This window comes from Rhizobium sp. Root1334 (genome assembly GCF_001426665.1).
Taxonomy (GTDB): Bacteria; Pseudomonadota; Alphaproteobacteria; order Rhizobiales; family Rhizobiaceae; genus Pararhizobium.
The window spans coordinates 227,896-285,566 of sequence record NZ_LMEY01000028.1 but is presented as its reverse complement, the minus strand read 5'-3'; the positions used below and the strand labels follow the sequence as shown (position 1 = coordinate 285,566).

Sequence of the window (57,671 nt, the reverse complement as noted above, 5' to 3'; positions counted from 1 at the left end):
ATCTGTCCGTTCAGAAGCAGGTTGCCCTCATCAAGCCGGCAAACCCCCGCAAGGACTTTCCCAAGGGTCGATTTTCCCGCTCCGTTTTCGCCCACCAGAGCGTGAACCTCCCCTCTTTTGACTTGAACGTCCACGCCTTTGAGAGCGGTAACTCCGCCAAACCGCTTCACGGCACCTTTGACGGCGACAATAATATCCTCGCTCATGGGCAGTTCGCCCGGGTACAGTCGCTCGCTGCGGCGTGTACAACGGTCAACGAACACTGGCCATGCAGCCTGGAAAACCGGAAAAGTCTGGCTTTATAGACAGAAGATTTTCGCGCTGTTTGATTCAATGTAGTCCTCCCCCCGTTGCCGCCGCATCACTTGCTGCGTTGCAGCGGCGACACTTATTTGTTCTTTTGATATTTCAAGCTATCTTTTTGTGCATCCCTGTCAACGTGTGTTTCTGTAAATATAGATATATATTTGTAAGTTTTATCTGAGTTAAAGTATGGAAAATCGATCGACATTGCCACAATCTCCAAAGGATGTATCATCCATTGAAAATCGGTTACGCCGCCTACTGATGATGATATACTAAATTTCGGCGCAGATATGTGTGGTGATATCTATGGTATGTCGAAATTATACCTTGATCGCGGTTTTGATGACGCGACGTCAAGCTGGAAAACAAATAGCATCAAGTTTTTCAGGTCTGCTTAGTCACGAAAATTTCGATCGTGACAATCCCAGGCGGCACGCAAGGCAGCATTCTGGAAATCATTGGTTCACCCTCGTTTTTTATCCGTCATGCTCTCTTTAGTTGGAGCTGATCGTCATCATGCAATGAAGATGGCAGAATGCTTGTCCCAAATTTCACTAATGGCGTATTTTCCTGGAGCAACAGTTCTGCGCATTTTAAGAGAAGCAGGAAGGGCTACAGCAAGGGACTGCAGAGAAGATGTAGCCGCCGTCTGACCCGCCTCGTGTTTCAGGCCACTCGGGCCTCCCCGATGAGAGAGTTCAGAAACATCGCAAACAGTTCCCGCTCTGCGGAGATATAGAGTTTGTCGTAGATCCGCTTGCGATGATTGCGAATGGTGCCGACGCCGATATCCAGAACTTCGGAGATTTTTTCGTTAGAATTGCCCCACAGAATAAGGCGTACCATCTCCCGTTCCCGTGGCGTCCAGACGACAGGCTCAAACTCGCTGATCGCCTTTTCGATGTCCAGTGGGGTCGCGACACTCTGGCTATGCTCGAATGTGATGACCTTGAGATTCCGGCCCCAAAGATCGGGAAAATCCATGCAATCGACGTGAAATGTTCCAAAATCCATTTTGGTCGATCGCCGCTCGCCTGTTGCACGCACGGTTTCGGCGGCTCGGGCAAAGCTGGGAAACTGCCGCTTGGCAGCACGCCATTGCTCGGATTCGTAGAGGGTTCGGTGGTGCATATCCAGGATCTGCACCGCAGCAGGCAATTGCAGCAACGAATCCTTCGCTGCCGGGGCTCCCAGCCAGGCCTGTGTCATCAGTGACTTGATGTGGACCTCATGAAGCGACCGGATGATCGGATAGATCTCCTGCAACCGGACACTTTCCTCATGATTGAAGCGCTCCTCGCGCTCCAGAAACATCGTGATGCTGTTTCCACCATAGGCTGGCAGAAACATTGCGATCACGTCCATATCCCCGAGAAATGGCTTTAGGGCGGAATAGAAATCGTCCTTGGCCTGATGACTGGGAAGGTTTTCTGCCGTCACTACGCCGGGGGCCCGATAGCTGGTCCAGTACCGAAACCACGGGTCCATTTTATAGAAGCCGCCGTCATAGAGCTTGTTGACCATGTCCAGATCCACAAGGGTCCGGATCTCCACGCGCTTGGCACAGTGAAGAAGAGCGGGTGGCGCAAAAGGCGAATAGCGGACCACCCATTCGACGTCCACCGGTACCTTGCTTTTGGCAAAATCGATCAGCTGGCGGTAGAAATCGGCTGTTGCAACGGCCTCAAGTGGCCCCTGGAGTTCTTCGTACATGCCCATCTCGATCTGGAGCCGATGCTCGGCGGCGTTGCAGGGGACTGACACATCTGCTCTAGCATAGCTGTGGCGACGAGCAGCGAACATTTCTATCCTCTTTCCCCGTGCTGTTCCCAGAGGATATATTCCTCGCGCGATTCGGCGGTTGCAGGATAAAGGCCGAGAATACTACGCCCTTTGACAACCTGCTCAGTCGCGAACGTCTCGTATCGCGTCATTCCAATGGCTTTTTCTGCAACTTCGCTGGCAAGGTGGGCTGGTATAACGATGATGCCGTCAGCGTCGCCGACGATAATGTCACCCGGATAGACGGCGACCCCGCCACACCCGATCGGTTGCTGGACGTCTACCGGCGAGAGGCAGATCGGTGTTGACCGCGCCGCGGGTGCCTGGTGAAAGGCGGGATAATCCAGCTGCCTGATATCGGGCGTGTCGCGAAATCCGCCGTCGGTGACGACACCGGCAACACCGCGCGCTTTTAACCGCGTGACCATGATGTCACCGGCAGAACCGGCCTCGGCTCGACGCCCGCTGTCGATGACCAGCACGCTCCCCGCCGGACATTCCTCTATCGCCCTGCGGTGGAGAAAGTCCGGGCGGGAATAGTTGGCCATGCTGTCCAGATCCTCCCGCGAGGGGATAAATCTGAGCGTATAAGCTTCCCCGACCACACGTGTCACATTGGGGTTGAGCGGCCGTACATCCTGCATGACGCAGTTGCGGAGCCCGTATTGAAAGAGACAGGTCGCCAGTGTGGCGACGCTGACCTGCCCAAGCCTTCGGCGGCTCTCTTCGTCAAGGCGCGACATGTGCCTCAACCTCTTGCAGGTGGCCGATGGCCTCTATTTCGATCAGGATTTCAGGCTTGGCGAGCGAACTCACTTCGACGAGTGAACAGGCCGGGAAGTTGCCGCTGAAAAACTCCTTTCGCGCCCGCCAGACATGGGCGCGCTGATCGATCCGCGTGACAAATATCGTCAACTTGACGATGTCGGCCATCTGCCCGCCTGCGGCTTCGATAAGTCCCTTGATTTTTGAAAGTACGGCTTTCGTCTGTTCGTACTCGTTGTCACCGCTGACCGCTTCGGGATCGGTCAGCGAGCGGGCGGTCATTCCTGAAATATAGACAACATTGTTGGCGACCAGGCAGTTGGACCAGAGATCGGCGGCCGGTTCCGGTGCCAGCGGAGATGTCACGCGACGGAAATTCATGGGGTACCCTCATTAAACGCGTATCTTGGGTGGTTGGTCAGACGGTGCCGTTTTCGGAAACTTTTGCGAGAAAACCCTGAATGGTATCATCGCGGTGAAATACCGGCTTCTCGTAGTAATGCGGGCCGTCATAGACCTCGAGCAGAACAGACTTCTTGCGGGCTATGGTCGGGCCGTGCGGGTGATCCTTGGGGTTCATGTAGAAATCGCCCGGGCGTAGCGTCAGATCGCTGCTCGTGTAGGCGTACTCCCCCTCCAGACAATACATGAACTGGTTGGAGGCGTGAGAATGCTTGATCGGCACCCCGCCGCCTTCATTGAATTCCAAAAGGGCAATGGATGCGCCGGTGCTTTCGTTCTTGTAGAGAAAATACTGGCGAAAACCGTAGTCCGGGAAATCCAGCCATTTGGCTTCATCGATCTTGGCGGCTTGTAGCAAAACTTCGAGAGTCATGTTTGCGTCCTCAGCTGTTTGATGGAGCAGCGGCAGCGCCGCTGCTCGTGATAAGCGGTTGCGCTGTCAGGCAAAGAACTGTGGTGGAGGGGCCATGCCCCACTGGGTCGTTTCTTCCGCTCCGCCGACGAAACGTGTCGGCTGATACTCATCATTGATGATGTCGGAATCGGTATAATGCTCGATGCGGTTGCCGAAGGGGTCGGTCCAGTAGTCATAGATCAGGCTGCCGAGGTAGTGGCGTCCGACGCCGGCGTCGAGCGACCAGTCGCGTGTGCGCAGAAATTCGTGGGCAGCGAAGACGGCGTCCATATCGAGCACCTCGAAGGAGGCGTGATGGCAGCCGGCATTGATCGATTCATTGACCAGGATGCAGTGATGCTCGACGAAGTCTGCCCCATGATCCATGCGGAGAAATGCGCCGACCACTTTCGGCTCAGGGTCTCCCGGTATGCAGATATAGTCGGATGCGGCCATTTCGAGATGCTTGAGGAACCAGGCCGTTTCCGCGGCTCCATCCTCGACCCACAGGGCGCAATGGCCAAGGCGGAGGACCGGTGTCGCCTCTGCTCGCTGGCGCACGGGGCGGTTCTTGCGCGGTTGAGTATCGGAAATGTTCAACGGAAATGTCTGGCGGGTCTGCAATGCCGCTACGGGAGCAATGCCGTGGACAAGGTCAATGACCTGCTTGCCGGGGCTGACCAGCCGGACACGCTCGCCGCCGCCCGGTGCGTTCAATTTTTCAATCTTGGAAGCGCCGGCGATTGCCGAGGCAACTTCAAGATCGCCCCGGGTCTGAACTTGGAATGCAAGCGAGATATATTCAGGTTTCGCTCTTTTCTCTGCAACATAGAGGTAGGGATCAGTACCGGCGCCCCGCATGTAGAGGACATCATTCGTCTTGTGGCTGGTTTGGAGGCCAAAGTCTGTCAGGAAACTTTCAAGCTTGTTCAGATCGTCAACCGCATAAGTCACATAAGCCAGGTGTTTCAGCTTGACGCGCGTCATTCTTATCTCCTGCCATCGAGGCGTTAAATGCACAAAAAAGTTACATGATATTTCACGAATGATGGCACTGATGTTCCACCGGTAGCCCGATGAAATTAGGCCAACGAAAATCCGGGCACTTGTCGAAAATGAGACTAGCGACTTGTTTTTCTGCGTTGCTGTTTGTGCGGTGAAGACAACCGGACACGGAGCGTGCGATGAGTGATTTCGATGTAATTATTGCCGGCGGTAGCCACAACGGTCTCGCCTGCGCCAGCATGCTTGCCGTGAAAGGCCTCAAGGTACTTGTGCTTGAAAAGAACGAGTGGGTGGGAGGTGGAGCCGTAACGCAGGAGATCGTCGCGCCGGGGTTCAAACATGATCTCTTCAGTTCTTCTCATATTTTCATCCACATGAACCCCGATTTCAACCAGCACCTGCGGCCTGAACTGGAAAAGTTCGGCCTGAAGTATCTCTGGGGTGAAGACAAGATAACCGGCCATCCGTTTGCCGATGGGCCGGGCGTTGTGGTCTACAAGGATGTTGAGAGGACCTGCGACAGCATCGCGCAGTATAGCAGGGCGGATGCTGCCACCTACCGCAAGATCGTCGACGACTTCGCCGAGATCCGGGACGGGTTCATCCGGGGAGTCTTTTCACCGCCAAACCTCCCGAGCCTGCAGCCCGCCGCAATGGAACGCAGCCCGGAAGGGCTTCGCCGATTGAGAGAATTCAATCTCAGTGCCAGGGCTTTTGTCGAAGAGAAGTTCGAGAATGATGCGATCCGCGCGCTGATCCTCGGATGGTCGCTTGCGCCTCACACTCGCCCGGATCAGGAAGGAATGGGGGCTGGATTCTACGTCATGGTGCCATCGGTTCATCATTACGGGCAAGCCATTCCGGAAGGTGGAAGCCAGCAACTGCCTCTGTCGATGTGCCGGCTGATTGAATCCCGCGGCGGCATGATCGTCACCGGCGCAGACATTGCAAAGTTCATCATCTCGGACGGCAGATGCAAAGGCGTGCGCACGGCTGATGGCAACGATTATATCGCCAAGCATGGCGTCGTCACGGCCCTTGATCCAACCCAGACATTCCTGCGCCTGATCGACGAAGAGCATCTGACCGAGAACTTCAGAACCGCGGTCAGGCATTTCAGCTATTCAGACCACGGCATTGCGCGCATTCACCTGGCACTCAACGAACGGCCGCAATTCCGTGAAGAGAGCCTGGATGGCATCGCCTTTCATCGCTTCTTCGGCAGCGTCGACAAGATCAGGCATCAGTTTGCCGAAATCGAACTGGGGGAACTGCCGAGTGAGCCGAACCTGGTCTATGTCAACTGGACCATTCGCGACCCGAGCCGGGCACCGGCCGGCAAACATACCCTGTCGCTCGACACGGTCGTGCCGTCAAAGCTGCGATCGGGAAAGAAATGGGATGATGTGAAGGAGGCCTTTGGCGAGACGATGCTGAACGAGGTCCGCAAACATGTCACCAACCTCGACAGCGGCAATATCATCAACTCTGTCGTCCATACGCCCGAGGATCTCTTCCGCTACAATCGCTCGTTTGTGAATGGCAGCCCGACCGGCGGCGAGCGAACGCTCGCGCAATGGGGGGCTTTCCGCCCCTTCCCAGGCTATTCCCAGTACAAGTCCCCGATCAGGGGTCTCTATATGACAGGCCCGCATTGTCACCCCGGCAACGGGATTTCGGCGATGGGAACGATTACTGCCAATGTCCTGCTCAAGGATCTGGGAGTGTAGCTGGAAACTTTGACGTCAGCGATCTGATCCGGCCGCCATGGCATGGATCGCGTTTTGAACGGGTGGCGGCACGACCGGGATCGGCCGCCCACCCGCGTATTCTGTCCAACCGGTGCTGGTGAACAGCTTCCGGTTGGACGCTGTTCTTAGTTGATTGTTAGAACGAGGCCTTCAACTGCCCGCCGATATTCCAGTCGGGCTTGTCCTGCTCGCGGAATGTCGCAGACACGGATGTCTCGACCTTCCAGATTTCGTCGATCTTCCAGCCGACCCGGCCCCCCAGTGTTGCGAAGTCCTGGTCGTCGGCCGTGCCGGTGACATCGCCGACCCAATCCACCGAGGCTTTGGCGCCGTTCCTGCCCGCAAACGTCCGGCCAATGGCACCTGCAACGGTATAGTCCAGTTGCCCGCCGGTATCGTGGCTCCAGGCGATTTCGGCGCTCACGGTGTCGGCCTCGGAGCGGCCGCCCTTCACGGTTGCCGCAAAGACATTGGCGCCGGTTCCCGCTTCACGATAACCATCAAGATCCAGCCAGGACCGGGTGAACCGGGCAGAAAAGGCGATTTCATTGGCATCGTCGGGGGCATAGATTGCCCCGATACGTCCATAGGCACTGAACAGCGACCCGGACGCTGTCCCACCAGCAAAGACCATGTCGGTCATGTTCAAATAGCTGCGCGACAGGTTGGCCGATACCTTGGGCGAGCCCCAGGCGCCGGCCTCGCCGAATGCACGCCATTGCGCCTCCGCCGTGGTGTAACGCGCCGCACCGGCCAACAGAACAAGTGTATCGATGGAAACGCCGGTCCTGTTTGGGTTTACAACCGCTGCGCCACCGAGAAAGCTCACGCCATTTCCGGCGTTCCAGCGTCCGTTGAAACCGGCGGCGGCGTCGGAGCTCCCAAATGCGCTGAGGTAATTGCCGCTGTCAAACCGTTGCGATTGCCCAAGCAAATTTTGCGCGGTGTCCATCAGGTCAAGGACGATCGATTGCCTCTGGCGCGCCAGTTGGTCCGCCGAGTTCGTTACCGACTGTGCCGTCGTAAAACCCACCCGGGCGAAATCGATGGAATCGAGAAAAAGACCGGCCTCGGGGTCCGTCACATTCAAGGATCCCGTTGCACCGACGATAACCGCCAGTTCCAGCGTATCCGAGCCGGACACTCCGACCCGATTGCCGACGGAGACATCATCGTCGAGCGGGCCGGTGATCTGGTGGTTCAGAACGGTCTTGCCGTCCTGCTGCGTCACGATAGAGGCAGCCTGCCCGTCCTGTGTGGTGACAAAACCACGATAATCGACCTGATAGACCGTGTATCCGCCCGGATTGGTAACAGGAACGCTTAAGTTGCAGGTGCTTGTTGCGCGCGACGTTCCGGAACCGCCGCCCGCTGTTGCGGAGAAATCATCGAACAGGACGCTGGTCGCATTGCCATCCGGCGAATGGACGCTCGAAAAAGTGCCGTCAGCGCAGCCGTTCGCAGCATGCGCCGGTCCGGTGGCGGCGCTCAGCACTGCAAAGGCAAACAAGTTCACGGGTAGGTAAACTGGGGAACGCATGACAACTAACCCTCATAAAGAACAAGGGGCAGCATACTGGGGCTGCCCCGATCCGCTTCGATGTTAGCGGCAGGTGCGCCACTGAAGCTGGTAGACAATGGCAGCCTTGACGTCCTGCGTATCCACCGTTGCCATGGCTTCCTGATTTTTCGTGGTGTTGACGCGAATGCTGGAGTTCGTCCGCAAGTTCACATCCTCGCCGCAGGCCGACCAGATCAGTGAATTCGCCACGAGCTTGTTGGTAATGAGGTAGTCCTTCTCCTTTGGACCGGTGAACGTCTGGGTGAAGGCCGGGCCGCGGGCGCCGGCGAAGAAGTATTCGACGTTGAATTGCGAGCGTGCACCGCGCGGCAACTGATTGAAACCGCGATAGTCGATCGCCAGTACCGAGACGCTGCGTCCCTGCGGAACGTGGACTGGAATAGCGACATTGCAGGTCTTGCGATCAAACGATTTGCCTGTCTCGCCGCCGGCTTCCACGACATAGTTGTCAAACAGCAGGCTCAGGGCTTTGCCATCCGGGCTCAAAGTCGCCGATACGCTGTCGGAAGGGCAGCCGCTGCCGCCATAGCCTGGAATACCGAGCGAAATGTCGTCCGCATAAGCCGTAGAGGCAACGAAAAGGGATGCGAGTAAAATACCGATAGCCTTCATGTGATTTCCTCGGTGTTAAAAAAGCGAAGCGGCTGCTTCGCTTGAGAAATAGAGCCGCTGATCTGAACCTTCGATGAGCACTTCGTTCATCTGAAAGTCATCCAGCAAAGGCCCATGTGTAGGAAGGCTGGATTAATAAACTTTTAATCAAACACGACGGAAAAGGCGCGGTTGGAAGGCAAGATTGTGGCCGGGTGTTTTCGTCCGGTAGCGATCGTTCGCCTCACGGTTCAGCCGGGGTTCATTCATTCTGGCCTACTCTTGTCGAAATGCACAAAAGCAGGCGGAAGGCCCCGGGATGCGAAAAGCAACGACGATCTTCAGAGCTTTCGCCATAGCCGCAACGATTGGCTTGGTGACCACGAGCTGCTCGACAGCCAAGCCGGTCGGGATCGAAAGGTCTCATGCGCCTTCAGCGCAATTGTTGGAACACCAGCGCAAACAAAAGATCAGGTTTGAGGAAGGCCACTACAAACGGCTGTATCGCCCAAAAATCTGTCGCGATCGTGTAAACTGCGGAGCTTGAGCAGGCATCAACGCACGCGGTCGTAGGCGGCGGTATGGGTGCCCAAAGCCCAGCTTGGGGGACAGGATGTAGCCGGTGGCATCAGGCAAAGCGGCACCCTGGTGCCACCCTGCCTGTTGCAATCGCGATTCTACCTGTGCGTTTCGATCAGGAATTGCCCTTGCGGCTCGTCTCGAAGAGGAACCAGACGCGCTGTTCTGTTTCGTCTATCCAGTTTTCCAAGACGCTTGTGCCGGCGACATCGCCATGTTCGTCGCAAAGTGCGCGCGTTTCGCGCATGCTTGCCAGAAGGTCGGCATTATCGTCGCGCAACTCAGCCAGCATATCCTGCGGATCGACGTAATCGGCATCATTGTCTGCAATCCGCTGCAGCTTGCCGATATGGCCGATCGAGCGCAGCGTCGTGCCGCCGATCTTGCGGACGCGTTCTGCGAGCGGATCGGTCATGGCCAGAATCTGAGCTGCCTGATCGTCGAAGAGCAGGTGATAGTCGCGGAAATGCGGACCCGACATATGCCAGTGGAAGTTTTTCGTCTTCAGATAGAGGGCGAACACATCGGCGAGCAAGGCTCTCATCGCGGCGGAGATATCCCGGGTCGCGTCTTCCGAAAGGCCTGACGGCGTTCTCAGGGGGGCCATACGGCGCGTACGCGGTGTCTTCTCGGTCATGGCTGGTTTCTCCTTGTTTCGGATTCGAGAGGCTTGTTCAGCGGAGGCGTTGAGAAAGCGGATCGGTGGCGGTAATTAATCTCTCCAAAGGCGGTTTGAGAAAATCGTCCTGTCTGCGCCAGCCATTGTCTGGCAAAACGAGAAATTCCAGGTCGAGAGGTTCCGGCAGCGAGGCGAGCGAGTCGCGGAGGTGTTCGGGTTCGCTAGCGGCGGTTTTCATGGCCTTGTCCCGGTGCATTCATGCCTGGATTGTCTCAACCTTATATAGGCGCGGCTCCTGTTCTTGCAGGGGGGCTTGTAGGATTTTCCGCTTTCCGTCGCCGACTGCCGAGCGGGCACTGATCTGCAGCTTTTCTCAACTCTGCGTCAGAGAGCTACCCTTGCCTGCACTCGATCAGGCTGCCGTGCCACCGGATACGAACCGCGGGCTTGCGGGCATCGCTGCGGTGAAGCAGGATTGATGGCCCTCGCCGGCCTCCTCGCTCAGTCACGATTTCGACAGCGTGCCGAGCCTGCCAGCGCATCATCGCGCAAACTGCGGCTGCACAAGAACCCGAGCGCCGTCGCATAGCTGTTTTCAAAGGGAATAGGCTGACACGCACGCACTTTCGGGTTCCTGGAATGTGGTCACATACGGGATTCAGGATGGATGGGATCGATCATCAACTTGTGGAAATTGTAATCACCCCATGCGCTCGGAGGCATAGGATCCCGGGCTTGCCGGAAACACCACGGTGCGATTGCCGTTGATGAAGGTGCGGTGGTGGATATGGGCGTGCACGGCGCGCGCCAGAACCTGGCTCTCGACATCGCGGCCGATCGAGACATAGTCCTCGGCCGACTGCGCATGGGTGATGCGGGCGATGTCCTGCTCGATGATCGGGCCTTCGTCGAGATCGGCGGTAACGTAATGCGCGGTGGCACCAATCAGCTTCACGCCGCGCTCATAGGCTTGCTTGTAGGGGTTGGCGCCCTTGAAGGACGGCAGGAACGAATGGTGGATGTTGATGATCTGCCCCGACATCTTCTGGCAGATGGCATCCGACAGGATCTGCATGTAGCGGGCAAGCACGATCAACTCGGTGCCGGTCTGCTCGACCACGTCCATCATCCGGGCTTCCGCCTGCGCCTTGTTGGCCTTGGTCACCGGGATATGATGGAACGGGATGTCGTGATTGACGACTACCTTCTGGTAATCGAAATGGTTGGAGACCACACCGACGATGTCGATCGGCAAAGCGCCGATCTTCCAGCGGTAGAGCAGATCGTTGAGGCAATGGCCGAAACGCGACACCATCAAAAGCACCTTCATCCGGTGCTCGGAATCACGGATATCGGCGTCCATGCCAAACCGGGTCTTCACCGCCTCGAACCCGGCCTTCAGCTTCTCAAGTGCAGCACCTTCCTGGCTGATGAAAGTCAGCCGCATGAAGAACAGGCCGGTTTCCATGTCGTCGAACTGCGAACTGTCGGTGATGTAACAGCCTTCGTCGGCCAGATAGCCGGTAATCGCCGCGACAATGCCACGGGTGGATTTGCACGATACGGTCAGAACGTAGTGTCGCATTGTCAATCTTGCTTTCGTTGAATGTTTCACGCCGGGCGGTGTTGCGGATTTTCTGGATGCGATATGGCGGATGCTACTGGGGCGGCCAACAGCAGGTACCGGCACCCTGTCTGCCGGGATGAGCGCCCGCGGCGTTAAGCCATCGACTGCAGGAACGCTTCCAGTTCCACCGGATCGATGCCCACCAAATGGGATTTGGCGGGATAGGCACCGGATTTCACATCGGCCACATATTCGGAGAAGGCGGCGATCCGCTCTTGCTGCAGCCTCTCGTACTCAGCGGCAAAGTTGCGATAGATCTTTGCGTGACGGGGGACATGCCCCTTGTTGGCACCGAGCACATCGTCGGCAAAGAGATATTGCGCATCGCAACCGGTGCCTGCGCCCATTGACAGCATCAGCATCGATGTGCGTTCACTGATTGCCGCTGCGACTTCGCCCGGAACGACCTCGATCTCTGCCGCAAATGCCCCTGCCTCTTCGAGTGCCTTGGTCTGGCGCCATATCTCCAGCGCACCGAGCGACGTCTTGCCAACAGCGCGAAAACCACCGGTCCAGGTGGCCTTGGACGGGATAAGCCCGACATGGCCGCAGACGGGGATGCCCTCGTCTCGCATGCGGCGCACCGTCTGAAGACCTGCTGCGCAATAAACGGCATCGCCGCCCGCTTTCAATGCCTGAAACGCGGCGCGGATATATTCATCCGCTGTTACAAGGTCACCATATTCCAGGCCGGGAAAGGCAAAGACGGAAGGGGCCGCCTCCCGAAAAGCCGCGCCGAGCAATGACGGCGGCACGGAGACGAGGTCTACCCCAGCCCTTTCCGCGGCATCTGCTTCCTTCAGTGTTTCGACGCGCAGCATGCTCAGCTGACGCTTTCCCTTTATCGACAGAAGATCGGCGACAGTCGGGCGGCGGTGTCTCATGACATGTTTCTCCATTGCCACGCGCGATAAAGACGCTGCCGTGGCTCGTTTATGTTGCTATGTGCTGCGCTTAAGCCGTCAGCAGTGTCTTCAGTTTGATCGCCGGCGTAGCAAGTGCTGCTGGATCAGGATGGATCCCGGCCGCAATCATCATCTCGGCCAAGCGGATATCGCGGGCGACGGCGTTGCCGGGACCGATGCCGCTGGCGGCGATCAGGCGGCCACCGGCGTCGAGATGGAAGAGGATGAAGGCGCCATCGGCGACCTCGCGCCGGACAGTCTGCGCCGCCCCATCTGCAATGCCAGCGATCTGCAATGTCAGGTCGTATTGATCCGACCAGAACCACGGGACTGCGGTGATAGCTTCGTCTGCACCCAGGAGATTGGCGGCAGCAAGCTGGCCCTGTTCCTGCGCGTTGCGCCAGGCCTCCAGCCGCAGCCGGCGTCCTGCGTAATGCGCCAGCGGGAAAGAACAACAATCACCGGCAGCAAAGATGTCCGGTGCGGATGTTCTCAAATGGGTATCGACGGCGATACCGTTGTCGATTGCAAGCCCGGCATCGCGGGCAAGTTCAACATTCGGTATGGCCCCGATCCCGACGACAATCAGGTCGGCATCAAGCGCGCCGCCATCCTCGAAAAGAACGCTTACGCCCTCCCGGCTTTCCTGCAAGCTCCGGATTTTTGCGCCGCAGTGAATCTCTACACCCTCCGCCTTATGCCGTTCCGCAACCACGGCGGCCAGCTCTTCAGGGACGCCGCGGCTGAGGATACGGGGCAGACCTTCGACCAGCGTCACGCGGGCGCCCAGTTTGCGCGCGGCCGCAGCCAATTCCAGCCCGATGAATCCACCGCCGATGATCGCGAGATGCCTGCCGGGCTGAAGCGCGGCGCGGATCGCGACGGCATCGCCATGGGTTCGCAGCGTCCGGATGCGCTGACAGGCACCGGACAGGCCGGGAAATGGCCGCGGCCGCGCGCCGGTCGTCAGAAGCAACTGATCGTAAGGCTGGCTGCGGCCGTCAGACAGCCGCACCACCTTCGCCGCCGGATCGATGCTTTCGGCGCTGATACCAGTCAAAACAGTGATGCCGGCAGCCTCATAACGCTCGGCCTCCGACACCAGTTTCGGGGCGTGGCCTTGCAGCAAGGCATCCTTCGAGAGAGGCGGGCGCTCGTAAGGAAGATGGTCTTCTGCGCCGATAAGCATGATCTTCCCGGCAAAACCCTTTTCCCGCAGGGCAAAGGCAGCCCTTGCGCCGCATTCCCCCGCGCCGATGATGACAATCTGCGTCATGACCCTATCCCTTAGCCCAAGGAAACGAAGACGCTGCCATCCTCGACCTTGACCGGGTAGGTCTTGAGATCGACGCAGACAGGGGCACCCTTGGCTTCGCCGGTCATGTAGCTGAAGCGGCCATTGTGCTTTGGACATTCGATGATGTCGTCCATCACCAGCCCATCGGCGAGATGGACCTTTTCATGCGTGCAGAGCCCGTCGGTCGCAAAGAACCGGTCGTCCGGGCTGCGGTACACCGCAAACGTTTTGCCGTCATGATCGAAGCGGATGACGTCCTCTTCATCAATCTCGTCGGTTGCGCAGACTTCCACCCAATTGCTCATCGTTTCCTCCATCTAGTTCTGTTTTCGGGCACCGCTCTATTCGGCGGCAATTGACTCGGCGTGAAACTCTTCACGGTAGGGCTTCGCGGTCGGCGGCAGTTCGCGTTTGAGAAAGTAATCCTCATTCTTCAACTGCCGCAGAAAGGCCGGGATCATTTCGCGGTAGCCTTCGAGCATGGATCTGTTCGGGGCGGGCAGGTCGTGCTTGATCATGTCATGCAGCTGCGGGAGCGCATGATAGGGCACCATCGGGAACATGTGATGCTCAACATGATAGTTCATGTTCCAATACACAAACCGGCTGAACGGGTTCATGTAGACGCTACGGCTGTTGAGACGATGATCAATGACGTTGTCGGCAAGGCCGCCGTGCTGCAGAAGCCCCGTCAGCACGTGATGCCATGCGCCATAGAGCCGTGGCAGGCCGATCAGTATCAGCGGCAATATCGAGCCGAGGTAAATGGCCATCGCCACCGTGGCGGCATAGATCAGAACCCAGATACGGGCAACACGGATGACGCGCGGCTGCTCCTGTTCGGGAACGAAGGTTTTTTCGGCAGCACTGATAATGCCGGCCGCGTTGCGGACCATATCGATCATTGCGTAGCTGGCATCGAGCAAGCCAAAGAAGTTGAGGACCAGCCGGAACAGGTCCGGCGGGCGCATGACGGCAATTTCCGGATCGCGGCCGACGATGACTGTATCGGTGTGGTGCCGCGTATGGCTCCAGCGCCATGTCACCGGATTACGCATGATCATGAAACAGGCAATCTGATAGACTGCGTCGTTCATCCAGCGCGTCTTGAAGGCGGTACCGTGCCCGCATTCGTGCCAGCGCGAATCCGAGGCCGACCCGTACATCACGCCGTAGATCAGGAAGAACGGCACGCACCACCAGGAGCCCCAGAAATAGGCCCCAAGCGCACCGGTGATAACCATGCTGCCAAGCCAGATTGCCGTGTCGCGGATGGCCGGACCATCCTCGCGCTTCATCAGCTCTTTCATCTGCTTGCGCGGGATGTCGGTGTGATACCATTCCGCGGCTGCCAGTCCGCTGTCGACGGCGGCCTGAGCATCACGCCCGAGGAGGCTGTAATCACGTTTCGTCGCAGTCTTGTCCATTCTGTCCTCCTCCGCTTGCCGCTGGTTCTCGTCCTTGAATGGAGGATAGGTTGACTTTGAATGCAGCTCAATGCAGCCTTGATGTATTCTATCAAAACACATCATTCATCGCATGATTGAATGATGGCTTCCATCAGGAGCGATTATGAGCGGGCGTCCGACCATTACAGATCTTGCCCAGGCCGCGGGCGTCAGCGTCGCGACCGTCGACCGGGTATTGAACGGCCGCCACAAGGTAAGGGAAGAGACGGCGCGGCGGGTCTACGATGCGGCAAAATCGATCGGCTACCATGCTGTCAGCCTGCTGCGGCAGCGGGTTTTCGAGGACCTGCCGCAATACAGGCTCGGCTTTATCCTGCAAAAGCCAAACCAGTACTTCTATCAGTCGATGGCTAAGGAGATCGAGAATGCGGCGTTTTCGGCGCCCGGAGTCCGCATTATCCCGCAGATCGATTTCAACATGAGTGCTACGCCCGCAGCTTTGGTGGAAAAGCTCAAAGCTGTTGCCGCGCGCAACCAGGCCATTGCCCTCGTTAGCCCCGACTATCCCGCGGTCACGGCGGCTATAGAGGAATTGAGGGAAAAAGGCATCCCGGTTTTCTCGCTTCTTTCGGACTTCGCCGCGGGTGCACGAGAGGGTTATGTTGGCCTCAATAATCGCACCGTCGGCCGCACAGCCGCGTGGATGATTGCCAAGGCCGCGAAGAAACCGGGGAAGGTTGCAACTTTCATCGGAAGCCATCGGTTTCATGGTCACGAATTGCGTGAAATCGGTTTCCGCTCGTATTTTCGCGAGAATGCGCCTGATTTCGAGGTTCTCGACACAATGGTCAATCTCGATACGGAGGAGATCACGCACGAGGCAACGATCAACCTCTTGCAGCGCCATCCAGACCTGATCGGGTTCTATGTCTGCGGCGGCGGCATGGAGGGCGCGATCTCGGCCCTTGCCGAAGAAAAGATGGCAGGTAAGCTGCTGGTCGTTGTGAATGAACTGACCCCGGAATCAAGAATGGCGCTGGCTGAAGATCTCGTGACCATGGCAGTCGCAACGCCCGTCGCGCATCTGACCCGGGAATTGGTGGGGCAGATGGTCGCCGCCATTGATCGTGGTATCGGAGGCGTTCCGGGCCAGACATTTTTGCCGTTCGATATTTTCACCCCGGAAAACATCTGAGCAGGCCGCCTTCGAAATGAGAGTATTCTCTCACGCGGTTTTTGTATTCTTTCACCAATGAGAGACAGATAACGGCTTCGGCTTTGACTGTGTCTCAATAAGCTGATGATCCTCACGCGCTCAGGGAGTGGGCTTTCCCCTTCCCGCGAATTCATGTGCAGGAGGAACAGCACCTATGACGACCCTTTCATTCGCGCTCAATCATATGACTGCCCCGGCCTTGTCGCCGGATGCATTTTTTGCTCTGGCAAAATCGCTCGGCATGTCGGCGGTTGAAATCCGCAATGATCTCGACGGCAACGCGATTATCGACGGTACACCGGCTGCCGAAATAAAGGCGCTCGCCGAAAAACATAGCTTGACCATCGTTTCGATCAACGCGCTGCAGCGGTTCAACCAATGGAACGGCGACCGCGCCCGCGAAGCACAGGAACTCATCACTTATGCCCGCGATTGCGGAGCGGAGGCGCTGGTTCTCGTGCCGCTCAACGACGGCAGTGGTCAGGGCGACGGCGAGCGCCAAGCCAACCTGAGACAGGCGTTAACCGCGCTGACGCCAATGCTGGAAGACGCCGGTATCATCGGTCTCGTCGAGCCGCTTGGCTTTGAAATCTGCTCGTTGCGTTCCAAAACCGAAGCCGTAGAGGCTATTCAGGCCGTCTCAGGTGGGAGTCGGTTCAAAATCGTGCATGACACGTTCCACCATCACTTGGCAGGGGAAGAAAAATTCCATCCGGAAATGACCGGTCTGGTTCACATTTCCGGCGTTGCCGATCCCGGCATTTCCGTCAACGGCATGCGCGACCCGCACCGCATTCTTGTGGATGCCAATGACCGCCTGGACAATGCCGGCCAAATCCGGACGCTGCGAGAAAGCGGCTATGCCGGGCCATTTTCTTTCGAGCCCTTTTCGCCCGATGTGCATCAATCAGCCGATATCAGAGCGGCGATCCGCGAAAGCATGGCATTTCTTGAAGCCACGGCCTGACGGAACGGGCGTTCCATCCGGCATTTTTGCACGAATGTCAGTTGGAACGCCCTTGACGATGGAATTATAAAATGGAATAGTTGTTCCGTATTAACAAACTGTCGGTTTGTTTATTCTGTTTTGACGCAGAGCTGCCCGGGAGAGGCGGCCTACGGGAATTGGGTGCCACCGCGAATGGGGTGCCTCCGGCTTGTGGAGGGTGGTCGCCGGTCACCGTTTTGTGGAGGAACTACAACATGAAGAAAATGATTATGGGCGCAGCCTTGGCTGCGATGATGTCGACTGCGGCACATGCCGAAACTGTTGGTGTTTCGATGGCGCTGTTCGACGACAACTTCCTGACCGTTCTGCGCAACGGCATGCAGGATTATGCCAAGACGCTCGACGGCGTCACGCTGCAGGTTGAAGACGCGCAGAACGACGTTGCCAAGCAGCAGAGCCAGATCCAGAACTTCATCGCAGCCGGCGTCGATGCCATCGTTGTCAACCCGGTCGACACCGACGCGACTGCCGCCATGTCAAAGATCGCAGCCGATGCCGGCATTCCGCTGGTTTACGTCAACCGCGAGCCGATCAACATCGACACGCTCCCGGAAAAGCAGGCTTTCGTTGCATCCAATGAAGCTGAATCCGGCACGCTCGAAACCCAGGAAGTCTGCAAGCTGCTCGGCGGCAAGGGCAAGGCCGTCGTCATGATGGGCGAGCTTTCAAACCAGGCGGCCCGCATGCGCACCAAGGACGTCCATGACGTTCTCGCCACCGACGCCTGCAAGGGCATCACCATCGTTGAAGAGCAGACCGCCAACTGGTCGCGTACGCAGGGTGCAGACTTGATGACCAACTGGCTTTCTGCCGGTTTGGAATTTGACGCCGTCATCGCCAACAACGACGAAATGGCCATTGGCGCGATTCAGGCACTGAAGGCTGCCGGCCGGCCGATGGACAAGGTCGTGATCGGCGGCGTTGATGCGACGCAGGATGCGCTTGCCGCCATGGCAGCCGGTGATCTGGATGTCACCGTGTTCCAGAACGCTGCTGGCCAGGGCAAGGGCGCGCTCGATGCGGCTCTGAAGTTTGCGCGGGGCGAAACGGTCGAAAAGAAGGTCTACATTCCTTTCGAATTGGTAACGCCGGCCAACCTCAAGGACTATCAGGCAAAGAACTGAACCTGAACACCGGGGCGCGCTCATCCGCGCCCCGGATTGCCCGGTTTCGTTGACGTTGGTGCGATGCGCCTCCAGCGGACCGTGAGGTGACCTTGCTGCCTGAGGGCGCAGGTCCCAGCCAAACAGGCGACAGGGAGGCATCATTAAAATGGTCAGTCCGACAACAATGGCAGCCGTACGCGCCAGTGGCGCCGTACCAAAAGCCGAATATCTGCTTGCAGTCGAAGGGGTGCGCAAGGAATTTCCCGGCGTTGTGGCCCTGGATGACGTATCGTTCCGTCTGAAGCGCGGCACCGTGCATGCGCTGATGGGTGAAAACGGCGCCGGCAAATCGACGCTGATGAAAATCCTTGCCGGCATCTATACGCCCGACAAGGGCGAAGTTAAATTCAAGGGCGTCGATATCCGGCTGAAATCGCCGCTGGATGCGCTCGAAAACGGCATCGCCATGATCCATCAGGAACTGAACCTGATGCCATTCATGACCGTAGCAGAGAATATCTGGATCCGGCGCGAGCCGCTCACCCGGCTCGGGTTCGTCGATCATGGCGAAATGAACCGCAAGACCGCAGACCTCTTCAAGCGTCTGAACATTGCCCTCGATCCGCAGGCGGAAGTACGCGATCTTTCCATCGCCAATCGCCAGATGGTCGAGATCGCCAAGGCGGTATCCTACGAATCCGACGTGTTGATCATGGATGAGCCGACCTCGGCGCTGACCGAGCGCGAAGTCGCCCACCTCTTCACCATCATCCGTGATCTGCGCAGCCAGGGCATCGGCATCGTCTACATCACCCACAAGATGAACGAGCTGTTCGAGATCGCCGACGAGTTCTCGGTGTTCCGCGACGGCAAATATATCGGCACACATGCCTCTACCGACGTGACCCGCGACGATATCATCAAGATGATGGTCGGCCGCGAGATCACCCAGATGTTCCCGAAGGAAGAAGTACCGATCGGCGACGTCGTTCTGTCGGTGAAAGACCTCTGTCTGAAAGACGTCTTCCACGATGTTTCGTTCGATGTGCGCGCCGGCGAAATCCTTGGCGTTGCCGGCCTTGTCGGTTCCGGCCGCTCGAATGTGGCCGAAACTTTGTTCGGCGTCACGCCAGCAAGCTCGGGATCGATCGCAATCAACGGCAAGCCTGTCACGATCGGTTCGCCGACAGAGGCGATCCGCAACCGGATGGCTTTCCTGACCGAAGACCGCAAGGATACCGGCTGCCTGCTTATCTTGGATATCCTGGAAAACATGCAGATCGCGGTGCTGCAAGACAAGTTCGTCAAGATGGGCTTCGTCGATCAGAAGGCCGTGTCGGCAAAATGCGAGGAGATGGCCCGCAAGCTGCGGGTGAAAACACCAAACCTGCAGGAGCGTATCGAAAACCTCTCAGGCGGCAACCAGCAGAAGGCGCTGATCGGCCGCTGGCTGTTGACCAACCCGCGCATCCTGATCCTCGACGAGCCGACACGCGGCATCGATGTCGGCGCCAAGGCGGAAATCCACCGTCTGGTGACAGAACTCGCCCGCGACGGCGTCGCCGTCATCATGATCTCGTCGGAAATGCCGGAGGTTCTGGGCATGAGCGACCGCGTCATGGTGATGCACGAAGGCCGGGTCACGGGTTTCCTCGACCGGGCGGAAGCGACCCAGGTCAAGGTCATGGAACTTGCAGCGCAGTGATGGCGCGCTTTTAAAAAATACCATCCGGGAGGACAGGACATGAGCACCAAGATAGAAGCCTCGGCCGCCACGGCGGTGCCAAGCGCGAGCAAGCGGCGCATCCCGCCGGAATTCAACATTTTCCTGGTTCTGGTCGGCATTGCGTTGGTCTACGAGATCCTCGGCTGGATCTTCATCGGCCAAAGCTTCCTGATGAACTCGCAGCGCCTGACGATCATGATCCTGCAGGTGGCCGTTATCGGTATCATTGCAGTCGGCGTCACGCAGGTGATCATCACCGGCGGCATTGACCTTTCCTCCGGCTCGGTGGTCGGCGTCACGGCGATGATTGCCGCTAGCGTGGCGCAGGCATCGACATGGCCTCGTGCACTCTATCCTGCATTGACCGACCTTCCGGCCATCGTCCCGATCGGCCTTGGGCTCTGTATCGGCCTGCTTGCGGGTCTGATCAACGGCTGGCTGATCGCCAAGACGAAGATTCCGCCGTTCATTGCGACCTTGGGCATGATGGTCTCCGCACGTGGCCTGTCGAAATGGTACACCAAGGGGCAGCCGGTTTCCGGCCTGACCGACCAGTTCAACTTCATCGGCACGGGCATCTGGCCGGTCATCGTCTTCCTTGTCGTCGCCCTCATCTTCCATATCGCCCTTCGCTACACCCGCTATGGCAAGTTCACCTATGCGATCGGCGCCAATGTTCAGGCCGCCCGCGTCTCCGGCATCAATGTCGAGGCACATCTGATCAAGGTCTATGCCATCGCCGGCATGCTGGCTGGTCTCGCCGGTGTCGTCACCGCTGCCCGTGCGCAAACGGCACAGGCCGGCATGGGTGTCATGTACGAACTGGATGCGATCGCCGCCACAGTCATCGGCGGCACATCGCTTGCCGGTGGCGTCGGACGGATCACCGGCACGGTCATCGGCACGGTCATCCTCGGTGTGATGACCTCCGGCTTCACGTTCCTGCGGGTGGACGCCTACTACCAGGAAATCGTCAAAGGCATGATCATCGTCGCAGCCGTCGTGGTCGATGTTTACAGACAGAAGAAGCGCAAGACAGTCTGACGGACTGCAGGATAGCTGGCGAGGATAAGTGTCATGAAACCATTGGGCGTCGGCTTGATCGGTACGGGATATATGGGCAAGTGCCATGCACTGGCCTGGAATGCGGTAAAAGCGGTCTTCGGCGATGTGCCTCGTCCACGGCTGGTGCATCTGGCAGAAGCCAATGCCGAACTTGCCACCGCGCGCGCCGATGAGTTCGGCTTTGAAAAGGCAACGGCTAACTGGCGCCGGCTTATCGACGATCCGGATGTCGATGTCGTCTCCGTCACCACCCCGAACCAGTTCCATGCCGAGATGGCCATTGCGGCCCTCGGAGCCGGCAAACATGTCTGGTGCGAAAAGCCGATGTCGCCGACATTTCCGGATGCGCAACGCATGCTGAAAGCCGTCGAGGCTTCCGGCAAAATTGCAATCATGGGCTACAACTATATCCAGAATCCCATCCTTCGGCATATGAAGACACTGATCGAGGATGGCGCGATCGGTGCCGTCAACCACGTCCGTGTCGAGATGGACGAGGATTTCATGGCTGATCCCGAAGCGCCCTTCTACTGGAAAAGCGAACGGTCGGCAGGCTATGGTGCGCTGGACGATTTCGCGGTGCATCCTCTCTCGCTGCTCTGGTATCTTTTCGGCCATGTCCGTTCGGTCGTTACCGACATGGCGAAGCCCTATGCCGACCGTCCCTTGAAGGATGGTGGCCGCAGGGCGGTGGAAAACCACGATGGCGCCAGTATCCTGATGCGGCTCGAGCACGGCATCTCGGCCGTACTGATGGCAAACCGCGCCGCGTGGGGCCGCAAAGGCCGTATCGCTCTGCAGATTTACGGCTCCAAGGGTTCTATACTCTACGATCAGGAGCGCATGAACGAGTTCGAACTCTACCAGACCGGCGGCAACACCACCGAACAGGGCTTTCGCCGGGTCCTGACTGCGCCTTCCCATGCACCCTATGGCCAATTCATCCCGGCACCCGGCCATGGTCTCGGTTTCAATGACCTGAAGATCATCGAGTGCCACGAACTGATCCGCGCGATCGCGGGTGAGCCTTTTTCAGCGATCGATTTCAAACAGGGCTTGCGTATCGAGAAGACCGTCCATGCCATGGCACGATCGTTTGATGAGAAGGCCTGGATCGAGGTCGACAAGGTAGAAATCGGCGCTTCGCTGTAGGAAGAGATGCGCGTCATTCTTCGGTAGCGTGCTGACACCAGATCGCCGGCTTGCCTTTGCTGAGGCCTGAAACTGCGGACGGTCTGTGTGATGGCTTTCCAGTGCCGGGTGGATAGTTGGGAGAGGCGGCCGCAGCCAGCTCTCCCTCGGCCACCACGTTTGGAGGGTGATAGTGGCCAGTCGCTTTGTGAGGGAAAGGAACGGTGAACCGTGATCAATAATGGATCACGGACCGAATAGATTTTCCCTCATGCATCAGATCGAAAGCGTCATTGATGGCATCGAGGCCCATGGTATGGGTCACGAAGGCTGCCAGCTCTATGTCTCCGTTCATTGCGTCTTCCACCATTGAGGGCAGCTGGGTGCGGCCTTTAACCCCGCCAAATGCGGTGCCTTTCCAAGTGCGTCCGGTCACAAGCTGAAAGGGCCGGGTGGAGATTTCCTGGCCAGCGCCCGCAACACCGACAACGACCGACTGCCCCCAGCCCCGGTGAGCGCATTCCAGGGCTGCACGCATGACGCTGACATTGCCGATGCATTCAAAGGAATGATCGACACCCCATCCGGTCATCTCGACAATGACGTCCTGAATAGGTTTTTCATGGTCTTTCGGATTGATGCACTCCGTGGCGCCAAAGCTTCCGGCAAGCTCGAATTTCGAAGGGTTGGTATCAATGGCAATGATGCGTCCTGCCTGCGCCTGCCTTGCGCCTTGGATGACGGCAAGGCCGATGCCGCCCAGACCGAACACGGCAACGCTATCCCCCTTTTGCACTTTGGCAGTGTTGTGGACGGCGCCGATGCCGGTAGTGACGCCGCAACCTAACAGGCAGACGTGCTCGGGATTGGCTTCAGGATTGATCTTTGCCAGGGAGACCTCGGCAACCACGGTGTATTCGCTAAACGTCGAGCAGCCCATGTAGTGATAAATCGGCTGACCTTTATAGGAAAAGCGCGTGGTGCCATCCGGCATCAATCCCTTGCCCTGGGTCGCCCGCACCGCGACGCAGAGATTGGTTTTGCCCGATCTGCAAAACAGACATTCGCGGCATTCGGCCGTATAGAGCGGAATGACGTGGTCTCCGGGCTGAACGCTGGTGACCCCATCCCCGATTTCCACGACGATACCGGCACCTTCATGCCCGAGAACGACCGGAAAAATGCCTTCAGGGTCGGCTCCCGAGAGCGTGAAAGCATCGGTGTGGCAGACCCCTGTATGGGTAATCCTGACCAGAACCTCCCCTTTCTGCGGCGGAGCGACATCCAGTTCGACGATTTCCAGGGGCTTGCCCGGAGCGAAAGCGACGGCAGCACGTGATTTCATAGTATTCCTCATTATCCCTTAGGGGCGGAGACCCAAAGATCTCCGCAAGCCGTTTCGCGTGGTGTTTCAGGGGAAGCCGTTGCCGCCCAAAGCTCGCGGATCATATCCTTGAGCTGGAGCGCCTCAGACCATCTGTCGGTGGTATCGTTGCCGTCGCGGCCTGTGATCGCATAGGGCTTCGGCCCAAGTTCACAGGTAAAGACCAGTTCTGCGTTGTCGGCGGAACGGGAGCGCCAGCTCCGGAAACCTTCCTGCCACCAGGCAAGGAAGAGATCGACCCAGGGGCGGTGATGTGGAAACGACAGCTCGATCTGGACCTGTTCGCGTGATGCGACCCTGCCGTGAAATGCCTGGGCATTCTGGAGAATACGGCTGATCAGAGCGTGATTTTCCGCATTGACCGGAAATGCGAACTCCCGCCCCACCAGGAAATGCGACAGGTCTGCCAGCAGCGGCAATTCGGGGCGCTGATCCAGCAAATCAAGCGTGAAGAAGAGATCGGCGGTCATTCGATCGCGATGTGTTTCGATGAACACCGGGATGCCGGCAACGGCTGCAAGCTGCATCCAGCCGTCAAGCAAGGGTAGGCAGTCCTCAACCCTGCGCAGACGAATATCCGGCTGCAGGTTGAGGTGGCTGACCGGGTAATCCGCCGCAAGCTCCAACGGCAGCATCAGGTCTTCGACTGTCCGGGGAAAGCACACCCCTTCGATTTTGAGGCCGGTGCCTTCGATCGCCTGGTTGAGACGGGCAACATCCTGACGGTTTGTATAGTGGGCGCTGACGCCGTCGAAACCAGCCTCGATGATCATGGCAATATTGTCTTCGAGGTCTCGCTCGAAGCCGTCGGTATGGCGCCGCTCCATCGCCCATAACGACTGGAAAATATGTAGATTCTGCATCACGCCGCCTTCGCATTTTTAAGCAGCGCCTTCAAATTGACGCCCGGGTCGGCCAGAACGGCGGGATCGGGGCGCACACTCGCCGCAATCAGCATCTCCGAGAGCTTCATGTCCTTGGCAAGACTGTTCCCAACGCCCAGACTAGCGGCGGCCACCAGGCGTCCGTCATCGAGATAAAACGCAAGCTCGCCGGTTGGCAGCGCGCGCATCACGCACTGATGGTCTGGCTGCGGCAGCCCGGCAACCTGCAGGACGAGATCATATTGATCGGACCAGAACCAGGGGATCGCTGCAAAAGGCTCAACGGCTCCTGCCATGTTGCGAGCAGCCGTCTCGGCTTGCGCCCGGGCATTGCGCCAGCTCTCAAAGCGGACATGGCCACCACCATATTGCTCGACAGCCACGCAATCACCGGCCGCGAATATATCTGGATCACTCGTCCGGAGAAAAGCGTCCGTCAGTATGCCGTTGCCAGTCGCAAGGCCCGCGGCTTCAGCCAGGGCAATCTCAGGCTGAACACCAATGGCCGCGACAACGACGTCCGCAGGTACCGAAGTACCGTCGGCCAGGAGAACCGTGTTGTGGCGGATTTCGGAAACGCCTTGGCCGAGATGGAAGTGGACGCCTTCCTCACTGTGCCGGCTATGCAATCGTGCAGCAAAGTGCGAGGGCACTGCCCGGCCGAGTGGCTTTGGAGCAGCCTCGATAACGCTGACAGCAAGCCCTTTGCCACGCAGCACGGCCGCCAGCTCCATGCCGATCAGACCGCCACCAATGATCGCGACGCTGCGGCTGGTATCCACGCCGGAGAGCACGGCCTTCGCATCATCATACGTTCGAAAGTCAAGCGCGCGCTCAGCGCCCTTGCACGCGAGTTTTCGTGGACGCGCGCCTGTCGCAAGAAGCAGTTTATCGTAGGCCAGTGCTCGCCCATCACTCAGAGTGACGGCCCGCCGGCCGGCATCCAGGGCGGTTGCTCCGACGCCATGAAGGTAGGTAACGCCCGCGTCGAGCAGAGCTTGGCTGGAACACAGCGCCTTCATCGTTACAGCGCCGTTTTCAGGCTTTGACAGCGGTGGGCGCTCGTAAGGCAGATGGGGTTCAACGCCAACCAGCGTGACCGTACCGGCATAGCCAGCTTCCCGAAGCGCAAAAGCCGCTCTGGTGCCCGATTCCCCTGCCCCGACAATAACGATAGCGTCCACGGTGGTCCTCCAGAATGGACTGGCACATAGGTTTATGTGCCAGTCATCGCGATCAATTGCGCTTGGCGTAGTCTTTCATGTTCTCGGGCGTGACCAGTTCGAAGGGAACCATGACCTGTTTTTCGACAGGTTTTCCGCCCGCGAGCGCGACCGCCGCATCGATGGCGCTTGCGGATTGAGCCTTGGCGTTCTGGAAGACCGTGGCATCCAGGTCACCGGCCGCCATGGCAGCCAGAGCGTCCTGTGTCGCATCGATGCCAATGACGATCACATCATCCATCGAAACCCCTGCAGACTTCAGCGCCTGAATTGCGCCCAAGGCCATTTCGTCATTGTTGGCGTAGACCACATCGATCGGCTGGCCGGCCGTGATCCAGTTGGTGGTCATGTCCATCGCATTGGTCCGGGTCCATGCGGCCGACTGTTCGTCGGCTATCGTCACGCCCTTACAGTCGCCGGCAGCCAGCGTGTCCTTGAAAGACGACGTGCGGTCACGCGACGCCTGATGGGCGAGATCGCCCATCAGGATGTAGACCTGCGCGTTGCTGTCTTTGCCCGTCTTCTTCAAAAGGTCGCATGCGGCCTGGGCGGCCTGCGTTCCCGCATCCGTTTCCCGTGATCCGACATAGGCTTGCTTGTCGGGAAGCTGCCCGACATTGCCAGGCTCAAGATTGAGGTAAACCAGCGGAATGTTGGCCTTTTGCGCCGCCTGGGTGATGCCCGGCGCTGCCGAAGCATCAGCCAAGGTGAGAATGATAGCGTCGACGCCTGCAGCGATGAAGTTGTTGATTTGGCTAAGCTGCCTGGAGATGTCGGTCTGCGCATCCTCGACTTGTACGTCCGTGCCCTTCACCTCCAAGGCCCGGGCCTGCAAGCCTTCACGCAACAGTGTCTGGAAGTTGTTGTCGAAGCTCTGCATGGAAACGCCGATCATTTCGGCCGAGGCGGTACCCGCCATCAAGGAGACAGCAAGAGCCGCCGCGTAAGCAAATTTCATATTATCCTCCCAATAGGCGCCGGACCGCCCAGTGCATTCCGGAGGCCCGACGGGCCGTTGTTTCGGCGGCCCTAGTTCACGGCCACGCGAACCTCTCCATCGACCACCTCGGCCGGATAGGTTTTCAGATTTTCGCAGGCAGGCAGCCGGATGGCCTCGCCCGTGCGATAATCGAAGGCTCCGGAATGCTTGGGACATTCCACCTCGAAATCCATCACCAGGCCATCGGCAAGGTGGACAGCCTCATGGGTGCACAGACCGGCCGTGCAATAGACACGATCATCCGGTCCACGATAGATCGCGTAGGTGCGTCCACCATGGTCGAAGCGAATGGCGCCTTCCTGTTCGATGTCATCGAGTTGGCATGCGGAAACCCAGCTCATTCTGCAGCCTCCCCGGCGGCTGCACGGGCCTTGCGGGCTGCCAGTTTTTCTTTCCGTTTGCGGTAGCGATCCTGCATCTGAGCCTCGCCTTCTGGCGAGCCGTCGTGCCAGGTGCCAAACCACTTATCGAGCGGGATCAAAGCATCGCCGTAGTTCACTTCGAAGTACTTGTGATGCAGGTAATGCGCATAGGCATGGCTATCGACCAGCTTGTCCTCACCGACTTCGACCTTGTCGAAGCCGACATGGCCGGGAATGGCGCCGAAACCCGCGTAATGCAGCTGGTACAGCATGAGGATGGGGTTGGACGGCAGGATCAAATGGTAAAACGCCGTTCCGAAGTAGAGCAGATGCTCAACCGGGTGCATCGACAGCGACGACCACGGTGACGGATTGACCGAGTTATGGTGGACCGAATGCACCCACTTGTAGAGCAACGGCGTGTGGATCAGCCGGTGCACGCAGAAAAAGTGGAATTCGTGGATGATCGGCACGACGAGTGCGACAAGCGCCAGTGTCCAGGGATTCTCCGCAAAGGCAAGCCAGGGCGCGTACCCGTTGGCATAGGCCCAGAGCATACCAGCCTCGATTGCCGTCCAGATGACAACACCGGACAGAAAGGTGCGCAGAATGTTGTCTTTGTTCTGGTTTTCGAACCAGAACGCCTGGTTTTTCTGTTCGGCGGGGAATTTGCCATTGTATTTAAAGCGGGTTTCCTGGCGTTTCAGCACGTAAAGATGAAGCTCGAACGCGCCGTAGAACAGGAAAACGCAGACAGTGTTGACAGCATAAAGCCAGGCGATCCAGCCAAAGCCGAGCGTCCGCATGGTTTCCATCGGCGGAATGACCCAAGCCCAATAGGCCAATGCCGAGGCCGCAAAGACCACGTTCCAGGGGAAGAAATAATGTGGCAGCCATTTCAGGATTGCCATAATCCGCGTCGGGAACTGGAAGAGCGGCGCATACTGAACCGGCTGCTTCGGCGCCCAGTCGCCACGCTTGTTGCGCGTTCCATACTTAAGGTCGTCCATTACGTTCTCCCTGGGGCGGAGCACGTCTGACGTGCTCGCACAAAGCTTTGATTGAAGGAGAGCGGACGCTTTCGCCGGCTGTTCAAAGCGAACGTCTAGGCCTTCCTCCCTGCCATTTAGGTAGCAGGAGGACCGCAAAACGCCGAAGGCTTCGTTGATCAGATTAGATCAGAGAGCTTCTGCGGTGATGGTGATGAAACGAATGGGGTTGGGATCCGGCTTAATCTTCGTCAAGCCGATCCGATACAAGATCCAGTCCAGCGCCCGCTGTGCCTGCGCTTCGGGCGCCTGGTCGAGGACCACATCGACGATGCCATTGCGTAAGGCCGTGCGGGTGTAATCCGTGAGTTCGTGAGCGACGAACAAGATCTCGCGGCCTCGCTGATGGCGGCCCAGCACCTTGATTAAGGCGGAGTTCGCGCCGCCTGCATTATACAGGCCGGCAAGATCGGGATATTTCTCAAGAGCGTAGCATAGGGATGCCTCGCTATACTGCTCTTCGTCCCGGCTGAACCCGATCCACTCAAAACTGACGGCGCCACGATGCTCGGCAAAATAGTCAGAAAAACCGCGCATGCGCTCCCGGTGCACCTGATAGATCGGATGGCAGAGCGCAACTACCGGCCCCGCCTGCGTCGTCATCCGGGAGATGAAGTGGGCTGCGGTACGACCGGCTGCGTAGTTATTGATGCCGACAAATTCTCCCCGCGTTTCGGATGCCCGTGTCACCACATGGACCACCGGTGTCCCGCGTTTGACAACGGCATCCACTGCAGCGCCGATGGTGGGGCTGTTGGGCACGGCCAGTATCAAGCCCGCCCGTGGAACGTCAGCAGCCAGGATCCGTTTCGCGATTTCGTCGGGGTTCTTCTCATCCGTAAAGCTGCGTTGAACAACGACCAAAGGATCCAGTGTTGATGCGATGCTTTCAAACTCGTGGGAAAGCCTGCGGTAGAACGTTGTCTCCGGACGGACCATCAGCACTTCAATACGCAGCAGCTTGTGGTGTGCGTCTGGTATCGTGCGTGGATATTTCAGAGTCCGTGCAGCAAGCGTTACCTTTTCAATGAGTTCTGGACGAACGCCGCCACGCCCGTTCAGAACGCGCTCGACTGTCGCTGTCCCAACGCCGGCAAGGCGGGCAATATCCTGATAGTTCGGTCTGCTCATGCGTAATCTGCCGCCCCAACTCCTTCGCCAATCGTATCGGGGATTCCCCAAGCGCTTGGCGCATGAATCAGAGGATATCGTGTTTTTGGTAGTGTGTCTGAGGCGGTTGCAAAACGAAATGCGTTGAACAATGCAAAACGGCCGAGGGGCAGCTCTTTTGTCGGGAACTTTGCCTATCTCACGGCGGCAACGATCCGGACGCCGTCGATATTTATTGGTCCGACACTCCCTAGCTCGCAGCTTTCACAAACGCATCAAATATGCGAGCGCCCGGGTGGTCCGCGGTGTCGAGCCGTTCCGGATGCCACTGCAGGCCCATGGCAAAAGATTGCGATCTCACCTCAATGGCTTCGACAACACCGTCTGGACCGCGGGCGGTAACAACCACGCTGCCGGATATGTCGACGATCGCCTCCCGATGGAAGGTATTGACGTCGAATGTCTCGGCATTGAGAATTTCAGACATTCTGGTGCCACTGGGGATGTGTACGGGATGGAACGTATCGGTCTGGTCATGGTTGAGCGCACCGGGCCACGAGGAATGCACATCCGAAACCATTCGGCAGCCGTTGAGGCACCCAAGCATTTGCATACCATTGCAGATACCGAGCACAGGCTTGTCGCGGCTAAGAAATCCTTCCATGAGCGCCATTTCGACGGCGAGACGCTCGGACGCCGGGTATTGGGACTGGTCGCCTTCGACGTACCATTCCGTCGGAAAGTGGATGCGCCCACCGACGCTCAAGAAGCCATCGAACTCTTCGACCACCTGGCCGATCACGTCATGCTGATATGGAATACCGAACCCAATGGCGCCGGCTCGGCTGATGGCGGAGAAGTAGTTCTTGGAGATCTCATAGCCGTCGCCACCAGAGCTGGTGTTTTCATCCAAGATCACGGCGATTTTCGGTTTGCGGCCCATTCTGTTCCCACCTGTTGTTTATAGCTTACTTCTGGCTGCTCTGGCTTACCGGAGTTGTCATAGCCCTATGCCGAAGCCAGCCGGACTTTATGACTGGCACCGATCTCAACCAGTTCGGAAGGCGCAGGTGCCGTAAAAACATCCGGCGCCGTGCTGCCGTCGGAAATGAAGCTGCGGCCGGCAAATTGCGGCACATCGGAAACACAATCCTGTAATTCGGCCGTGTTCAGTGCCTTCTCCGGATCGGGAATGGCGGCGATCAACCGGCGGGTATATGGATGCGCCGGCGCTTCGAAGATTTCCCGCCATCCGCCTTCTTCCACGATTTGTCCGAAATACATCACCAGCACCCGGTCGCTCATATGCTCGACCACGCTGAGGTCGTGGCTGATCATCAGGTAGGAAAGACCGAGTTTTTCCTGAAGGTCCAGCAACAGGTTGATGATTTGCGCCCGGATCGAGACGTCGAGAGCCGATACCGGCTCGTCGAGCACGACGATCTCCGGTTCGAGGATCAGGGCACGGGCAATGCCGATACGCTGGCGCTGGCCACCGGAAAATTCATGCGGATATCGGTTTGCGTGCTCGGGTGTCAGGCCGACATTCTTGAGCATGACTTCGATGCGGCCGTCGATTTCCGAGCCAGCGGTAAAGCCATGCAAACGCAGCGGTGCCGCAAGCGAGCTGCGTACTGACTGGCGCGGATTGAGCGAGGCGTAGGGGTCTTGAAACACCATCTGTACTGCCTTGGCGCGCTGCATACGTCCCGGCGCGCCAGGGCCGGCGAGAGGCAGGCCACGGTAACGGATCATGCCCTCCGTCGGCTCCTGAAGGCCGAGGATCGAGAGCGCGGTTGTCGACTTTCCGCAGCCGGATTCGCCGACGATCGAGAGGCATTCCCCTTTGGCAAGCGAAAAACTGATGCCGTTGACGGCGTGCAGCATGCGCCGGCCTCTGCCGAGCAGGCCGCCCCCGGAAATCGGAAAACGGACATGCAGGTCGTCCACCTGCAGCAGCGGGGCGGTCATGGCTGGCTCCCCTCTATACCGCGCGGGGCGATGAAGCGGGTCTCGGTCAGCTTCGAGCGGTCGGCAATGATGCTGTCGATATCGACCAGCCGCTGGCGGCCATGCTGACTGCGGCTGCCAAGGCGAGGCAGGGCGCCGAGTAGCCCTTTCGTATAGTCGTGCCGGGGTGTATCGAAGAGCGCCCTCGTCTCGTTCTCCTCGACGAGACAGCCGGCATACATGACGCCGACGCGCTGGCAGATGCTGGCGATGACGCCGAGATCGTGGCTGATGAAGAGTACGGCCGTGCCGCGTTCGGCGCAGAGTTCCTTGATCAGGCGCAGCACTTCGGCCTGTACGGTGACGTCGAGCGCTGTTGTCGGTTCGTCGGCGATCAACAGGTCGGGATTGCAGGCGAGCGCCATGGCGATCATGACACGCTGACGAAGGCCGCCCGACATCTGGTGCGGATAGTTTTTCGCGCGCCGGTCCGGGTTGGGGACACGAACGCTGGCGAGCGCGTCGATCGCAAGCTTCTGGGCTTCGTTCCAACTCTTGTCCTGATGCAGCACAAACATTTCGGCGATCTGCCGGCCGACAGTGGACAGGGGGTTCAGCGCGGTCATCGGTTCCTGGAAGATCATGGCGATACGGTTGCCGCGCAGGCGGCGCATTTCCCGTTTTGGCAAAGTCAGCAGATTCTGCCCCTTGAACAGGATTTCGCCGCTGGAGACGGCCAGCGGCCTCTTCAGCAACCCCATCACGGCAAGCGATGTCACTGACTTGCCGGAGCCGGACTCTCCGACGAGGCCATAGGCCTCGCCGGGCATGATCTGGAAAGAGACACCCTTGAGCAACGGGTGGTGGGCGGAACGGCCGAGTGCCACACCCAGATGCAGGCTTCTGATGTCGAGAAGCGGAGCTGTCATGGCTTGCGCGTCCTCATATGTGGGTCGAGGCTGTCTCGCAGACCGTCGCCGAGAAGGTTGAAACCGAGCACCGACAGGAAAATGGCAAGGCCGGGAAAGATCGCGACCCATGGTGCCAGCTGGATGAGCTGGCGCGCGTCGGTCAACATTGAGCCCCAGCTCGGAAACGGCGGCTGGATGCCGAGGCCGAGGAAGGAAAGGGCTGCTTCCGACAGTACCGCCGACCCCATACCGAGCGTCGCCATAACGAGGATCGGCCCCATCATGTTGGGCAGGATTTGGGTGAACATGATGCGCAGGTCTCCATACCCCAGCGTTTGTGCTGCCTGCACATAGCCTTGCGATTTCAGCGACAGCGTCGAGGAGCGCGCGATGCGGCAAGTCCAGCTCCAGTTGGTGAGGCCGAGTGCGACAAGAAGAGACGGCAGGCCCGGCCCGAGCACCGCCATAACTGCGAGCGCGAAGATCAGTGAGGGAATAGCGAGCATCACGTTGGTGAGGCCGTTTACCAGATCGTCCCACCAGCCGCCCCAATAGCCGGCGGTCATGCCGAGTGTGACGCCGATGATTGAGTTGATCACCTGCGAGACAATGCCGACCGTCAGCGAAATCTGCGCACCGAAGAGAATACGTGTATAGACGTCGCGTCCCTGAGCATCCGTGCCGAACCAGAAGGTAGCGTCAGGCGGCAGTTCGGAACTCATCAGGTCTGCGTCGAGTACCGGGTCGAAGGGCGCGATCCACGGAGCGAGGACACCAGCGAAAATCACCAGTGCCGTCAGGCCGGTGCCGAGCCAGAAATTGAAGCCGAGACGCATTGCCGTCACTCCTGCTTGATGCGTGGGTCGATCGCGGCATAGATCAGATCGACGGCAGTATTGATGACGAGGAACCACAGCACGATGACGAGGATGGTGCCCTGCACCACGGGGATATCGCGGATCGCAACGCTATCGACCAGCAGTGAACCAATGCCAGGCCAGGCAAAAAGCTTTTCAATGACGACGGCCTGGCCGATCAGCGAGCCGAATTGCAGGCCAACCGTCGTGACGATCAGGACCAGCGCATTGCGCGCCACATGCCAGCGCACCACCTTGATTTCGCTCATGCCCTTGGAATGGGCGGTACGGATAAAATCGGCGTTCAGCACATCGAGCACCCCTGCCCGCGTGGTTCGTGCGAGGAGCGCAAGCGGCGTAACGCCGAGCGTGACGGCAGGAAGAATAAGGTTCTGGAACGACCCGTTGCCATAACCGAAGCTCGGCAGCCAGTTCAGCTGCAGGGCAAACAGATACATGGCCAGAAGGCCCAGCCAGAACTGCGGCATGGACAGGCCCGAGACCGCACCGATCATCGTCACTGTATCGAGTATTGAGCCGGGTCTCATTGCGGCGAGAAAACCGAGCGGCACGCCGACGGCAAGGGCAAAGACCATGGCAGCGATCGCCAGTTTCAGCGAAGCCCACATCCGGTCGTTGATGAGGTCGATGACCGGCTGGCGGGTGCGGAAGCTGGTGCCGAGATCGAATTGCGCAAGGTCCGTGACATAGGTCACGAAGCGCTCCATCAACGGCTTGTTCAGCCCAAATTCCTCGATGAGGCGGGCGATCATCTGCGGGTCGGCGGCGCGTTTGCCATCGGCAAACAGGCTGGCGGCAAAGGTGCCAGGCACCACCGAGAAAATGACGAAAATAAGCAGCGCCACCACGACGACGGTGGGTATGATCTGCAGGATACGGCGCAGGGTGAAACGAAGCATGAGCGGTCCCGGTTTGGCCGGCCTTACGGAACGGCAATCGATGCGGAGGTGGCCGTGATGTTTCCACGGCCACCTCCGAACCTCTCAAGGCTTACTGGCGAGCGGGCGCCGTTTCGTCGATCCAGATTTCGTCATAGGGCTGGACCGCCAATTCCGTTGCGTTCGGAACGAGGCCGTGAATCCACGGCTGGTAGGCCATGACCGCCTTGTTGTAGTTGAAGAACCAGACCGGTGCGTCGTCCTGCACGATGTTGTTGGCCTGGCGCAGCAGATCGTTCTGCTTGGCCGGGTCGCGCTCCTGCTGGGCCGCCTCATAGAGCTTGTCGAATTCGGGGCTCGCATAGCTCGTATGGTTGCAGGCCGATTGCTGCGTCTTGGAATGGAAGCAGCGCAGCGCATTCAGCGGGTCGGGACCAGACAGGTTTGACCAGATGAAGGCCTGGAAGGTGTTCGACGTCACGGCGTCGCCAAGTGCGGAGCTTTCGACCGGCTTCGGCTTCACGGTGATGCCGACCTTCTTCAGCATCGGCAGAATCGCCTCGACGATCGGCACGCCCCAGCTTTCGTTGGGGCTCGCCGTCACCTCGAACTCGAACCCGTCGGCATAGCCGGCTTCAGCAAGCAAGGCCTTGGCCTTCTCCGGGTCGAAGGCATAGGCAGCCTTGTCCTTGTCGAAGGCCGGCGAAGAGAGCGGCAGCCAGCCGGAGGCGGGATAGGCCTTGTTCTTGACGAGGCGTTCGATGATCAGCGGTGCGTTGATCGCATAGTTGATCGCCTGACGCACCCGCTTGTCCTTGAAGGGTTCGAATGCCGGGTTGAAACCGATATTGCGGGTATAGACCTCGGCGACTTCGAGCAGGTGATCCTTCAGGCCTTCCTCGCCCTGATAGGCTTGGTACTGCGTCGGGCCAAGGATCGAGACGTCGATTTCCTTGTTGCGGAACGCGACGTCGCGCGCAGCGTCTTCGGCCATCAACACGATGTTGATGCGGTCCAGATAGGGCTTGCCTTCCTCGTAATACTTGTCGAACTTTTCAACGACGACCTGCGAGCCCGGCACATGCTCTTTGAAGACAAAGGCGCCGAGGCCGATGGGGTTCTTGGCGAAGCTTGATTCATCCTCGACATTTGACGGGTAAATGACCGTCGTGTTCTGCATCAGTGGGAAGCCGGGGTTGATCGGGCCGGTGTAGGTGATCTCCAGCGTGTTATCATCGATCTTCTTGAGACCGGAAATTTCGTCCGCCTTGCCGGCGATGAACTCGTCGGCGCCCTTGATGACGGCGATGAAGCTGGCGCCTGGGAACGCATTCTTCGGATTGGCGATGCGCTTGTAGCTGTAGATGAAGTCGTCGGCCGTCAGCGGCTTACCGTTGTGGAACACCGCGTTCTTGCGCAGGTGATAGGTGTGGACCGTGCCATCCTCGGAGACGTCTTCGGAATCCGCCAGTTCGAGCACCGGCTTGTTCTCGATCGAGTTCCAGCTGTAGAGACCGCGGTGGATGGCCTGCGTGATGAATTCTTCCTGCGTGTTGGGGCTCGCCTGCACGTCGAGCGTGGCGAAGCTTGAGCCGTACGGCGCCGTGAAGACGAGTGTTCCGCCGGAACGTTCGCCGGCGGCAAGAGCCCCGGTTGCGACGCTGAGGCTCAGCATTGCGGCGAGTGTCAGTTTTTTCAGCATGTCGTTCTCCCTCTCGTGCCGTTTTCGGCATCGTTTCGATAATTTAGTCCGGCAAGTCTCTATCGCGCATCGTGCACGACGCGGCCTGCAAGCAGGGTCAACAGGCAGCGCGTGCCTGAGAGGATAGTATCCGCAGGGGCCTCCAGAAGGTCATTGTCGAAGACCGCGATGTCGGCCCATTGGCCCGGCACCAGCCTGCCCTTCACGGCCTCGGCTTTCTGCGAATAGGCGCCGAATTCCGTATAGGCCTGAAGCGCCTCCTCGCGGCTCAGTTTTTCGGCATCGTCCATCACCGTCCCCTTGCCGGTCTTACGGGTGATCATGGCATGCAGGTTCGGGAAGGGATCGGGCGAGCAGACCGGCGCGTCGGATCCGGTTGAAGGCTTGAGGCCCATGCGCATCCAGGTGCCGATCTGGTAGGAAGGCTTGCCCCGTTCTTCGCCCAACACGGAAATGTAGCTATCGCCGAAATCGTGGATGAAGGCCATCTGCGGTGCCGGCAGGATGCCGGTCGCCTTCATGCGCGCGTCCTGCTCGGCCGTCGAGAAACCGCAATGTTCGATGCGGTGGCGCCGGTCCGGATCGGGATTGGCGGCCAGCGCCTTCTCGTAGGCGGTGATCAACTGCCCGATCGCGCCGTCGCCAATGGCATGGCAGGCCATCTGGTAGCCGCGGTCATGACAGGATTTGACGATCGCCTCGACTTCGGCATCCGGCAGCATCTGTACGCCTATATTGTCGGGTTCGCCCAGATAGGGTTTCGACATCCAGGCGGTGCGTCCCCCGGCCGAACCATCAAGGAAGATCTTGACCGCACCGACGCGCAGCATGTCGTCACCCGCACCGGAAATAAGGCCGGCCCGCCAGGAGTCCTCAACGATCGAAACACCGGGATCACCAAGCAGCGTCAGCCAGACACGAACCGGCAGGCGGCCGGAAACCTTGGCCATTTCATAGGCCTGAATTTCCGCAAAGCCTGAGAGCTGGCCGACCGCCGCATCCATGCAGCTGGTGATACCGAGCGACAGCAGGTAACGCCCGCCCCGTTCGATACCGTCAACAAGCTCTTCAGTCGTTACCTCGGGCATCGCCGCCTTGATCAGGTTCATGGCATTTTCGGCGAAGAGACCGTTGAGGCGGCCGTCCGTGAGACCGATGACGCCGCCGTCTGGGACCGGCGTCGCCTCGGTGACGCCGGCCAGTTTCAGTGCCTGCGAATTGGCGATGGCCACATGGCCGCAGGCGCGTGTCAGCAGCACCGGGTGGTCGGGGATGGCGCGGTCCAGATCCTCGCGCGTCGGGTGCTGACCGGTATCGAGCTTGACCTGGTCATAACCGCGTGCACGGACCCAACCGCCCTTCGGGGTAGCTGCGGCGCGCTCGGCAAGTGTCGCCATCAAGGCGGCCAGCGTTGGTGCGGCAGCGGGCGTTGCATCCACCCAGCCCATGGTGATGCCGGTGGAGATCAGGTGCAGGTGATTGTCGATGAGGCCGGGGCTGGCAAAGCGACCCTCAAGATCAATGACCTCGGTACGCGGCCCCCTGAGGCTCAACATGTCGGCATCGCTGCCCGTTGCAAGAACCTTACCTTGCCACACGGCAACAGCCTCGCTGATGCCCTCCTCCCGGCCGCGCCAAATGCGGCCATTGTGCACGATAAGATCGGCTTCGATTGCGAATGCCATTCACAGCTCCCCCTGTGGGCACCGGACGAACCGGTACCTATTTCCTCCACACACAACGTGGAAGGTTGTGGCTGACTTGGCCAATTCGGTTTTGGCACCACCCCATGCGAAATCGGCATACCCATTTTGATTGAATGACTTATGATCGTTTTCCGGGGTAAACAGGATCGGGGGAACGGTTTATGGAGATCAAGTGGCTGGAGGATTTCGTGACGCTTGCCGATACGTCCAGCTTTTCGCGGGCTGCTGAATTTCGCAATGTCACGCAGCCGGCCTTTAGCCGGAGGATCAAGCAGTTGGAGAGTTGGCTAGGCGCGACACTGATCAGCCGCGCCACCATGCCGGCCGAACTCACCCCCGCCGGACGTAATTTCCTTCCGGTCGCACAGGAAGCAATCCGTACCTTCTATGCAGCGCGTGAGACATTGCGCCCGTCGCACGAACCTGGCCTCATCCGCTTTGCCGCGCTGCATACGCTGACGGTCACTTTTTTCCCGGGTTGGGTGAAGGCGCTGGAAGACGCGGGCAGTACGTTCAGCACCTCGCTCATCCCTGACCGCGGTGGGATCGAAGCCAACCTCGATGCGCTTGTCAACGACGAGGCGGATTTCTTCCTGACCTATGCCCATCCGGAAGTGCCGTTTCACCTTGATCGCGGTCAGTTTGCCTCTCTGACTGTCGCTCATGACCGGCTGATCCCGCTGGTTTCGCCGGAGATCGTACTGTCGGGCAATGTACAGCCGGGCCGCAATCTCATTGACCGCGCTGTCGCGCAGCCGCGATTGGCCATTCCCTGCCTGAGTTATGGCCTCAATTCCTTCTTCGGGGTTGCGCTATCGCGCCTTTGGCTACGCCGCCCGCCCTTCCGGCGCCGCACGACACACGAAAATACAATCAGTGCTGGGCAAATGAATATGGCTGTGACGGGCGCAGGCGTATGCTGGCTGCCGGAAAGCCTGGCGCGCGACGAAATGCAGGCTGGCCGCCTGGTGCCCGCATCGGTAGACGAGGGCTGGAATCTCGACCTCGAAATCCGCCTCTATCGCCACGCCGCGAGCCGCAACAGAAAGGTCGAAGACCTCTGGCGCACAGCGGGGCAACTGTTGGAACGCGTGCCGGTCTGATCAGACCTTGAGGAAGACCAGTGCCCGCAGGATTTCGGCAAAATCCCTGTGTTCGAAGGCGACCGCACGGGGCCCGTGTGCACGAGCGCCGGGATACCAGCCGGCGCGATACGCATCCGTCGGATTGTTGAATTCGATGACCACCTCGTAGTGCTCCGGCATTGCGGGCAGTGCCTGCGCGAAATCGCCCGAGAGCGCCAAGGCTACGCCCTCGCGGATAAGGCGCCGCGACCATGCAGGCGAGATGGACGTTGAGGCGCGGCCCCGGCCGTCCAGCGTCTCCACGGCCGCGAGGCCCGGCACCATGGCCCGTGCCTCCGCGCAAATGCCGTCATCACCGGCCAGAAAAACGGAAGGCACCCCATAACCCGCAGCACACAGCGCATTGACGGTAAACTCGGACGCAACCTCGCCATTCAGCAGTAGCCGCGAAATGCGCAGGTTGGACGTATGGGCAAGCGGATTGGCCTCGCTGCCTGCCTTGGAGTGGTAGCCGGTATAAATGGCGGCGGCAAAGCCTTCGTCGAGCCCGAACATCATGGAGTCCGGATGGCCTGACCAGCCGCGCACGATCCGCGCGTAATCAGGCAACCGGTCGAGAATGAGATTGCGACCGCTGTCGTGGGCGTCCTTGATGACCACTTCCGTCGCGCCGGCAGAACGCGCGCCCTCGCAGGCGGCGACCACTTCGGCAGTCATCAAGGCCCGGAATTCGGCCCAGTCCGGGTGCGTGCGCTCGGTCTCGTCCCAATGGGCAATGCCGGCGGTTCCTTCGATATCGGCGGAGATAAAGACTTTCATGGCGTGGGGTTCTCCTTCAACCAGTCGGCAAGAGCGGGATAAATCCGGCCGTTGCGGGCCGGTGTGGCGGGGGCCATGCAGAGCGCGTTCAACACGGCCTCCTGCGTCGTCTCGGTGGCGGCTCGAAAGGCAATGTCGATGTTCTCATCGGCAAGCCGTTCCTGCGTGGCGAATGGTGTTGACGGGTCATGCGCCACCGGATCTGCGGTGGTGAAACACAGGACGACATCGCCACTGCCATGACCCCAGAAGGCGCCGAGCCGCGCAAGTCCTGCACCGCCGCGCCGCGCAACCCGTTGCAACTGGCGATCGCCGAGTGGCAGGTCTGTTGCCATGACGATGATGACCGAGCCCTGCTCGGGACTGGCAGGCGCGCGCGGATCGGGACGGCGGCCGTCTGGCAGGACGAGATCACCCGTTGCGCCGAAATTGGCGAGCACCAGAGTGCCGAGCGTGAAGTTGCGCTTGCCGATCCGCATTTGCCGCGAGGCCGTACCGATGCCGGCCTTGAACCCAAAGGCGGTCATACCCGAACCGGCACCCACCGCGCCCTGGTCCACAGGTCCAGTGCTGGCAGCGAGCAGCGCAGCTTCGGCGTCGGCTGATGTCACTGCCATCGCCTGAATATCATTGATGCTGCCGTCATTGCATTCGCAAACGAGTGCGTTGACCGTGGAGGTCTTTCGTCCGATGGCCGGATTGGCGGCGATGGCGCGGCGGATCAGCGCTTCCGTGCAGGCCGCAACCCCGAACGTGTTGGTAAGCAGGATCGGCGTCTCGATCGTTCCGAGTTCAGCAACCTGCATCAGGCCGGCCGACTTGCCAAAACCGTTGATGACCTCGACGGCGGCGCGTGGCTTCACGCGAAAAATGTCGCCGGCATGAGGCACGATAGCCGTCACGCCTGTGAAAAGCCCATCGCCGCGTACAGAGCTATGGCCAACCGAAACACCCGCGACATCGGTAATGGCATTGCCCAGACCCGGCTCAAGTCTCCCCTGCGGGATCAGTCCCAATTCGCGTGCCGTCTTCATGTTATCCCCCTGTCGTTCCGCCGTTCCTAGACCGGAACGCCCGCTGCTTCCAGATAGAGGGCCTGGAGTTTTCTGGTGATGGGACCGGGCTTACCGTCTCCGATCATTCGGCTGCCGATGCGCACGACGGGCATGACCAGGCTTGAGGCAGAGGTCTGGAAGGCTTCGGCGGAGCCTTGTGCCTCTTCGGGCGTGAAGGCGCGTTCCTCCAATTGTAGTCCCTCTGTGGCACAGAGCCGCGCAATGGCGCGCTGCGTGCAGCCCGGCAATGTTGCCTGCGAGGCGGCACGGGTCAGAATGCGTCCGTCGGCGGTAATGACATGAGCCGTCGATGATGCGCCTTCCGTCACCAGCCCGTTCTCGACCATCCAGACATCGTCGAAACCACTACCGCGCGCCGCCTGCTTGACCATGACCTGGCCGAGCAACATCGTCGTCTTGATGTCCCTCCGTTGCCAGCGCGGATCGTCCACCAACTTGACCGCTATGCCGTGCTGCTGCGCTTTCGTGCCCGTCAGCGTCTTCGCCTGGGTGAAGCCGACGAGACGCGGAGCCAGCGCATCGGAATAGAAAAAGTCACGATCCGCTTCGCCGCGCGAGACCTGCAGATAGACAGTGCCATCCTGCAGGGCGTTGCGCGCAATGAGTTCTGCCTGGACGCTGGCAATTTCCGCTCGGGAAAAAGCAAGGGGAATAGCAAGCTCCTTCAGTGAGCGTTCCAGGCGGTTGAGGTGCAGGTCGTTATCGATCATCCGCCCTCCGATCACCGCTGTCACTTCGTAGACGGAATCGCCGAACAGGAAGCCGCGATCAAAGAGCCCGATGCGGGCCTCCTCCTCCGGTACGAATTGACCGTGCACATAGACGATCCTGCCCATCTGTTCCTCTTGCCGCGCCAGTTGACCTTGGTGCGGACCATAGAAACGATTTGCGGCAGCTGACCAATTCAATTTGGGCAGCACCCTATGCAAAATTAGCCTAGGGCTTTAATTTTCAACCGGTTGGCGCCATTACGCGCACCGGTCATAGCTGATCCCGCGCGCCAGCCAGCAGCCAAGCGTCAGCCCGATGACATGACCGTCTTCATCGCGAATGACCTGCAACGTCCAGTCACCTGGCGCGGGCGCGTCCATGGACCGGCGCGTCACGACGATCCAGAGATCCGGCCCTGCAGGCCTGATGATCTCAGGCCGCCGATACCCAAAAAACCTTCCGCCGTGAGATAAGCGGCGCCGTCCCGGTGCTCAATGACGATATCCGCCGCAAGCTCCGCCGAACGGTAGCGCCCTGCAATTTCCACATCCGCGACTGGCGTCGCGGCGGGCACCGGCACCAGTCTTTCGGAAAAATTCTCCTGCGGGCGCTGCATGAGGAGATCTGCGCCCTCTTGACTGACGCTGACGTCAAGGGAGGCAAGCTTCCCCTCTGGCGTTTCCTGCAGCGCCTCGACCGAAGTCCCGAAGCGGAGGCTTACCGTTTCGTATCCCGTTTCAAGCCGCGCAAGCAGGCCGGTCTCATGGCTGATCCATTGGCCCGCATAGCGTTTGTGCAGCGGCCGCGATACGGGATGCGGCAGGCCGAGTGCGGCCCTCAGCACCTGCTGAGCTGCTCCATGGGCATCGCCCTGGTGGTTGAACATGACCACAACGGAAAGCCGCGCTTGTGTCGAGCAAATCCGATGAGCGCGGAAGCCGCGCAGGGCACCACCGTGACCGGTAAAGGTGAAATCACCAACCTGCGAATGCTTGAGGCCGAAACCATAGGCGGCAGGTGTCCCATCGCGGAAGCTTTGGGGTGCCGCGATCCGCTGATAGAGGCTGTCCGGGTCCTCGCGCGTCGCGTCAATCCAGCATTCATAGGCAAGCATGTCATCAAGCGAGGCGGAAATGCCCGCATCGCCCCGCCAATAGATCCCATTTTCCGCCGGCAGGTATCCCGTTGCATCATTGCCTTCATAACCGGTCACGCCGTCTTCCGGCTGCCTCGTATCAGCGGTCAGCGTGGCGCCCGCCATACCGGCCGGTTGCCAAACATGCCGGGCATAGAGCGCTTCGAGCGCCTCCCCGGAAACCTCTTCCACCAAATCGGCAATGAGCCGGAAATTTCCGTTGCTGTAGGAATAGCGCGTACCCGGCGCAAAGTGCGCGGTGCGCGTGCGCCAGAGGACCGACGTTCCATCCGCCCGCGAGAAGGTTTGCTCAGCCTTTGCGCCATGCAAAACGGTCAACGCCCAATAGTCACGCAGGCCAGACTGGTTGTTGCAAAGGTCGCGCACAAGCGGTAGCGGCCCCTCGAAATTCGGCAGGTGGTCTGCAAGACGTGCATCCAGATGCTCGGGCTGCCCGCAGGTTGCCAACAGGGTCGCGCAGGTGAATTGTTTCGAGATTGAGCAGATTGGCAGCCGTGTCTGCGGCGTCATCCGGCTTCGCGTATCGAGGTTGGAAAAACCCCAGGCATGGCGGGCGATGACACGCCCTTGACTTACCACGCCAACAACGCCGCCAGGCCCCTGGAACTGAACGGGAATGCTATCCATTTCCGCATGGAACTGCTTGCCGTCGATCATGCCCTGCTGAACTTTCGTCTGCTGCGAAGCCGTGCAACCAGCGCTCGCCCTGATTCTATTTTTTGGGATACTGTTCCATGGCTGATGGCATCGCAACGGGCAAAATCCTGCTTCGATATTCTCGCGATTCTGTTTCCCGTTGCTCGGTCAATCACCGGCCCGTCAGTTGATTACGGCGTGGGAACGTGCTGCCACGGCGCTTGGCGGTTTCATTGTTGCATCGCCGGAAATGAGATTTGTCTATCCTGCCGTCAACAAGGACTGGGCAAACTGCGGGCGTTCGTCTCGTCGCCGGTCCGCCCGCCGGACGGCGCACAACCTGCTCGCCAGTTTTATCGCCGCTTAGACAAACGTCCTAGCCGCTCTGACACAAGCGCCTTCCAGTATTTTCTGTAATATCTCTGTTTGAATGTCCGAGTTGAAACGGCTGGCCGCTCTTTCCATGGCGGCATTGCCATATTTCCTGCGCAAATCCTCATCCGCAGCCAACAAAGCCATCGAGCTTGCCATCCTGCCAACGTCGCCCTCGTCAATGAGGAGTCCCGTCACCTTATCGATCACAAGGTCCGAAATTCCGCCCACCGGCGTTGAGATTGTGGGTAATCCACATGACATAGCTTCCACAATCGAGACGGGAGATCCCTCTTTTCTCAGAGAATGCTGAATGAAGATGTCATGCTTCGCCATTTGATGCGCAAGTTCAAGCTGGCCTACGTAACCATGAAAAATAACGCGGTTGGTTAGATTCAGTTTCGCGACCAGCTGTTCAAGATCAGAGCGCTGAGGACCATCACCGAAAACACTCAGGCGGGCTGCCGGGAAAATTTTAAGAAATTTGGAAAATGCAGCAATCGATAGGTGGCAACCTTTTTCCTCTGCCAATCGAGAGGCCATAATGAAATTTAGCTCTGAATTGCCGAGATCACGTACGGGATGGAATACGGAGATGGGCGCTCCGCACGGTACGACGTGTATCTTATGACTGGGAACACCATGTTTGAGGAGCCAATCACGTTCTGCATTCGTGACAACAACCACCGCAGCGAAATGTTCCAGGCAGGCGCGTAGACTCCAGCGATACCATCTGTTGGTTTTAAATAAAAAGTCGCCGTGCAAATAAGCGACAAGAGGTACCTTTTGTTCAAGGGCAACCGGCAATAGTCGCATCGCCATGTCACCAAAATAGCAAAGTATAACCCCTGGATGTAGTTGCGCCATTAATTCCGCGATCTGCCGGCGCTCCTTTCCAACGGATGCGTAGAAGTTCCCGGACATGGCCGTTCTGGACCTGTGAAGCCAACGGCCACGGTTATCATAAGGGGCTGGGTCGCCGGAAATTTGGAATTCTTCGAAATCGTTTCGTGGCTGACTGACTGTGTTCTCGCGTTTCCACCAAACGACTTGCTTCTTAAATCCTTGGATCCCGCTCACTTGCCGCCATATCCATGGTTGGCCGCTCGCACCGAATTGACGCGTCACTATCATGAGGTTTGGGCAAGGCGGAGCTGACCTGCCAGGTTCGTTGGTAGGCATCTGTTGCTTCATGGCAAGCGTCCTCAATTGTCAATCAAGCTGCGCATTTGGGCGCCTTGGAGAGCGGGGAAATATCTGCAAACATTTCTTTAAATTCAGCTTGACCCACGATTTTGAAAGTCGTGAAACCGGTGATATCGACAGCCCGTATCTTTCCAGATCTTTGCAAGCTTCACTTTCGTTCAAGTTTAATGCGGCGCTTGCGTAGTTAAACGCCTCTTTGGCAAGCATATATATCGACTTTTTATGTGTAAAAACCGGGACTTCCATCAAGTGGGAGTTTTCCTTGAAGAAATAGCGCAATGCTGCTTCTCTTTGGATCAGGTCCGGAAGCCAACCGTGAACCTGATATGATTTTGACATGTTCGTTTTGTGTTGCCGGTAGATTGCCTGATATTCGTTCAATATCCCGACGGAGCCATGGGCGGCAAAGCGGAGCCACATCTCCATGTCTCCCGAATGCGGAAGCTCCTGCTTGTATCCGCCGAGAAGCTTTTGGAGCTTTGTTCGGACAACGGCAGTCGGAGTAGGGACAATGTTTCGCGCGGCGGCTAACCTTATGAACGCGTGCCCGTGTAGAATTTGAGTCTTGCTAGGCGTTCGAGGGAAGTGCTCACCCGCCTCCTCAATCCGCTCATCGTCCCAGCGGTGGGCTCTGCCAAAAGTAAACCCGACCTCGGGGTTGGCATCCATGACGGCTGTCGATAATGCGAGAGAGTCCGGCATCAAGAAATCATCGGCCGATAACAGGAGGGTGTAATCGGCTTCCGCCCAATCCAACCCCTCATTGTATGTGCGTATATGCCCAATGTTAGAACTGTGCCTTGTATGGAGCACATTATTGTATTTACTAGATAATTCTGAGGCTATTTCATACGTATCGTCCGGTGAATTGTCGTCTATGATGAGGACCCTGGTGTCTACTCCGGCTTGACTGACAACGCTTTCAACGCTTCTGCGAAGGTATTTCCCGTAATTGTAACAAGGAATAACAACATCCACGGTTGCCATTTATCTGTATTCCTTCCCACTTGCGGTGTAGTGAATTGTAATTATTATTTAATAACGTGAATATATTTCGGTATAATATTTATAATATACTTGTATGAATTTGTTTGTTGGCGCGATTTTGAGGTCGCTTTCGACGTTTCGAGCGTCTCGAAAATGCTCCAATTGTGGGATCCCTCTCGGACTCAAATGGCAGCACGCGGAATGTATATGGCTCAACGGTTTCGGTGGGCATATATGCGCCCTCCCTTGGTGTGTTTGCACGACACAATATCAACGGCGCTCTTGTGGGAGCAATTACTCCATTGTGATGAAGCTCAGTTGGCGGGCTCATGACGGCGTATGAGGTGGTTATCTTTGTCGCTTTGGAGATGGTTTCAAACCAATGAAGGTTATGGCACTTATCCCTGCGCGACTGCTGAAACGCTCGATGACGGTATGCGAGCGGACGTTCAAGCTAAAAGAAGCCGATGCCCGATCGTATGGTTATAAGCCGGAGATCGCTCATGTGACCGATAAATTCGCTGCATTGCCAACAGCCAGCACGCTCGGGGGCGTTGCCCCTGGACTAGCCAAGTTGAAAATGTGGATGGCAGCTCTGTGCAATCGCCGATCAACATGCGGGCCTCTCGTCTGAGATGATCTTTCAGGATGCAGAGCATCTCGTCCAGTAAACCAATTCCTGTCTCGATGGGACATGCTGGATTTGATCGCTCCCCCTCGCAATCTGCCAAACTAGTGCCTGGTCAGAACTCCGAAACCTTACCCCACGACATTTTACTGAAACGCTCCAGCTTATAGTGAGCCGGATCCACCAATGTGGCCTGCCCGGTCAGCATCTGCGCGACAAGCAAGCCCGCCCCCGGGCCGATGCCAAATCCGTGCCCGGAAAAGCCGGCCGCAATCATGAAGCCCGGAATATGATCCACCGCGCCGATCACTGGCACACCGTCCGGGGTGCTGTCGATATACCCGGCCCAGGTCGCCTGCACCGGGTTTGCAGACAATCCCGGCAACAGCTTTCGCGCTCGTGCCAAAGTGTCCTCGGCAACCGCGCGGTTCGGCCGCGGATCGAGAATGCGCGCACGTTCCATTGGTGTCGGACGATCAAGCTTCCATATGCGGCGGCTCTCGTGGCCCCAACCCCAGCCTTGTAGGCTGCCGGCCGAAAGATTGCCCCAGCGGCGGGCAAACATCGGCAGAAAGGCTTTCGCGTAGCGAATGTTCTGCGGCGTCGGGTCCAATTGCGCGCGGCCGGAAACTGCCAGCGTCCAGCCACCATCGCCGCGTGCCGTTACCGATACATCCTTGGTATGAAGCGCTGGCGGAATATCGCCTGCGGCGCCGGGGCTGATGGAAAGAATGGTGGAGCGTGTCGAAGCCTGCGGCATTCCGATACCCAGTTGATGACAGAAGGACGACGCCCAGGCGCCGCCGGCAACAACCACCTGCGATGTCGCGATCATTCCCTTTTCCGTCACCACACCGCTGACGCGACCGGCTGAAAGTTCCACGCCCCGCGCCGCGCATTCCTGTAGAACGGCGCCACCGTACTTCATCACACCGAGTGCCAGAACGGGTGCGGCGCGGGCGGGATCGGCGATACCGTCATCCTGCGAAAACACGCCACCCTTCCAGGCTTTACCGGTTGCCCGGCCGCGTTCTGCCGCCTCCTGTGGGCTCAGCATGAAGGTGCGCACACCTTGGGTGATGGCGAAGTCGCGCCATTTGGCCCAGCCTTCGATTTCACTTCCGCTGTCAGAAAGATAGGTCAGCCCACAACGACGGAAACCGGCGTCCTCGCCGATCTCCGCGGCCAGCCTGTCCCAGAGTTCGAGGCTTTTCGTCGCCATCGGCAGTTCGCGGGCATCGCGGTTTTGCTGGCGGCACCAACCCCAGTTGCGGCTCGATTGCTCGGCGCCGATCCGGCCCTTTTCCAGGAGCACGACGTTGAGGCCTGATCGTGCCAGATAATAGGCGGCGGAGGTGCCGACGATTCCGCCCCCGATCACCACTGCATCGGCACGGGCCGGTACATCGGTTCCGGTGGCAATCGTCATCAAGGGCGCAGGCATGAAACTCTCCAGAGAATACAGGCAGTGTCGTTAGCCCACGACCGCAGTCCGGTCGCGGTGGAGATAAGGATGTGTGCGGCAGACACTGCGCTGCCGCATCTACCGGTATTAGCGGATCCCGGCGCGGACATCCGGATCTTCGAGTGTCAGATCAAGTACATGGCGCGTCCGCTCGATAATGGCATCGATCTCCGCGTTGGTGCAGCAGAGCGGCGGTGCATAACCGATGACGCCCCAGGCGAAGGCGCGGATGACGAGGCCTGCATCCCAAGCGCGATCGAAGATGCGCGCCGAAGGCAGAGAAGCGGCCGGCAGTGGCGTCTTTTTGGCCTTGTCGGTGGTCAACTCGATTGCAGCCAGCATGCCGCGGCCGCGCACATCACCGACCAGCGGATGATCCTTGAGCGAATGCAGGCCGGCCTGCAGGCGTTCACCCATACGACGGCCGTTTTCCAGCAGTCCACCTTCGTAGAGATCAAGGACAGCGAGGCCCACGGCGGCGGAAACCGGATGCGCGGAATAGGTATAACCATGGCCCACAGCAGTCTTGCCGGCACCATCAGCGATTGTCTGATAGACCTTTTCCGACATGAATACTGCGCCCATCGGTACATAGGCTGAAGTCAGGCCCTTGGCAGTGGTGATCATGTCCGGCACGATATCGTCTTCGCTGCAGGCAAAAAGCGGACCGGTGCGGCCGAAAGCGGTGATGACCTCATCAACGACGAAGAGGATATCCAGTTCGGCGCAAAGAGCGCGCATCGCCTTCATCCAGCCCTTTGGCGGCACGATGACACCACCCGAGCCCTGGATCGGTTCGGCATAAAACGCCGCGACACGCTCGGGACCGCCCAGTTCTTCGACCTTGGCCAGCAGTTGCGCCTTCGACTGTGCGATAATGTCAGTCGCGCCCTCCCCCACCGGGTTGCGATAGGGATAAGGCGACGGAATTTTATGCTGCCAGTCGTAAGGAACACCGAAACCAGCATGGAAAGCCGGGATGGCGGTTAGGCCTGCACCGACTGTAGAGGAACCGTGATAGCCATATTCCAGCGTTACAAACTGGTCTTTCTGCGGCAGGCCGCGAGCGTGCCAGTAATAACGGACGAAACGCACGGTGCTGTCTACCGCATCGGAACCACCGAGTGTAAAATAGACATGGTTCAAGTCACCCGGTGCATGATCGGCTAGACGCGCTGCCAGCCGGATCGCCGGTTCCGAACCGAGACCGAAATAGCCGGTCGCATAGGGCAGTTCGCGCATCTGCTGCATTGCAGCCTCAATGACGCTTTCCTGGCCATAACCGGCATTGACGCACCAAAGGCCGGCAAAACCGTCAATCAACTCCTTACCGGAAGCATCACGCACTTTGGCGCCCTGCCCGGAGGCCAGCACGCGTACGCCTGCCGCTTCATGACCACGCCAGCTGGCAACCGGATGGATAAGGTGACGGCGATCGAGTTCGACGAGAGAATTGGACAGCATGATCGTTTCCGGTTGTTTAGCCCGACCCGCACGTTCAGGTGAGCAATGGAGCCCTTTGATTTGCTCCGATTATCCGGCCTGGATCGCGCACTGTCCGATTGATTGACCGGCTGGCACGAAAGATTGCGCTGTTCGCAATCGATGAAGCCGAAGGATATGCCGCTCATGGTTCGGTTCATCATCCATCAAGGACAGGGCGCAGTCTGGCCTTCCGCAAGATCGTTCCGCGGCAACAGCAAGATACGGTGTTTTGTGCTTTCGCCGGCCCGCAATGCGGCCGGTCCATCTTCGATACGCCCCTAGGATTTGTCCCAGGAGCCCGGGAGGCTCGCCAACGCTCGCAACACAGGAATTCCCGCCATGACCTTCCGTCCGAAGTTCGTTACCTTCGATTGTTACGGCACGCTCACCAACTTCGACATGGCGGGCGCGGCACGGCGCATTTACGGCAACGACCTGCCGGAGCCGGAAATGCTCGCTTTCATCAAGAGCTTTTCCGCCTACCGCCTCGACGAAATTCTTGGTGCCTGGAAACCCTACGCGGACGTGGTTCACAACGCCGTCGAGCGCACCTGCAAGAGGCATGGCGTGATGTTCAAGGCTGACGATGCCAAGCGCATCTATGAGGAAGTGCCAACCTGGGGGCCGCATGCTGATGTGCCAGCTGGCCTGGCCGCCGTTGCCAAGGAAATCCCGCTCGTCATCCTTTCCAATGCGATGAAGAGCCAGATCATGTCCAATGTCGAAAAGCTTGGTGCGCCCTTCCATCTGGTTCTGACGGCAGAAGAGACCGGCAGCTACAAGCCGCAGATGAATGGCTTCGAATACATGCTCGACACGCTCGGCTGTGGCCCGGAGGACATTACCCATGTCTCTTCCTCGTTCCGCTACGACCTGATGACCGCGCACGACCTCGGCATCACGTCGAAGGTCTGGGTCAACCGCAAGCACGAGCCAGCCAACCCGTTCTACGAATATAGCGAAATCAATGACATCGGCGGTCTACCAGGCGTCTTCGGCCTGTGAGGAGATGAGATGAAATACCTCTCCTACTGGCACGATACGGCTCCCACCTTCGAAGCGGCATCGCTCGATGCCGGCGGCGGCAGTTTCGACTATGCGGTCATCGGCGCGGGGCTCACCGGGCTTGGTGCCGCGCGCAAGCTGGCTCAGGAGGGACATTCCGTCGTGGTACTTGAGGCAGAGACCGTTGGCTTCGGGGCCTCGGGCAGGAACGGCGGACATCTTAACAACGGCATTGCCCACAGTTACGCCCATGCCCGTGAGACCTTTGGCGCCGATAAGGCACGGGCGATCTACAGGGCCTTCGACGATGGCATCGCCACCATCGAGCGGATCATTGCGGAAGAAAATATCGACTGTAACTTTCGCCGTTCCGGCAAGCTGAAGCTCGCCTCGAAACCGGCCCATTACGAAAACCTCGCCCGCAATTTCGAAGCACTCCACAGCGATGCCGACCCGGATACGGCAATGCTCAGCCGCGCCGACCTGGTGAACGAGGTCCGCTCAGACGCCTTTCACGGTGGCATGCTGCAGACGAAAAGCGCAATGATGCATATGGGGCGTTTTGTCAGCGGGCTGGGAACCGCCGCCGCCCGCCACGGTGCTGTCGTTCACGAGCATACGCCGGTAACGGGGCGTGAGCGCGAAGGCAATGTCTGGCGACTGAAGACGCCGCACGGCGATATTCTCGCTGGGAAAGTATTGCTGGCGACCGGAGCCTATACCACCGCGGCCTTCCCTTTTTTCCGCCGCCGTATCATTCCGGTCGGCAGTTTTCTGATCGCCACACGGCCGCTGACGGATGACGAAGTGGCGGCAACGGTGCCGGGTCAACGCACCTACGTCAACACTATGAATGTCGGCAATTATTTCCGTCTCGCACCGGACAACCGGCTTATCTGGGGCGGACGTGCACGCTTTTCGGCAAGTTCGGATCAACGGTCGGATGCCAAGGCCGGCGCCATCCTGCGCGACAGCATGGCAAAGATCTTTCCGCACCTAGCTGATATCGGCATCGACTATTGCTGGGGCGGACTGGTCGATATGACCAAGGATCGCTATCCGCGCGCCGGCAAAGCCGACGGTCTCTATTACGCCATGGGCTATTCCGGCCATGGCGCACAACTCGCCACCCATATGGGTGAAATCATGGCCGATCTGATGACCGGCCGCATCAACCGCAACCCCTGGGATGGTCTCGCCTGGAACGCTGTTCCCGGTCATTTCGGCAAGCCTTGGTTTCTTCCCCTGGTCGGCGCCTATTATAAGGCGCTCGACCGCTTCCAATAAATTCAGGAGCAATACATGAGCCTTCTCATCAAATTCGATCAGTCCAAACTCGGCACGCCGACGGTGAAGAAATGTGATCCGGACAAGCTTATCGAAGGTGATCCCACTTACAGCACATGGGCTTTCGACGATGCCCGCAGCGGCGAAGTCATCACCGGCATCTGGGAAGCCACGCCGGGTTCAAACCATTCCATCAAGGGCGAAAAATTCGAGTTTTGCCATTTGCTCGAAGGTGTTGTCGAACTGACCGAACAGGGCCATGCACCGCGCATTTTCCAGAAGGGCGACAGCTTCATGATGAAGCCCGGTTATGTCGGTACCTGGAAGACGATAGAGACCGTTCGCAAGATCTACATCATCGTCGGTTGATCTGAACAAACAAGCTCCCCCAACGATTAGGCCCGGAGACATCGCTGTCTCCGGGCTTCTTTTTGATCCTTGCAATGGAAGTTGAAGCGTCAGCACAAGGCCTGGCTGGCCAACGCATAGACGCGCGCCTCGCCAGCCACATCGACACCTTCGGCTCCTGGCCGCGTCATGGCGATACCGCCGCCGACATGCACCAGCCCAGCTGCTTCGACCAATGCGGCGTCACCTGCAGCAGCCTCTGTCAGATCGATACGCAGAAACTCTCCTTCGTGGCGTTTTATGGAGGCGTTGAGAAGAATTCGGTACGCCTCATCGTCACGCGCCACCAGCGGCCCGAGAATGTAACCACGGCCGAACGGGCGGGAGGCGGCGAAGCCGCGCAAACCGTTTTGGTCGCGAAGTAGCAGAAACGGTTTTTCGGCGATCAGTTTCGCCATCAGCGCACTCCGATCCAGGCCGAGCGCTGCCTTGTCGAGGGCGATCAGATCGGCGAGATTGTCGTGGGTCGCCTCGCTCACCTCTGCCGTCGCGGCGACGGCTTTGACCAAACCTTGATGCTGCCGGATTCTTCCAGTCGCGACGAAGCCGAGTTTTTCGTAAAGCGGCAGACCCGACTGGGTGGCGATCAGCCGGTATTCGCGCCCACCCGCTTGCTCCAGGAGCCTTTCAATCAGCCGGCGGCCGAGCCCAAGACCACGCAGGGCCGGATCGACAATAATCATGTTACAGGTGGCAGCCGTATTGCCATAGGGCGTCAGCACCGCCGTTCCCACCAGCTTGCCGTCACGGATCGCACCGACGCCCTGGCTGATATCCAGCAAGAACTGCCAGTCTTCCACGCGATGCGGCCAGGATTCCTGTGATGAAAGGCGTTGAGCTTCCACCGTATCGGCAAGGCCCAGATCGACGATGGTGATGTCAGAAGCGGTAATGGTCTGCATGATGCCTCCACTGCGATAACACCCGATCATCGCACACGTTGTCCGGTGTAAGGCTTCGGCGAGGGCGTCATGGCCGCATTTTCTGCCAAGTTTTGGAGGTGTGCCGGCTATTGCTGCCTGAGGGCGGCATACCGCCTGCGATCGCGGATCAATATCCGTGGTTCGGATCGACAAGCCCCTTGGGTATTTCTCCAGAAAGATACCGGCGAATGTTGGCGATCGTCGCTTCGGCCGCGCTTTCCGGCCGGCTGTGACCGGCGATATGCGGCGTCAGCACCACATGCGGATGCGACCACATCCGATGGCCGGGCGGCAGCGGTTCCGGGTCGGTCACATCCACGAAAGCGCCGGAGAGATGGCCGCTGTCGAGCGCATCGAGAAGCGCGTCTTGATCGAGATGGCCACCACGACCCGCATGCACGAGGCCGGCACCCTTCGGCAATTGTGCGAAAAGACCAGCATTCAGGATATGGCGGGTCTCCTTCGTCAGCGGCAGCAGGCAGACGAGGATATCGGTCCCAGCCAGCATGTCGCGCAAACCATCGGCTCCATTGTAGCAATCGACACCCTTGATGCTTTTTTGCGTGCGGCTCCATCCTGAGAGTTTGAACCCGAAGGGCTGCAGCGCATTGACCGTCGCCATACCGAGTTCGCCCATGCCGAGAATACCGACTCGCCGCTGGTCCGGCCAGACGAAATCCCGCGTCTTCCAGATCTGTTGCCGCTGCTGCGCCAGAAATGCCGGCAGATCACGATGCAGACCGAGCACCCCCATGACCACGTAATCACGCACCAGCGTGGTAACGCCCTCTTCGATCATTCGCACAACTTTTGCACCGGGCGGAATCTCGGCGCCGGTCATCTGGTCGATGCCCGCACCTGTCGAGAAGATCAGTTTGAGATTGGGGTATCGCGCAGAAAGATTGTCCGGGAAAGTCCAGGCCATCAGGTAGCGCACATCGGCCGGATCGGCCTCCTCTGCCGAGCCAGCAAAGCCAATCTCCGGCATGTCGCGCTTAAAAATCTTGCGAAATGTCTCGACGCGTCCCGGATAGGACAGAATCTGAAAAGTCATTGCTTCTCCACAGGCTTTGAGGCACTCCCGCGCTCGACAGGCGGGGCTCTGCCCAAGAAGGTTCAGTCTTCCAAATCGGTGATGCTGAGGACCACTGCCAGAAGCGCATGCAGCGATTTCAGCTGCCCTTCGCGTTCCACGTCGATCCATTCGTCAAGCGAATGCACCCGGCCGCCGGCATCTGGACCGAAGCCCGAGCCGACGCAGACCGCCGGCACGCCGAGGCTGATCGGAATGTTCGCGTCGGTGGACGACGCCATCAAGGACGGTTCGAAACCGAACGCTTTTATCGCGTCGATGCTGGAGGTGACGATCGCCGAATTCGCGGCAACGGTACCTGCCGGTCGATGGCCGATACGCCTGGCTTCGACGGTGACCGGGCCGGACGAAATGTCAGCGCGGGCGTTTTCGGCAGCAACCGCGTTTTCGAGCATGGCATGGAACTCGCCGTCAATCCGGTCCAGCTCCGATTGCGAGAGCGAGCGAAGATCGAGTTCGAACCACACGGTTTCAGGCGTTGCGTTGATCGAAGTGCCGCCGCCGAACACGGATGGGGTCGCCGTCGTTTTGGGTTCGGTTGGCAGATACAGTTTCGACAGGCCGGTCAGCACTTCCGCCATGGCATAGGCGGGGTTGACTGTGCCGAAGGCGCCGTAGCTGTGACCGCCCGGGCCATTAAAAGTGACGCGGTAACGGTAGGAACCGACCGCCTGATTGACGATACTCGCCATCTCCGGCCCATCGACGGAAATGAACGCGTCAATTCGGTCTCGATATTTACCTTCGGTGAACAGGTGACGGATACCGCGCAGGTCGCCCTTGCCCTCTTCGCCGACATCACCAACGAACAGGATCGTCTTTTTCGGCCGGATACCGGACTGTTTGATGGCCCGCATCAGTGTCAGGTTTGCCGCAAGACCGCGGGTGTCGTCACCGATACCCGGCGCGAAGAGTTTTGTGCCCTCTCGGCGGACAGTGACGTCGGTTCCCTCGGGAAAGACCGTATCGAGATGCGCCGCGACAACCAGATACCCGTCATTGCCGGTGCCGCGGATCAGGCCGCAAACATTGCCGATCTCGTCGCTGGCGACCTCTTCGAGCCCGGCCTCCCTCATCATTTCCAGATAGGCGGCGGCCTTGCGCTCTTCCTTAAAGGGTGGAGCAGGGATTTCGGTGAGCGTGATCAATTCCGCAATGAAACGGTCAAAACCGGCATCGATATGGTCGAGAGCCTGTTGGAAACCAGCGTGTTTGAGAACGTTCTTAGTCACCACATTGGTCATGAAGCAGCTTTCCTTGATATGTTCTTGTCAGGCATCGCGGCACAATTCCGCACCGAGACCGCGCAGCATCGCCATGCAATCCCGCAATTCGGACTGAAGGATAAATTCATCCGGCCCATGCGCCCGCGCAATGTCGCCCGGTCCACAAATGATCGAAGGAATGCCGGCCTGATGGTAAAGGCCCGCCTCGGTACCATAACTGACCGCTTGCACGGAAGACCTGCCGCTCAGCCTTTCCATCAACTCGACAAACCCTCGATCCTCACACGGCGGCAGTGCCGGATAGCTGGAGGTTTCCCGCCATGCCGCCGAGAGGTTACGGCCCGCTGTTTTCGCTTCGGCATTGAGCGCATCGATGTGTTCGATGATCGGCGCGCTTAGCGAACGTGGGTCGATACCCGGTATCGCACGTGCTTCGAACTGAATTTCCGCGCTATCGGGAATGATATTGACCGCCGCTCCACCCCGCACGACACCGGCCTGACAGGTGGAATGGGCCGGTATGAACCGCGCGTCAAAAGGCCCGTCATGTTCCATGCTCTCGGCCATGCCACGGATATGCAGCAGCATATCGGCTGCGGCGTAAATGGCATTTTCGCCGAGCGTCGGATTGGAGGAATGCCCCGCCTTGCCGGTGAAGCGCAGTTCCAGCGCCTGCTTGCCCTTGTGTGAAAGAACCGGGTGTATGCCGCTCGGCTCGCCGATGATAGCGCCCATTGGCGGTGCGCATAACTCCGGCAACCGGGCAATCATATGCCCAACGCCGCGACAGCCGATTTCTTCGTCATAGGAAAAAGCCAGATGCACCGGCCGGCGCAACTGCATGGCGGCGAACTCCGGTGCCATGGCCAGCATGCAGGCGAGAAAACCCTTCATGTCGGTCGTGCCGCGTCCTGTCAGCTTTTCGCCATGCACGGCAAGCCGAAATGGATCGGTCGCCCAGATCTGATTGTCGACAGAAACGACATCGCTGTGGCCCGAAAGGATGTAACCCGGTTGGTCACGCGGGCCGATCGTCACAAACAGGTTGGCCCGATCCCCTTCCGGCCCCGGCAGCAAGCTCACTTCGACGCCATCATGCTGGAGATGCGCGAGCAGGCAATCGGTGACCACGCCATTCGGCGTGCCGGGCAGCGAAGGGATCGCCACCAGATCCGCCAGTATTTGCTGAACACACATCCGGGCCATCATCCTTGCCAATCACAGCCCGCCGATATGGAACGTCTTGGTCTCAAGATATTCCTCGATACCGAGCTGCGAACCTTCGCGGCCGAGGCCCGATTGTTTGATACCTCCGAACGGCGCAACTTCCGTCGAGATCAGGCCAGTGTTCAGCCCCACCATACCGGTCTCCAGCGCTTCTCCCACGCGAAAAGCCCGTGCCAAGTCGCGCGTGTAGAAGTAGGACGCCAGGCCGAAGGGGGTATCGTTGGCAATGGCGATGGCCTCCTCTTCCGTGTCGAAACGGAAAAGCGGAGCCACTGGCCCAAATGTTTCTTCCTGCGCCAGCATCATCTGCATATTGGCGCCGCTCAGAACAACCGGCGTGACGAACTGCGCGCCCTCAGGCCCGGGCGCGGCTGAAGAGACAATTCTAGCGCCCTTGGCGAGCGCATCGGCGACGTGGCGGCTGATCTTTTCCACCGCCGCCGTGTTGATCATCGGCCCGATATCTATGCCCTCCGCAAGACCGTCGCCAACCTTCAAGGCCGAAACACGTGCCGCCAGCTTTTCCGAAAAGGCATTGTAGATGCCGGATTGAACGAGAATGCGGTTGGCGCAGACGCAGGTCTGGCCGCCATTACGGAATTTCGACTGCAGCGCACCTTCGACGGCGAGATCGAGATCCGCGTCGTCGAACACAACGAACGGCGCGTTGCCGCCGAGTTCCAGCGACAGCCGTTTGACCGTGCTGGCGCATTGCTGCATCAGAAGCGAACCAACCCGCGTCGAGCCGGTAAAGGAAAGTTTTCGGACAACCGGGCTGGATGTCAGCACACCGCCGATCACCTCGGGCTTGCCTGTCAACACGTTGACGACACCGGCCGGAATGCCGGCACGCTCGGCCAGAACCGCCAGCGCCAGCGCCGAAAGCGGCGTGAAGTCAGAGGGCTTTATGACGACCGTGCAGCCGGCAGCCAGTGCCGGCGCCACCTTGCGGGTGATCATCGCATTCGGGAAATTCCATGGCGTGATGATGGCGCAGACGCCCACGGCCTCTTTCATCACCATGATCCGGCGGCCCGCCGTCGGTGACGGGATCGTGCTACCGGCGATGCGGCGCGCTTCTTCGGCGAACCATTTGATAAAGGCATTACCATAGGCGATTTCGCCGCGCGCTTCGGTCAACGGCTTGCCCTGTTCGAGCGTCAGGATACGAGCGAGATCTTCCGTATGCCCGGCCAGCAGCGCCGACCAGCGCTCCAGCAGTTTTGCACGCTCGGCAGCCGGTCGGGCACGCCATTCCGGCAGCGCCCTTTCAGCCGCGGCAATCGCTTCGACAGCATCTTCAGCCGTGCAGTCCGGCACATGCGCAATCATCTGTCCGTTTGCCGGATTGACCACGGCCATGCGCGCTCCATCGGAAGCATCACGCCATTCGCCACCAATCAGGCAGCCGGTTCTCAGAAGGGTGGTATCGGAAAGCCCAAGCATGAAAAGTGTCCTTTCGTCTTGATCCATATGTGCAACGCAAAGCGCGGGCGATCCTGCGGTTCTTTT

General features: G+C 58.9%; 52 protein-coding genes and 1 pseudogene (1 of these 53 running past the window's edge). 11 read left to right on the top strand and 42 right to left on the bottom strand.

Going from position 1 to position 57,671, the window contains the following annotated elements:
- The 6 genes from ASD36_RS24815 to ASD36_RS24790 all read right to left on the bottom strand — a co-directional run.
- On the bottom strand, nucleotides 1–206 hold the beginning of the coding sequence (locus ASD36_RS24815; protein WP_060502411.1) for a sugar ABC transporter ATP-binding protein. The gene continues 1,312 nt to the left of window position 1, outside the view; the window shows 206 of its 1,518 coding nt (coding positions 1–206); the start codon lies at nucleotides 204–206; its stop codon lies beyond the left edge, outside the window.
- 766 nt (nucleotides 207–972) lie between these two features.
- Nucleotides 973–2,109, bottom strand: coding sequence for a helix-turn-helix transcriptional regulator (locus ASD36_RS24810; protein WP_060502410.1), 1,137 nt, complete (start codon nucleotides 2,107–2,109; stop codon nucleotides 973–975).
- 2 nt (nucleotides 2,110–2,111) lie between these two features.
- Nucleotides 2,112–2,831, bottom strand: coding sequence for a ribonuclease activity regulator RraA (locus tag ASD36_RS24805; protein WP_060502409.1), 720 nt, complete (start codon nucleotides 2,829–2,831; stop codon nucleotides 2,112–2,114).
- Nucleotides 2,818–3,234 carry a RidA family protein gene (locus tag ASD36_RS24800; RefSeq protein ID WP_060502408.1) on the bottom strand — a complete coding sequence of 139 codons (417 nt, stop codon included), beginning with the start codon at nucleotides 3,232–3,234 and terminating at the stop codon, nucleotides 2,818–2,820. Before ASD36_RS24800 ends, ASD36_RS24805 begins: the two co-directional genes overlap by 14 nt.
- Before the next feature lie 37 nt (nucleotides 3,235–3,271).
- Nucleotides 3,272–3,688 (bottom strand): cupin domain-containing protein, encoded by a 417-nt coding sequence (locus tag ASD36_RS24795; protein WP_060502407.1) that lies wholly within the window; start codon nucleotides 3,686–3,688, stop codon nucleotides 3,272–3,274.
- A gap of 66 nt (nucleotides 3,689–3,754) precedes the next feature.
- Nucleotides 3,755–4,696, bottom strand: a complete 942-nt coding sequence (locus ASD36_RS24790; RefSeq protein ID WP_060502406.1) for a VOC family protein — start codon at nucleotides 4,694–4,696, stop codon at nucleotides 3,755–3,757.
- A 197-nt stretch (nucleotides 4,697–4,893) separates the two neighbouring features.
- Between ASD36_RS24790 and ASD36_RS24785 the strand changes: the two genes are divergently transcribed.
- Nucleotides 4,894–6,444 (top strand): NAD(P)/FAD-dependent oxidoreductase, encoded by a 1,551-nt coding sequence (locus ASD36_RS24785; RefSeq protein WP_060502405.1) that lies wholly within the window; start codon nucleotides 4,894–4,896, stop codon nucleotides 6,442–6,444.
- 157 nt (nucleotides 6,445–6,601) lie between these two features.
- Here the strand turns inward: ASD36_RS24785 and ASD36_RS24780 are convergent, their stop codons facing one another.
- The 9 genes from ASD36_RS24780 to ASD36_RS24740 form a co-directional block, all read right to left on the bottom strand.
- Nucleotides 6,602–8,005, bottom strand: a complete 1,404-nt coding sequence (locus ASD36_RS24780) for a DUF4360 domain-containing protein (protein WP_082562850.1) — start codon at nucleotides 8,003–8,005, stop codon at nucleotides 6,602–6,604.
- Nucleotides 8,006–8,068: 63 nt separating this feature from the next.
- Nucleotides 8,069–8,659, bottom strand: coding sequence for a DUF4360 domain-containing protein (locus ASD36_RS24775; RefSeq protein WP_060502403.1), 591 nt, complete (start codon nucleotides 8,657–8,659; stop codon nucleotides 8,069–8,071).
- Nucleotides 8,660–9,332: 673 nt separating this feature from the next.
- Entirely contained in the window at nucleotides 9,333–9,854 is a 522-nt protein-coding gene (locus tag ASD36_RS24770; protein WP_060502402.1) for a DNA starvation/stationary phase protection protein, read from the bottom strand.
- 37 nt (nucleotides 9,855–9,891) lie between these two features.
- A complete protein-coding gene (locus tag ASD36_RS24765; RefSeq protein ID WP_156393915.1) occupies nucleotides 9,892–10,074 on the bottom strand; it encodes a hypothetical protein in 183 nt (60 codons plus the stop codon).
- Between the two features lie 462 nt (nucleotides 10,075–10,536).
- On the bottom strand, nucleotides 10,537–11,421 hold the full coding sequence (gene purU / locus ASD36_RS24760; RefSeq protein WP_060641751.1) for a formyltetrahydrofolate deformylase: 885 nt from the start codon (nucleotides 11,419–11,421) through the stop codon (nucleotides 10,537–10,539).
- Nucleotides 11,422–11,555: 134 nt separating this feature from the next.
- Nucleotides 11,556–12,347 carry a 3-methyl-2-oxobutanoate hydroxymethyltransferase gene (locus ASD36_RS24755; protein ID WP_060502400.1) on the bottom strand — a complete coding sequence of 264 codons (792 nt, stop codon included), beginning with the start codon at nucleotides 12,345–12,347 and terminating at the stop codon, nucleotides 11,556–11,558.
- 70 nt (nucleotides 12,348–12,417) lie between these two features.
- Entirely contained in the window at nucleotides 12,418–13,644 is a 1,227-nt protein-coding gene (locus ASD36_RS24750; RefSeq protein WP_060502399.1) for an FAD-dependent oxidoreductase, read from the bottom strand.
- A gap of 11 nt (nucleotides 13,645–13,655) precedes the next feature.
- Complete coding sequence (locus ASD36_RS24745) at nucleotides 13,656–13,970, bottom strand: MocE family 2Fe-2S type ferredoxin (protein WP_060502449.1); 315 nt, start codon at nucleotides 13,968–13,970, stop codon at nucleotides 13,656–13,658.
- Between the two features lie 36 nt (nucleotides 13,971–14,006).
- Nucleotides 14,007–15,092: a fatty acid desaturase family protein gene (locus ASD36_RS24740; protein ID WP_060502398.1), complete on the bottom strand. Its 1,086-nt coding sequence runs from the start codon at nucleotides 15,090–15,092 to the stop codon at nucleotides 14,007–14,009.
- 145 nt (nucleotides 15,093–15,237) lie between these two features.
- On the opposite strand from ASD36_RS24740, the gene ASD36_RS24735 reads away from it, so the two are divergent.
- The 6 genes from ASD36_RS24735 (at nucleotide 15,238) to ASD36_RS24710 (ending at nucleotide 22,348) form a co-directional block, all read left to right on the top strand.
- Nucleotides 15,238–16,269 carry a LacI family DNA-binding transcriptional regulator gene (locus ASD36_RS24735; RefSeq protein ID WP_060502397.1) on the top strand — a complete coding sequence of 344 codons (1,032 nt, stop codon included), beginning with the start codon at nucleotides 15,238–15,240 and terminating at the stop codon, nucleotides 16,267–16,269.
- A gap of 175 nt (nucleotides 16,270–16,444) precedes the next feature.
- Nucleotides 16,445–17,257: a TIM barrel protein gene (locus ASD36_RS24730; RefSeq protein ID WP_060502396.1), complete on the top strand. Its 813-nt coding sequence runs from the start codon at nucleotides 16,445–16,447 to the stop codon at nucleotides 17,255–17,257.
- A gap of 236 nt (nucleotides 17,258–17,493) precedes the next feature.
- Nucleotides 17,494–18,423, top strand: a complete 930-nt coding sequence (locus ASD36_RS24725) for a sugar ABC transporter substrate-binding protein (protein WP_037103482.1) — start codon at nucleotides 17,494–17,496, stop codon at nucleotides 18,421–18,423.
- A 148-nt stretch (nucleotides 18,424–18,571) separates the two neighbouring features.
- Nucleotides 18,572–20,110 (top strand): sugar ABC transporter ATP-binding protein, encoded by a 1,539-nt coding sequence (locus tag ASD36_RS24720; RefSeq protein WP_060502395.1) that lies wholly within the window; start codon nucleotides 18,572–18,574, stop codon nucleotides 20,108–20,110.
- A gap of 39 nt (nucleotides 20,111–20,149) precedes the next feature.
- Entirely contained in the window at nucleotides 20,150–21,175 is a 1,026-nt protein-coding gene (locus tag ASD36_RS24715) for an ABC transporter permease (protein WP_060502394.1), read from the top strand.
- A gap of 33 nt (nucleotides 21,176–21,208) precedes the next feature.
- Nucleotides 21,209–22,348 carry a Gfo/Idh/MocA family oxidoreductase gene (locus ASD36_RS24710; RefSeq protein ID WP_060502393.1) on the top strand — a complete coding sequence of 380 codons (1,140 nt, stop codon included), beginning with the start codon at nucleotides 21,209–21,211 and terminating at the stop codon, nucleotides 22,346–22,348.
- Nucleotides 22,349–22,562: 214 nt separating this feature from the next.
- Here ASD36_RS24710 and ASD36_RS24705 read toward each other — a convergent pair whose 3' ends face one another.
- From ASD36_RS24705 to ASD36_RS24640, 14 genes are all read right to left on the bottom strand, one after another.
- Entirely contained in the window at nucleotides 22,563–23,672 is a 1,110-nt protein-coding gene (locus tag ASD36_RS24705; protein ID WP_060502392.1) for an S-(hydroxymethyl)glutathione dehydrogenase/class III alcohol dehydrogenase, read from the bottom strand.
- Nucleotides 23,673–23,683: 11 nt separating this feature from the next.
- Nucleotides 23,684–24,577 (bottom strand): sugar phosphate isomerase/epimerase, encoded by an 894-nt coding sequence (locus ASD36_RS24700; RefSeq protein ID WP_244489870.1) that lies wholly within the window; start codon nucleotides 24,575–24,577, stop codon nucleotides 23,684–23,686.
- Complete coding sequence (locus tag ASD36_RS24695) at nucleotides 24,574–25,779, bottom strand: FAD-dependent oxidoreductase (protein ID WP_060502390.1); 1,206 nt, start codon at nucleotides 25,777–25,779, stop codon at nucleotides 24,574–24,576. Before ASD36_RS24695 ends, ASD36_RS24700 begins: the two co-directional genes overlap by 4 nt.
- Nucleotides 25,780–25,831: 52 nt before the next feature.
- Nucleotides 25,832–26,776 (bottom strand): substrate-binding domain-containing protein, encoded by a 945-nt coding sequence (locus ASD36_RS24690; RefSeq protein WP_060511939.1) that lies wholly within the window; start codon nucleotides 26,774–26,776, stop codon nucleotides 25,832–25,834.
- 71 nt (nucleotides 26,777–26,847) lie between these two features.
- The gene (locus ASD36_RS24685) at nucleotides 26,848–27,159 is read right to left on the bottom strand and encodes a MocE family 2Fe-2S type ferredoxin (RefSeq protein ID WP_060502388.1); all 312 of its coding nucleotides are present in this window, start codon (nucleotides 27,157–27,159) and stop codon (nucleotides 26,848–26,850) included.
- Nucleotides 27,156–28,190 (bottom strand): sterol desaturase family protein, encoded by a 1,035-nt coding sequence (locus tag ASD36_RS24680; RefSeq protein ID WP_060502387.1) that lies wholly within the window; start codon nucleotides 28,188–28,190, stop codon nucleotides 27,156–27,158. The genes ASD36_RS24685 and ASD36_RS24680 overlap by 4 nt, the downstream gene beginning before the upstream one ends.
- 168 nt (nucleotides 28,191–28,358) lie before the next feature.
- A complete protein-coding gene (locus ASD36_RS24675) occupies nucleotides 28,359–29,360 on the bottom strand; it encodes a LacI family DNA-binding transcriptional regulator (protein ID WP_060502386.1) in 1,002 nt (333 codons plus the stop codon).
- 229 nt (nucleotides 29,361–29,589) lie between these two features.
- Nucleotides 29,590–30,282: a gamma-glutamyl-gamma-aminobutyrate hydrolase family protein gene (locus ASD36_RS24670; protein ID WP_060502385.1), complete on the bottom strand. Its 693-nt coding sequence runs from the start codon at nucleotides 30,280–30,282 to the stop codon at nucleotides 29,590–29,592.
- A 65-nt stretch (nucleotides 30,283–30,347) separates the two neighbouring features.
- Nucleotides 30,348–31,310, bottom strand: coding sequence for an ATP-binding cassette domain-containing protein (locus ASD36_RS24665; RefSeq protein WP_060502384.1), 963 nt, complete (start codon nucleotides 31,308–31,310; stop codon nucleotides 30,348–30,350).
- Complete coding sequence (locus ASD36_RS24660; protein WP_060502383.1) at nucleotides 31,307–32,218, bottom strand: ABC transporter ATP-binding protein; 912 nt, start codon at nucleotides 32,216–32,218, stop codon at nucleotides 31,307–31,309. Before ASD36_RS24660 ends, ASD36_RS24665 begins: the two co-directional genes overlap by 4 nt.
- Entirely contained in the window at nucleotides 32,215–33,036 is an 822-nt protein-coding gene (locus ASD36_RS24655; RefSeq protein WP_060502382.1) for an ABC transporter permease, read from the bottom strand. Before ASD36_RS24655 ends, ASD36_RS24660 begins: the two co-directional genes overlap by 4 nt.
- A gap of 5 nt (nucleotides 33,037–33,041) precedes the next feature.
- Nucleotides 33,042–33,977: an ABC transporter permease gene (locus ASD36_RS24650; RefSeq protein WP_060502381.1), complete on the bottom strand. Its 936-nt coding sequence runs from the start codon at nucleotides 33,975–33,977 to the stop codon at nucleotides 33,042–33,044.
- Nucleotides 33,978–34,068: 91 nt separating this feature from the next.
- A complete protein-coding gene (locus ASD36_RS24645; RefSeq protein WP_060511937.1) occupies nucleotides 34,069–35,658 on the bottom strand; it encodes an ABC transporter substrate-binding protein in 1,590 nt (529 codons plus the stop codon).
- 59 nt (nucleotides 35,659–35,717) lie between these two features.
- Nucleotides 35,718–37,343, bottom strand: a complete 1,626-nt coding sequence (locus tag ASD36_RS24640) for an amidohydrolase (RefSeq protein WP_060502379.1) — start codon at nucleotides 37,341–37,343, stop codon at nucleotides 35,718–35,720.
- Nucleotides 37,344–37,525: 182 nt separating this feature from the next.
- On the opposite strand from ASD36_RS24640, the gene ASD36_RS24635 reads away from it, so the two are divergent.
- On the top strand, nucleotides 37,526–38,467 hold the full coding sequence (locus ASD36_RS24635; RefSeq protein WP_060502378.1) for a LysR family transcriptional regulator: 942 nt from the start codon (nucleotides 37,526–37,528) through the stop codon (nucleotides 38,465–38,467).
- Here ASD36_RS24635 and ASD36_RS24630 read toward each other — a convergent pair whose 3' ends face one another.
- The 8 genes and pseudogenes from ASD36_RS24630 to ASD36_RS24585 all read right to left on the bottom strand — a co-directional run bounded on the left by ASD36_RS24630 (nucleotide 38,468) and on the right by ASD36_RS24585 (nucleotide 48,969).
- A complete protein-coding gene (locus ASD36_RS24630) occupies nucleotides 38,468–39,268 on the bottom strand; it encodes a M55 family metallopeptidase (RefSeq protein ID WP_060502377.1) in 801 nt (266 codons plus the stop codon).
- Nucleotides 39,265–40,302 carry a P1 family peptidase gene (locus ASD36_RS24625; protein ID WP_060502376.1) on the bottom strand — a complete coding sequence of 346 codons (1,038 nt, stop codon included), beginning with the start codon at nucleotides 40,300–40,302 and terminating at the stop codon, nucleotides 39,265–39,267. Before ASD36_RS24625 ends, ASD36_RS24630 begins: the two co-directional genes overlap by 4 nt.
- Nucleotides 40,303–40,328: 26 nt before the next feature.
- A complete protein-coding gene (locus ASD36_RS24620) occupies nucleotides 40,329–41,180 on the bottom strand; it encodes a D-amino-acid transaminase (protein WP_060502375.1) in 852 nt (283 codons plus the stop codon).
- 132 nt (nucleotides 41,181–41,312) lie between these two features.
- A pseudogene (locus tag ASD36_RS24615) lies at nucleotides 41,313–42,838 on the bottom strand (D-aminopeptidase).
- Between the two features lie 372 nt (nucleotides 42,839–43,210).
- Complete coding sequence (locus ASD36_RS24605; RefSeq protein ID WP_162246332.1) at nucleotides 43,211–44,299, bottom strand: glycosyltransferase family 4 protein; 1,089 nt, start codon at nucleotides 44,297–44,299, stop codon at nucleotides 43,211–43,213.
- A 132-nt stretch (nucleotides 44,300–44,431) separates the two neighbouring features.
- Nucleotides 44,432–45,412 (bottom strand): glycosyltransferase family A protein, encoded by a 981-nt coding sequence (locus ASD36_RS24600; protein ID WP_060502372.1) that lies wholly within the window; start codon nucleotides 45,410–45,412, stop codon nucleotides 44,432–44,434.
- A 743-nt stretch (nucleotides 45,413–46,155) separates the two neighbouring features.
- The gene (locus ASD36_RS24590; RefSeq protein ID WP_060502370.1) at nucleotides 46,156–47,484 is read right to left on the bottom strand and encodes an FAD-binding oxidoreductase; all 1,329 of its coding nucleotides are present in this window, start codon (nucleotides 47,482–47,484) and stop codon (nucleotides 46,156–46,158) included.
- Between the two features lie 108 nt (nucleotides 47,485–47,592).
- Nucleotides 47,593–48,969, bottom strand: a complete 1,377-nt coding sequence (locus ASD36_RS24585) for an aspartate aminotransferase family protein (protein WP_060502369.1) — start codon at nucleotides 48,967–48,969, stop codon at nucleotides 47,593–47,595.
- Between the two features lie 360 nt (nucleotides 48,970–49,329).
- Here ASD36_RS24585 and ASD36_RS24580 point away from each other — a divergent pair, with 360 nt between their 5' ends.
- From ASD36_RS24580 to ASD36_RS24570, 3 genes are read left to right on the top strand one after another with little or no spacing between them, the layout of a single operon-like run.
- Entirely contained in the window at nucleotides 49,330–49,995 is a 666-nt protein-coding gene (locus ASD36_RS24580; RefSeq protein WP_060502368.1) for a haloacid dehalogenase type II, read from the top strand.
- A 9-nt stretch (nucleotides 49,996–50,004) separates the two neighbouring features.
- On the top strand, nucleotides 50,005–51,282 hold the full coding sequence (locus tag ASD36_RS24575) for an FAD-binding oxidoreductase (RefSeq protein WP_060502367.1): 1,278 nt from the start codon (nucleotides 50,005–50,007) through the stop codon (nucleotides 51,280–51,282).
- A gap of 15 nt (nucleotides 51,283–51,297) precedes the next feature.
- A complete protein-coding gene (locus tag ASD36_RS24570) occupies nucleotides 51,298–51,651 on the top strand; it encodes a cupin domain-containing protein (protein WP_060502366.1) in 354 nt (117 codons plus the stop codon).
- A gap of 89 nt (nucleotides 51,652–51,740) precedes the next feature.
- Here the strand turns inward: ASD36_RS24570 and ASD36_RS24565 are convergent, their stop codons facing one another.
- The 5 genes from ASD36_RS24565 to ASD36_RS24545 form a co-directional block, all read right to left on the bottom strand.
- The gene (locus ASD36_RS24565; RefSeq protein WP_060502365.1) at nucleotides 51,741–52,592 is read right to left on the bottom strand and encodes a GNAT family N-acetyltransferase; all 852 of its coding nucleotides are present in this window, start codon (nucleotides 52,590–52,592) and stop codon (nucleotides 51,741–51,743) included.
- Nucleotides 52,593–52,740: 148 nt separating this feature from the next.
- Nucleotides 52,741–53,667, bottom strand: a complete 927-nt coding sequence (locus ASD36_RS24560; protein WP_060502364.1) for a glyoxylate/hydroxypyruvate reductase A — start codon at nucleotides 53,665–53,667, stop codon at nucleotides 52,741–52,743.
- Between the two features lie 62 nt (nucleotides 53,668–53,729).
- On the bottom strand, nucleotides 53,730–54,950 hold the full coding sequence (locus tag ASD36_RS24555; protein WP_060502363.1) for a M20/M25/M40 family metallo-hydrolase: 1,221 nt from the start codon (nucleotides 54,948–54,950) through the stop codon (nucleotides 53,730–53,732).
- A gap of 27 nt (nucleotides 54,951–54,977) precedes the next feature.
- Nucleotides 54,978–56,129, bottom strand: coding sequence for an acetylornithine deacetylase (gene argE / locus ASD36_RS24550; RefSeq protein ID WP_060502362.1), 1,152 nt, complete (start codon nucleotides 56,127–56,129; stop codon nucleotides 54,978–54,980).
- Between the two features lie 21 nt (nucleotides 56,130–56,150).
- On the bottom strand, nucleotides 56,151–57,605 hold the full coding sequence (locus ASD36_RS24545) for an NAD-dependent succinate-semialdehyde dehydrogenase (RefSeq protein ID WP_060502448.1): 1,455 nt from the start codon (nucleotides 57,603–57,605) through the stop codon (nucleotides 56,151–56,153).
- Between the last annotated feature and the right edge of the window lie 66 nt (nucleotides 57,606–57,671).

Coding starts and splice junctions, on each gene's coding strand:
- ASD36_RS24810 (WP_060502410.1), bottom strand. CDS start 2,109: ATGTTCGCTGCTCGTCGCCACAGCTATGCTAGAGCAGATGTGTCAGTC.
- ASD36_RS24805 (WP_060502409.1), bottom strand. CDS start 2,831: ATGTCGCGCCTTGACGAAGAGAGCCGCCGAAGGCTTGGGCAGGTCAGC.
- ASD36_RS24800 (WP_060502408.1), bottom strand. CDS start 3,234: ATGAATTTCCGTCGCGTGACATCTCCGCTGGCACCGGAACCGGCCGCC.
- ASD36_RS24795 (WP_060502407.1), bottom strand. CDS start 3,688: ATGACTCTCGAAGTTTTGCTACAAGCCGCCAAGATCGATGAAGCCAAA.
- ASD36_RS24790 (WP_060502406.1), bottom strand. CDS start 4,696: ATGACGCGCGTCAAGCTGAAACACCTGGCTTATGTGACTTATGCGGTT.
- ASD36_RS24785 (WP_060502405.1), top strand. CDS start 4,894: ATGAGTGATTTCGATGTAATTATTGCCGGCGGTAGCCACAACGGTCTC.
- ASD36_RS24780 (WP_082562850.1), bottom strand. CDS start 8,005: ATGCGTTCCCCAGTTTACCTACCCGTGAACTTGTTTGCCTTTGCAGTG.
- ASD36_RS24775 (WP_060502403.1), bottom strand. CDS start 8,659: ATGAAGGCTATCGGTATTTTACTCGCATCCCTTTTCGTTGCCTCTACG.
- ASD36_RS24770 (WP_060502402.1), bottom strand. CDS start 9,854: ATGACCGAGAAGACACCGCGTACGCGCCGTATGGCCCCCCTGAGAACG.
- ASD36_RS24765 (WP_156393915.1), bottom strand. CDS start 10,074: ATGAAAACCGCCGCTAGCGAACCCGAACACCTCCGCGACTCGCTCGCC.
- purU (WP_060641751.1), bottom strand. CDS start 11,421: ATGCGACACTACGTTCTGACCGTATCGTGCAAATCCACCCGTGGCATT.
- ASD36_RS24755 (WP_060502400.1), bottom strand. CDS start 12,347: ATGAGACACCGCCGCCCGACTGTCGCCGATCTTCTGTCGATAAAGGGA.
- ASD36_RS24750 (WP_060502399.1), bottom strand. CDS start 13,644: ATGACGCAGATTGTCATCATCGGCGCGGGGGAATGCGGCGCAAGGGCT.
- ASD36_RS24745 (WP_060502449.1), bottom strand. CDS start 13,970: ATGAGCAATTGGGTGGAAGTCTGCGCAACCGACGAGATTGATGAAGAG.
- ASD36_RS24740 (WP_060502398.1), bottom strand. CDS start 15,092: ATGGACAAGACTGCGACGAAACGTGATTACAGCCTCCTCGGGCGTGAT.
- ASD36_RS24735 (WP_060502397.1), top strand. CDS start 15,238: ATGAGCGGGCGTCCGACCATTACAGATCTTGCCCAGGCCGCGGGCGTC.
- ASD36_RS24730 (WP_060502396.1), top strand. CDS start 16,445: ATGACGACCCTTTCATTCGCGCTCAATCATATGACTGCCCCGGCCTTG.
- ASD36_RS24725 (WP_037103482.1), top strand. CDS start 17,494: ATGAAGAAAATGATTATGGGCGCAGCCTTGGCTGCGATGATGTCGACT.
- ASD36_RS24720 (WP_060502395.1), top strand. CDS start 18,572: ATGGTCAGTCCGACAACAATGGCAGCCGTACGCGCCAGTGGCGCCGTA.
- ASD36_RS24715 (WP_060502394.1), top strand. CDS start 20,150: ATGAGCACCAAGATAGAAGCCTCGGCCGCCACGGCGGTGCCAAGCGCG.
- ASD36_RS24710 (WP_060502393.1), top strand. CDS start 21,209: ATGAAACCATTGGGCGTCGGCTTGATCGGTACGGGATATATGGGCAAG.
- ASD36_RS24705 (WP_060502392.1), bottom strand. CDS start 23,672: ATGAAATCACGTGCTGCCGTCGCTTTCGCTCCGGGCAAGCCCCTGGAA.
- ASD36_RS24690 (WP_060511939.1), bottom strand. CDS start 26,776: ATGAAATTTGCTTACGCGGCGGCTCTTGCTGTCTCCTTGATGGCGGGT.
- ASD36_RS24685 (WP_060502388.1), bottom strand. CDS start 27,159: ATGAGCTGGGTTTCCGCATGCCAACTCGATGACATCGAACAGGAAGGC.
- ASD36_RS24680 (WP_060502387.1), bottom strand. CDS start 28,190: ATGGACGACCTTAAGTATGGAACGCGCAACAAGCGTGGCGACTGGGCG.
- ASD36_RS24675 (WP_060502386.1), bottom strand. CDS start 29,360: ATGAGCAGACCGAACTATCAGGATATTGCCCGCCTTGCCGGCGTTGGG.
- ASD36_RS24670 (WP_060502385.1), bottom strand. CDS start 30,282: ATGGGCCGCAAACCGAAAATCGCCGTGATCTTGGATGAAAACACCAGC.
- ASD36_RS24665 (WP_060502384.1), bottom strand. CDS start 31,310: ATGACCGCCCCGCTGCTGCAGGTGGACGACCTGCATGTCCGTTTTCCG.
- ASD36_RS24660 (WP_060502383.1), bottom strand. CDS start 32,218: ATGACAGCTCCGCTTCTCGACATCAGAAGCCTGCATCTGGGTGTGGCA.
- ASD36_RS24655 (WP_060502382.1), bottom strand. CDS start 33,036: ATGCGTCTCGGCTTCAATTTCTGGCTCGGCACCGGCCTGACGGCACTG.
- ASD36_RS24650 (WP_060502381.1), bottom strand. CDS start 33,977: ATGCTTCGTTTCACCCTGCGCCGTATCCTGCAGATCATACCCACCGTC.
- ASD36_RS24645 (WP_060511937.1), bottom strand. CDS start 35,658: ATGCTGAAAAAACTGACACTCGCCGCAATGCTGAGCCTCAGCGTCGCA.
- ASD36_RS24640 (WP_060502379.1), bottom strand. CDS start 37,343: ATGGCATTCGCAATCGAAGCCGATCTTATCGTGCACAATGGCCGCATT.
- ASD36_RS24635 (WP_060502378.1), top strand. CDS start 37,526: ATGGAGATCAAGTGGCTGGAGGATTTCGTGACGCTTGCCGATACGTCC.
- ASD36_RS24630 (WP_060502377.1), bottom strand. CDS start 39,268: ATGAAAGTCTTTATCTCCGCCGATATCGAAGGAACCGCCGGCATTGCC.
- ASD36_RS24625 (WP_060502376.1), bottom strand. CDS start 40,302: ATGAAGACGGCACGCGAATTGGGACTGATCCCGCAGGGGAGACTTGAG.
- ASD36_RS24620 (WP_060502375.1), bottom strand. CDS start 41,180: ATGGGCAGGATCGTCTATGTGCACGGTCAATTCGTACCGGAGGAGGAG.
- ASD36_RS24600 (WP_060502372.1), bottom strand. CDS start 45,412: ATGGCAACCGTGGATGTTGTTATTCCTTGTTACAATTACGGGAAATAC.
- ASD36_RS24590 (WP_060502370.1), bottom strand. CDS start 47,484: ATGCCTGCGCCCTTGATGACGATTGCCACCGGAACCGATGTACCGGCC.
- ASD36_RS24585 (WP_060502369.1), bottom strand. CDS start 48,969: ATGCTGTCCAATTCTCTCGTCGAACTCGATCGCCGTCACCTTATCCAT.
- ASD36_RS24580 (WP_060502368.1), top strand. CDS start 49,330: ATGACCTTCCGTCCGAAGTTCGTTACCTTCGATTGTTACGGCACGCTC.
- ASD36_RS24575 (WP_060502367.1), top strand. CDS start 50,005: ATGAAATACCTCTCCTACTGGCACGATACGGCTCCCACCTTCGAAGCG.
- ASD36_RS24570 (WP_060502366.1), top strand. CDS start 51,298: ATGAGCCTTCTCATCAAATTCGATCAGTCCAAACTCGGCACGCCGACG.
- ASD36_RS24565 (WP_060502365.1), bottom strand. CDS start 52,592: ATGCAGACCATTACCGCTTCTGACATCACCATCGTCGATCTGGGCCTT.
- ASD36_RS24560 (WP_060502364.1), bottom strand. CDS start 53,667: ATGACTTTTCAGATTCTGTCCTATCCGGGACGCGTCGAGACATTTCGC.
- ASD36_RS24555 (WP_060502363.1), bottom strand. CDS start 54,950: ATGACCAATGTGGTGACTAAGAACGTTCTCAAACACGCTGGTTTCCAA.
- argE (WP_060502362.1), bottom strand. CDS start 56,129: ATGTGTGTTCAGCAAATACTGGCGGATCTGGTGGCGATCCCTTCGCTG.
- ASD36_RS24545 (WP_060502448.1), bottom strand. CDS start 57,605: ATGCTTGGGCTTTCCGATACCACCCTTCTGAGAACCGGCTGCCTGATT.